The organism is Stenotrophomonas sp. VV52, from assembly GCF_002893095.1.
GTDB lineage: Bacteria > Pseudomonadota > Gammaproteobacteria > Xanthomonadales > Xanthomonadaceae > Stenotrophomonas > Stenotrophomonas aracearum.
Window position 1 is genome coordinate 56,858 of the sequence record NZ_PKQQ01000014.1, and the last position, 42,146, is coordinate 99,003.

Here is a 42,146-nt window from a genome sequence, read left to right on the forward strand (position 1 = left end):
TAAAGTTCTTTATTTACAAAGACTTAGCTATGTTTTCCAGCGATTCTGGCGCTACCAGCACCACCAAGCTTTTGATTTATTCCACATTTTTTTAAAGCATAGGGGCACGGAACCACATGCGTTTCACACTGCAGCGCGAAGCCTTTCTCAAGCCGTTGGCACAAGTCGTCAACGTGGTCGAACGCCGCCAGACCTTGCCGGTTCTGGCTAATTTCCTGGTCCAGGTCCAGAACGGCCAGCTTTCGCTGACCGGTACCGACCTGGAAGTGGAGATGGTGTCGCGGATCGCGGTGGAAGATGCCCAGGACGGCGAGACCACCATCCCGGCACGCAAGCTGTTCGAGATCATCCGCGCCCTGCCCGATGGCAGCCGGATCACCGTCTCGCAGAGCGGCGACAAGATCACCGTCCAGGCCGGGCGCAGCCGTTTCACCCTGGCAACCCTGCCGGCCAACGACTTCCCGTCGGTGGACGAAGTGGAAGCCACCGAGCGCGTTGCGATTGGCGAGGCGACCCTGAAGGAGCTGATCGAACGCACCGCGTTTGCGATGGCCCAGCAGGACGTCCGCTACTACCTCAACGGTCTGCTGTTCGACCTGCGCGGTGATGCCCTGCGCACCGTGGCCACCGACGGCCATCGCCTGGCGCTGTGCGAAACCGACCTGGAGAAGGCCAGTGGCGCCAAGCGTCAGATCATCGTGCCGCGCAAGGGCGTGACCGAGCTGCAGCGCCTGCTGGAAAGCGGCGATCGCGAGATCGAACTGGAAGTCGGCCGCAGCCACGTGCGGGTCAAGCGCGACGATGTGACCTTTACCTCCAAGCTGATCGACGGCCGTTTCCCGGATTACGAGGCCGTGATCCCGATCGGCGCCGACCGCGAAGTGAAGGTGGATCGCGAAGCCCTGCGCGCCTCGCTGCAGCGCGCCGCGATCCTGTCCAACGAGAAGTACCGCGGCATCCGCGTGGAAGTCTCGCCGGGCAACCTCAAGATCAGCGCGCACAACCCGGAGCAGGAAGAAGCCCAGGAAGAGATCGAAGCGGACACCACCGTCAGCGATCTGGCCATCGGCTTCAATGTGAACTACCTGCTGGACGCCCTGTCTGCCCTGCGCGACGAACATGTGGTCATCCAGCTGCGCGATTCGAACTCCTCGGCCCTGGTGCGTGAAGCCAGCAGCGAGAAGTCGCGTCACGTGGTGATGCCGCTGCGCCTCTGACCTGTTCCACGTGGAACAGCGTTGAAAGAAACCCGGCCGAGTGCCGGGTTTTTTTTTGCCAGCACGTTCCACGTGGAGCATCGCCGCCCAGGCACGAGCCACGAGCCATCTAGCGTAGAGACACGCCACGCGTGTCTGGCTCTCAACGTCAGAAAGCGCACCCCGGTGGAGCCACGCCCTGCGTGGCTGCCCTTCCCGCTTTGGGTTGCCTGGTCCAACGCAGACACGCATGGCGTGTCCCTACGCGTGGTCTTCGCGGTGCGGGTTTTTCAAACCCTTGGATCACAGCTCTATGCTTTAAAAACTGTATATAAATCTAAAGCTAGGTGGTGATGGTAGGGCCAGATTTGGTTGAAAACTACCTCATCTTGTTGAATGTAAAGGGAAATACAGGGCTGAAACCCCCTGTAAAAAGGCCCCTGAAGGTGAGGGTCAGCCTGTGGATATGTTTCAGGCGCGGATTTGGCGGACTTTTTATCCACAACCTGCCCAGCGCTTGTGCATAAGTCATACAGGCCGCGTGTGGGTAAGTCGAACCGCATTGTGCTGGATGTTTCACGATCTGTGGAACCTGGCCGGGGCGTGGCTCGCAGATTTCAAAGAATGTGGTCCTTGGATCAACCGATGTCCTTCCCAGCGGCCTGGTAGAGCCTGAAATTCTTTGAAATCTGCAAGGCAGAGGCCCTGCCCATCCTCCAGATTTCAAAGAATTCCGGGTCGGTGCACGCCATGCGTGTCCGGTGAAGAGCAGCCACGCAGGGCGTGGCTCTACCGGTCGGTATGGATTTGGTCGGGAAGGCAGACACGCATGGCGTGCCTCTACAATGGCGGGATGCATATTCGCCGTCTTTCCCTCCACAACGTTCGTCGCTTCGACAGCGTGGAACTTGCTCCACAACCCGGCATCAACCTGATTACGGGCGACAACGGCGCCGGGAAGACCAGCGTGCTCGAGGCCCTGCATGTGATGGCCTATGGCCGGAGTTTCCGAGGACGAGTGCGCGATGGCCTGGTGCGACACGGGCTGGAGGCGCTGGATGTGTTCGTCGAGTGGGATGAACAACGCGGTGGCGCCGAGTCCCCCACCCGCCGCAAGGCCGGCCTGCGGCATAGCGGCCAGGATTGGAAAGGCCGGCTGGATGGCGAAGACGTCGCCCAGTTGGGAAATCTGTGTGCAGCGCTGGCAGTGGTGACGTTCGAGCCTGGCAGCCACGCACTGGTGAGTGGCGGCGGTGAACCACGTCGCCGCTTCCTCGATTGGGGACTGTTCCACGTGGAACCAGACTTCCTGGCGTTGTGGCGGCGCTACTCGCGCGCGCTCAAACAGCGCAACGCCCTGCTCAAGCAAGGTGGGCACCCGCACGCGCTCGATGCCTGGGACCACGAGCTCGCCGAGGCGGGCGAACCGCTCACCAGCCGCCGCCAGCACTATCTGGACAGACTGCAGGACCGTGCGGTCAGCCTGGCGCAGGACCTGGCGCCGAATCTGGGTATCCAGTCGCTCAACCTCAGCCCAGGCTGGCGCAAGCAGGACCTGTCCCTGTCCGACGCGCTGCTGCTGGCGCGCGACCGGGATCGCCTGGCGGGTTACACCTCGGTCGGTCCGCACCGCGCAGACTGGAGCGTGGGCTTTGCGAGCATCCCGGGCCGCGACGCGCTATCGCGTGGGCAGGCCAAACTCACCGCCCTCACCTGCCTGCTGGCCCAAGCCGAGGATTACGCCGAGCAGCGCGGGGAATGGCCGGTGATTGCACTGGACGACATCGCGTCCGAGCTCGACCGCACCCACCAGGCCCGGGTACTGGACCGTCTGCGGACCGGCCCGGCGCAGATCTTCATCACCGCCACCGAAACTCCGGCAGCACTCGAAGGCGGCACCGACATCACCCGGTTCCACGTGGAACATGGGCAGGTTCTGCCTGTGCCATAGTGCGGGCAGGGGCGGAAGCGCCCGGCTGGTATAATTGCTGTTGCAACCCCTAAACCCATCGGCGCCCTGCCCCACGGCGGTGGCCCGACCTGCGGAGCCTATGGCAAGCGCGATGACTGAAGAACAGAACACTCCGGCACCTACCGGCAATTACGACGCCAACAGCATCACCGCACTGGAAGGCCTGGAGGCGGTCCGCAAGCGCCCCGGCATGTACATCGGTGACGTCCATGACGGCACCGGTCTGCACCACATGGTGTTCGAAGTCGTCGACAACTCGATCGACGAAGCGCTGGCCGGCCATGCCGACCACGTCGCGGTGACGATCCACGCCGACGGCTCGGTCTCGGTGTCCGACAACGGCCGCGGCATTCCCACCGGCAAGCACGCGCAGATGAGCCAGAAGCTGGGTCGCGAAGTGTCCGCTGCCGAAGTGGTCATGACCGTGCTGCATGCTGGCGGCAAGTTCGACGACAACAGCTACAAGGTCTCCGGCGGCCTGCACGGCGTGGGTGTCAGCGTGGTCAACGCGCTGTCGCAGAAGCTCACCCTGGACATCTTCCAGGGCGGCTTCCACTACCATCAGGAATACGCCGATGGCGCGGCGGTCAGCCCGCTTGCGCAGGTGGAAGCCAGCACCAAGCGTGGCACCACCCTGCGCTTCTGGCCGTCGGTGACCGCGTTCCACGACAACGTCGAGTTCCACTACGAGATCCTGGCGCGCCGCCTGCGCGAGCTCTCGTTCCTGAACTCCGGGGTCAAGATCGTGCTGGTCGACGAGCGCGGCGATGGCCGTCGCGACGACTTCCACTACGAAGGCGGCATCCGCAGCTTCGTGGAGCATCTGGCCCAGCTGAAGACCCCGCTGCATCCGAACGTGATCTCGGTGACCGGCGAGTCCAACGGCATCACCGTGGAAGTGGCGCTGCAGTGGACCGATTCCTACCAGGAAACGATGTACTGCTTCACGAACAACATCCCGCAGAAGGACGGCGGTACCCACCTCGCCGGATTCCGCGGCGCGCTGACCCGCGTGCTCAACAACTACATCGAGCAGAACGGCATCGCCAAGCAGGCCAAGATCAACCTGACCGGCGATGACATGCGCGAAGGCATGATCGCGGTGCTGTCGGTGAAGGTGCCCGATCCCAGCTTCTCCAGCCAGACCAAGGAAAAGCTGGTCAGCTCGGACGTGCGTCCGGCGGTGGAAAGCGCCTTCGGCGCGCGCCTGGAAGAGTTCCTGCAGGAAAACCCGAACGAAGCCAAGGCCATCGCCGGCAAGATCGTCGACGCTGCCCGTGCCCGCGAAGCCGCGCGCAAGGCGCGCGACCTGACCCGCCGCAAGGGCGCGCTGGATATTGCCGGCCTGCCCGGCAAGCTGGCCGACTGCCAGGAGAAGGATCCGGCGCTGTCCGAACTGTTCATCGTCGAGGGTGACTCGGCAGGTGGTTCGGCCAAGCAGGGCCGCAACCGCAAGAACCAGGCGGTGCTGCCGCTGCGCGGCAAGATCCTCAACGTGGAACGCGCACGCTTCGACCGCATGCTCGCCTCCGACCAGGTCGGTACCCTGATCACCGCGCTGGGCACCGGCATCGGGCGTGACGAGTACAACCCGGACAAGCTGCGTTACCACCGCATCATCATCATGACCGACGCCGACGTCGACGGCGCGCACATCCGTACGCTGCTGTTGACCTTCTTCTACCGGCAGATGCCGGAGCTGATCGAGCGTGGCCACGTCTACATCGGCCTGCCGCCGCTGTACAAGATCAAGCAGGGCAAGCAGGAGCTGTACCTGAAGGACGACCCCGCGCTGGACGCTTACCTGGCCAGCAACGCGGTTGAAAACGCCTCGCTGATTCCGGCCGAGAACGAGCCGGCCATCGAAGGCGTTGCACTGGAGAAGCTGCTGCTGGCCTACGCCTCGGCGCAGGAAGCGATCGGCCGCAACGCCCATCGCTACGACCGCCAGCTGCTCGAAGCGCTGGTCGACTTCACCCCGATGGACCTGGAGCACCTGCGCAAGGCCGGCGAAGGCGAAGGTCTGGCCGCACTGGCCGCGCGTCTCAACCAGGGCAGCCTGGGCTCGCCGCGCTTCAGCCTGGAACTGCAGGAACCGACCGAGCAGCGCCCGGCCGCAGTGCTGGTCACGCGTCGCCACATGGGCGAGGAACTGGTCCAGGTGTTGCCGCTGGCCGCCTTCGAAACCGGCGAACTGCGTGCCCTGCACCAGTCGTCGCTGCTGCTGCACGGCCTGATCCGCAGCGGTGCGAAGATCGTGCGTGGCGCCAAGTCGTCGGAGATCACCGGCTTTGCCGAGGCGCGCAACTGGCTGCTGGACGAAGCCAAGAAGGGTCGCCAGATCCAGCGCTTCAAGGGCCTGGGCGAAATGAATCCGGAACAGCTGTGGGACACCACGGTGAATCCGGATACGCGTCGCCTGCTGCAGGTACGCATCGAAGATGCCGTGGCTGCCGACCAGATCTTCAGCACCCTGATGGGCGATGTGGTGGAGCCGCGCCGCGACTTCATCGAAGACAACGCCCTGCGGGTCGCCAACCTGGATATCTGACACAATCGGGCCAGGGCCGGCCGGTTGCGACCTGCAACCGGCCCGGCTGCCGCCTCTTGCTGCCAGGAACCCGATGTCCGCTACCGCCCCGGCGTCCACGACGCCTCCGCTGCCCCCCGCCGTTCCCAAGGCGCCTCAACGGAAGCCCGGTTCCCCGATCGCGGGGTTCCTGATCGATCTCGGCATCGGCACGCTCGCCCTGCTCGGGTTGAGCATGGCCAGCGGCCTGCTGTGGGGCATGTACCGCGCGATCATCGTAGTGCGCGACACCGGCGCGCAGCCGGCCGAAGCGCTCGCCCAGCACGTGGGCCAGCCGGGCGCACTCGCGCAGATCCTGATGGCCCTGTTCGCCACCGGTGGCGCTGCGGTATTCCTGTACTTCCTGCGCCGACGCGCCGACGCCGCAGAACGCAGCGCCTCGTTCCAGGCCGCGCGCCGTCCTTCGACCTGGGGCTGGACCCTGCTGGTAGCGGCGTGCGTGGTGATCGGCAGCAATGGCATTGCCTGGCTGGCCCGGCAGGCGGGCATCGAACCGGTGCCCACCAACCTGGCCCTGATGGAACAGGCGCTCGCCCGATTCCCCTGGTTCCTGGCCCTGTTCGCCATCGTGCTGGCACCGGCCTACGAAGAGCTGCTGTTCCGCCGCGTGCTGTTCGGCCGTCTGTGGAAGGCCGGCCGGCCATGGCTGGGCATGCTGCTCAGCAGCCTGGCTTTCGCATTGGTCCATGAAGTGCCCGGCACCAGCGCCAACGGCCCGTGGGAAATCGCCCAGCTGTGGCTGGTGTACGGCGGCATGGGCGCGGCATTTGCCTGGCTTTACCAGCGCACCGGCACCTTGTGGGCGCCGATCGTCGCGCACGCGCTGAACAACGCGATCGCCCTGGCTGCATTGGTTTTCCTGGGCATCCACTGACCTCTCGCCGGCTTGACGAAACCTTACGTACAGTCGGCCACACTGCTGACATGAACACGGGAGTCCCCGCTTTGAAACCCCTGCTGCTCGGACTTGTCATCACCCTGCTGGTCAGTGCCTGCGCCACCACCACCTCGCCCACCGGGCGACGCCAGATGGTGGGCGGCGTTTCGCAGGCCGAGCTCGACCAGCTTGGTGCCAAGGCATTCGCCGAAACCAAGCAGAAAGAAAAGATCAGCAGCGACGGCCGCCAGAACGCCTACGTGCAGTGCGTGGTCAACGCGCTGGTTGCGCAGTTGCCGCCTCAATACCAGGGCGTACGGTGGGAAACCGCCGTGTTCGTCGATGCCGAGCCGAATGCCTTCGCGCTGCCCGGCGGCAAGGTCGGGGTGAACACGGGCATCTTCAGCGTGGCCAAGAACCAGGACCAGCTCGCGGCCGTGATCGGGCATGAGATCGGCCATGTCATCTCGCGCCACCACGAAGAGCGCCTGACCCGCCAGATGGGGGCGCAGACCGGCCTGGCCGTGCTCGGCGCGCTGGCCGGCGCGGCCTACGGCGACGGCGCCGCGAGCACCGTCAACCAGCTCGGCGGTGCGGGCGCCCAGGCGGCGTTCCTGCTGCCCGGCTCGCGCACCCAGGAGAGCGAGGCCGACGTGGTCGGCCAGCGGCTGATGGCCGAGGCGGGCTTCGACCCGGCGCAGGCGGTCAACCTGTGGCAGAACATGATGGCGGCCAGCGCGGGGCGCTCCCCGCAGTGGCTGTCGACCCACCCCGACCCGGCCAACCGGATCCGCGAACTCCAGCGCGATGCACCTGCCTTGACCGGTGTCTTCCAGCAGGCCCAAGCCGCCGGACGGCGCCCGAAGTGCGGGTGATTCGACTAAAGGATGCTGTGCTGCAGCATCGGAAACGATTTCTCACGCTGTCGGTTTCTGATACGTTTGGCGGCTCAGATTTTTCTGACAGTCCGTTTTGATGCCGCCACGGCGGTTTGACCGAGGTGAAAGATGATTTTCCGCAACCACAAGCAAGCCGTGCTTACCGTACTCATCGCGACCGCCCTCGGTGGCGTCGTGGTCACCGACGCCGTTGCCCAGAGTCGCAGCAGCGACCGCAGCAGCGATCGTCGTGGCAGCAAGAACGAGGCCAAGGCTGAAGCGTTGTACCCCAACGCCACCCGCCAGGAGCCGACCGTCAAGGCTTCGCCGAAGCTGGGCAAGCAGCTGCAGAAGCTGATCGACAGCTACAACGATCAGAAGTTCCCGGAAACCCTCGCCGCGGCCAATGAAATCCTGGCCAACAACGCTGCCAACACCTACGACAAGTCGCTGGCCGCGCAGCTCGCCTCGCAGGCGTCCTACCAGTCCGACGACAACGCCGCTGCCATCGGCTACCTGAAGCAGGTGCTGGAATTCAACGGCCTGGACAACAACGGCCACTTCCAGTCGATGCTGATGCTGGGCCAGCTGCAGATCCAGGACGACAAGACCGCCGAAGGCCTGGCCACCCTGGACAAGTACTTCGCCGAGTCCAAGTCGACCAAGCCGGAAGAGCTGATCATCAAGGGCCAGGCCCTGTACCAGCTCGAGCGCTACCAGGAGGCCATTCCGGTGATCAAGGCGGCCATCGCCGGCAGCACCGCGCCCAAGGACAACTGGAACCAGCTGCTGATGGCGGCCATGTCCGAAGCCGGCCAGACCGGTGAGGCAGTCAAGGAAGCCGAAGCGCTGGCGGCCAAGAACCCGAACGACAAGAAGGCCCAGATGAACCTGGCCAGCATGTACCTGCAGGCCGACCAGATGGCCCAGGCCGCTACGGTCATGGACAAGCTGCTGGCGGCCGGTCAGCTCAGCGAAGAACGTGAGTACAAGCAGGCCTACTCGATCTACGCCAACACCGAAAACCAGGAAAAGAAAGTCATCCAGGTGATCGATGACGGCCTGGCCAAGGGTGTGCTGAAGCCGGATTACCAGGTGTACCTGGCCCTGGCCCAGGCGAACTATTATCTGGACCCGCCGCAGGTGGACAAGGCGATCGACGCGTGGCAGAAGGCTGCCCCGCTTTCCAAGGACGGTGAAACCTACTTGAACCTGGCACGCGTCTTGCATTCTGAAGGGCGTACCGCAGAGGCCAAGCAGGCCGCCCAGCAGGCGCTGGCGAAGGGTGTGAAGAATCAGGCCGATGCGAAGAAAATCATCAACCTGAAGTAAGTAGGAATAACGCCTGAACGCCTGCGCCAGTGATGCGCAGGCGCTCAGGATTGGTATAAGCTTGGAGGTTCCTGCGGTGTCATGCACCGCTGATCATGGGTTACCTGCCCCGGGTACCCGGCCCCACTAATGAGCTCTTGGCGCATGACGGAACAACTAGTCGTTCACAGGTACGAACAACGCGATGACACCGGCCTCAGCTGGCCGCGCATCGTGGGTATCGCCTTTGTAATCGCATTGCATCTCGCCGCCCTGATGCTGCTCCTCATTCCTGCCGTGGCCCCCAAGGCCGTCGCGGAAAAGGAACGCAACATCATGGTGACCCTGGTCGACGCTCCGCCGCCGCCCCCACCGCCGCCGCCGCCGCCGCCGCCGACCGAACAGCCGCCGCCGCCGGTGAAGAACCTGTCGCCGCCGAAGCCCTCGCCGGTGCCGCCGCCGCCGCAGGCGCCGGTGATCGACGTGCCGGAGCCGCGCCCGAACGACATCGTCACGCCGCCGAGCCCGCCGAGCCCGCCGCAGCCGCCCAGCTCCATCGAGGCCAGCGTCGATATCTCGTCGAAGGCCATGAATCCCCCGCGTTACCCGCCGGCCGCGTTCCGCGCAGGTATCCAGGGTGAAGTCATCCTGATCATTGATGTCGATGCCAATGGCAACGTCACCAATGTGACGGTCGAAAAGTCCAGCCGTAACCGCGATCTGGACCGTGCCGCGATGGAAGCCGCCCGCAAATGGCGCTTTAACGCTGCCGAATCGGGCGGGAAGAAAGCTGCAGGTCGCGTCCGCGTCCCGGTCAACTTTGCGCTGAATTGATGGGTCGGGTGGCCAATGCCACCCACCCCTCACTCGAAACTAGCTACAACATTCATCACCACACACAACAAAGGTAAGCGTCATGCTGCAGGAACTCTTCATCGCCGCTGCTGCCGGGGGCAACCCGTCGAATGCCCTCTCGCAGATGGGCTTCGAGCATCTGATCCACGAAATGACCTCCAAGCCGGGCGACTTCGCCGTCTCCTGGGTCGTGCTTCTGACCCTGGTGATCATGTCGGCCATGTCCTGGTACTGGACCGTCATCAACATCTTCCGCGCCACCCGTCTGAAGAGCGCTGCTGACAAGGTCGTGAGCCTGTTCTGGGATACCCCGAACGCCCAGGACGCCATCCGTGCGATGGAAGAGCAGCCGGCTTCCGAGCCGTTCTCGAAGATCGCCCTGGACGCTGCGCAGGCTGCTGCCCACCACCAGCGTGCCGAAGGCGGCGCCACCGGTGGCCTGGGTGAAAACCTGAGCCGTTCGGAGTTCGTCGACCGCGCCCTGCGCCAGGCCGTGACCCGCGAAAGCAACAACCTGCAGTCGGGCATGACCCTGCTGGCCACCGTCGGCGCAACCGCTCCGTTCGTCGGTCTGCTCGGCACCGTGTGGGGCATCTACGGCGCGCTGATCAAGATCGGTGCAACCGGTTCCGCCTCGATCGACGCCGTTGCCGGCCCGGTGGGTGAAGCCCTGATCATGACCGCCATCGGTCTGTTCGTGGCAATCCCGGCCGTGTTCGCCTTCAACTTCTTCAGCAAGATCAACAGCGCCACGATCAGCAAGTTCGATACGTTCGCTCACGACCTGCACGACTTCTTCGCCACCGGTTCGCGCGTCCGCTAATTGCGACGCGCTGTACCCAGCGAGAACGTAGTCAACACGATCTAGACGGAGCCCGTTATGGCTTTCAGTAGTGGTAACAGCGGCGGCCCCATGGCCGACATCAACGTGACGCCCCTCGTGGACGTGATGCTGGTGCTGCTGATCATTTTCATCATCACGGCGCCCCTGATGTCCCACAAGGTCAAGGTCGAACTGCCCGAGGCCAACCTGGTGCAGAATCCGGAAGATGCGGCCGACCGCAAGGGTCCGATCACCCTGGCAGTCAAGGAAGACGGCTCGATCTACTGGAACGACGAAGAGATCGACAAGCAGACTCTCGAGTCGCGCCTGGCGACCGCCGCCCAGCAGACCCCCCAGCCCCCGCTCAATCTGCGTGGTGACCGCACCACCAAGATGCGTGTCATCAACGAGATGACCAAGATCGCGCAGGAGCAGGGCATGCTCGACGTTGGCTTCGTTGCCACCAAAGAGAAGGGGCAGTAAGCCATGGCATTCAGTTCTGGTGGTGGCAAGGGCCCAATGGCCGACATCAACGTTACGCCCCTCGTGGACGTGATGCTGGTGCTGTTGATCATCTTCATCGTTACCGCGCCGATCATGACGTACCCGATCGCCGTGGACCTGCCGCAGCGCGTGCTCAACCCACCGCCGCAGCTGGTCGAGCCGCCGCCGCCGATCGAGCTGCGGGTGGACGCCAGCAACCAGGTGTTCTGGAACAACAGCCCGGTTGCAGTGGGCGAACTCCAGCAGCGCATGGAGCAGGAAGTGCAGCGTGACCCGACCAACCAGCCCGAGCTGCGCATCGACGCCAGCCCGGACTCCGAGTACGACGTGATGGCCAAGGTCCTGGCCGCCGCGAAGAACGCGCAGATGAAGAAGATCGGGTTCCAGCAGCAGCAGTAATACGCAACACCAAGTCATGACGCGACTGGAAGGCGCCCCTGGAAACAGGGGCGCTTTTTTTGTGCGCGCACCGGACACCCGCGTCCGGCTATGATCCGCGCATGCTTGCCACCTACCCCGCACTGGCCGACTGGCTCCACTGGATGGATGCGATTCCGCACCTGCGTCCGCTGATGATCGCCGCGTACGTGCTGTACCTGCTGTGGCTCATCGGCTGGATCATGCTGCAGAAGCGCGAGCCGGTGGCCACGCTCAGCTGGATCCTGTCGCTGGCGGCCCTGCCCTACCTGGGACTCTTCATCTACTACCTGCTGGGTCCGCAGAAAGTGAAGCGCCAGCGCCTGCGGCGCGGCCGTGCGCGCTCGGGCATGGAGCACTACAACAGCGTGTGCCCACCCGATGCCGATTGCACCGAGCTGGCCAAGATCGGCCAGGCCACCACCGGGCTCGCGCCGAGTTCGGCTACCGAAGTGGAATGGCTGGTCGACGGCGCGCAGACCTACGCCGCGCTGTTGAAGGCGGTGGCGCAGGCGCGCGACCACCTGCATGTGGAGTACTACATCTTCAACCCCGACCACGCCGGCACCGCGCTGCGCGATGCACTGGTCGAACGCGCCCGCGCCGGTGTGCGCGTGCGGCTGCTGCTGGATGCGGTCGGGTCGTCGGCGATCCGCAAGCGCTTCCTCAAACCGCTGCTCGACGCGGGCGCGGAAGTGGCGTGGTTCCACCCGCGGCAGCTGCTCAAGCCGTTCAAGCGGCCGTGGATGAACATGCGCACGCACCGCAAGCTGGTGGTCATCGACGGCCGTGTTGCCTTCACCGGTGGCATCAACATCACCGACGAGGAAGACGAAAGCCGCAACCCGAGTGCCTACCGCGACCTGCACATGCGCCTGGCCGGGCACGTGGTGCGCAGCCTGCAGCTGGTGTTCGTCGAAGACTGGATCTACGCCACCGGCGAGCCCAAGGCACGCTTCAACATCGCGCAGCTGTGGCCCAACGACATGCCGGCGCGGCAGGACGGTGCCATCACCACCCAGGTGCTGGTGTCCGGCCCGGATTCCTCGTGGGAAACCATCCATCGCCTGCAGGTTGCCGCCATCCACGAAGCGCGCGAACGAGTGTGGCTGGTGACCCCGTACTTCGTACCGGGCGAAGCCGCGCGCATGGCGCTGACCTCGGCAGCGCTCGGTGGCCTGGACGTGCGCCTGCTGGTGCCGAAGATGAGCGACTCCTGGTTCGTTACCCAGGCCGCGCGCTCCTATTTCGACGAGCTGCTGCAGGCCGGGGTGAAGATCTACGAGTACGGCCCGCGCATGCTGCACACCAAGGCCTTCATCGCCGACCACGATGTGTGCATCGCCGGCAGCGCCAACTTCGACCACCGCAGCTTCCGGCTCAACTTCGAGCTTTCGATGATGATCAGCAACGAGGCCTGCGTGGCCGAGCTGGAGAAGATCCTGATCGCCGAGTTCGCCGCTTCCAGCCCGGTCCGCAACGACCGTCGCCGCTCGCTGTGGCTGCACCGGGTCCCCGAGGCCTTCGCCCGCCTCGCCTCGCCGCTGCTGTAGGCACCGCCACGTGGAACCGGGCCCGGCAGCGGCGCTACACTGGCGCGGTCAACCGGGGAGAATGACAATGTATTGGCTGTTCATGCTGCTGGCGATCGGCTGCTTCGCCTTCGCCGTCAAAACGCCCTCGACCGGGCTGATGATGCTTTCACTGTTCGGCGCCCTGCTGTTCCTGCTGGCCTGGGTCCGCGGCCGCTATGTCGCCACCTTCGGCGGAAGCCAGCGCGACACCGGCAGCGAGATCTACAACGCCATCGACCCCACCGAACTGCGCCGGTTGCGCGAGCAGGCGCAGGCCCGCCGCGACGCCGAACGCGACCCGAACGACCTGCCCCCGAGCCCATGACCCAGCTCAGCGTCAACGTGAACAAGATCGCCGTCCTGCGTAACTCGCGGGGCGGCCACGACCCGGATGTAGTGCGGGCCGCGACCGCCTGCCTGGACGCCGGGGCGCATGGCATCACCGTGCACCCGCGGCCGGACCGCCGGCACATCCACGCCGAGGACGTGATCGCGTTGTCCGCACTGACCCGCGCCCGTCGGGTGGAATTCAACATCGAAGGCAACCCGTTCGCGCCGCCTCGCCCGGGCTATCCCGGCCTGCTCCCGCTGTGCGAGCAGACCCGCCCGGCGCAGGCCACCCTGGTGCCGGACGGCGATGGCCAGCTCACCTCCGATCACGGCTTCGACTTCGGCCGCGATGCCGAGCGGCTGCGCCCGCTGATTGCCGAACTCAAGTCGTACGGCTGCCGGGTCAGCCTGTTCGTCGACGCCGGTAACCCGGACATCGCGCAGGCGGCCGCGATCGGCGCCGACCGTATCGAGCTCTACACCGGCCCGTACGCCGAAGCCCACGCGGCGGGCGATGCCGCGGTGATGCTGGCGCTGTTCGCCGAGGCCGCCCGTACGGCCCAAGCGGCAGGGTTGGGAGTGAATGCAGGGCACGATCTTTCGCAGGACAACCTGCGGGACTTCCTGCAGGCGGTCCCGGACGTGCTGGAGGTTTCCATTGGGCATGCGCTGATCGGGGAGGCGCTGTATGCCGGGCTGGGCGCTACTGTGAAGCGGTATCTCGAGCTGGTTTGAGAAAAATCCCTTCTTGTAGATAACCATGGGGAGAAACCCCAACCGGTTCATCCAGAAGCCAGACAGCACAACGCTTCCCCTTCCAAACACCCCTGTGGTTAGTAATACTACTAACCCATGGACACCCGGTCTCCGCCCGCTCCCTCCGCCCAGACGTCTCATTCAATGAGACGCCCCAGCCCTACCCTGTAACCACATGGGTATCGCAATCAAAGGCCGCGGCTCCACCACGCACCTCGCAGGCCGCTTCGAGGTCACCGTCAGCGAGGCCATCGACGACGGCTGGGAACCGGACACCGGCGAAGAATTCGCCGCCCCGCGCCTGCGCACTGAAGTCCGTGCCGAAACCGCGCGCAGCATCATCAGCCGTAACAAGTCCCCCGACGTAGGCTTCAGCCAATCGGTGAATCCCTATCGCGGTTGCGAGCACGGTATCAATACCCCCTGATTGTTCACTAGATAAATCCATATAGATCAACAGGTTAGAGAATAATCAGTAAACACATTGCTATCGGCACAATCCCCCGCGCAGTGCCGGCCAAACACGCCCATCCTGGAGAGGTTGGCCAACCTTCGTGGTCTGCAAAGAGTGTTAGAGCCCTGCGGCGCGCAGCAGGGCCGACATCGAGGTACCCATGCCTTTAGCAACTCGCTCCAAGGTAGCGAGAGTGAGGTTCTTTTCGCCACGCTCGATCTTGCTGTAGTAGGCGCGGTGCATCTGGATGTGGTCAGCAAAGGCTTCTTGGCTGACACCCAGATCAATGCGATGCGCGCGGATCACATCTGCAAGTTTCGCTTGGTTCGTATGCTCGACCATACGAAGCAGCTTGTGGTTCCAGTACTTTAAAGACTACGCCTCTAAAGGTAGTCTACTTATAAGTACTAATTGCATCTCCCATGAACTTTTACCTCGTATGTCCGGAACTGGAGTTCACTCTTGAGCTTCCCTTTTCTCCCATGGGCAGGGAGCAGGTCGCTATGCAGATGCGTCGAATGCAAGAAGAGGAAGGGCAAGCAAGAGGCTTTGAGTACCGCCTGGCAGAAGAGCTCTCAAAGCTCATCCCCCAGCTAACGGATTGGGACATCAAGCCGCCCACGGGTGCACAGATGGCATATGCGACTTCGCTCTGCGCACAGTTGGGCATTCCACTGCCTGCAGCAACACGTCGATCGCGGGCATTGATGCAGATCTTCTTGGCGGAAGCCAAAGCGCTCCATGGCCAACGCAGCTGATAAAGGCCTTGCCAGCCGAAGCTGTGGATAAGCCTGGGCAGAACCTACTCGCCAAACGACCGTATGGCCTACAGCTAGCTGAATTTCACGGTGTTGCGGCGCCTGTGGTTAGCAATAATACTAACGGCCCGACCTTCCCAAGTTGTCGCCATGGAACAGGATGCTCGAAAGGCCCAAGTTCCCCTCAAAGGCAGAGGGGCCGCATCGCGTGTCCCAAGCCGTTTCGATACCACTGCAACAGTGGGAGTCGACGACGGCTGGGAGTCGGTCTACCAGGAGATGGAAGACGCGCCACCGCTGAGAACTCAGGTGCAGGAAGAGCGAGCGCGCACAGTGATCAGCCACAACTCATCCCCTGACGTTGGCTTTAGCGCGTCGGTCAACCCGTACCGCGGCTGCGAGCATGGCTGTGTTTACTGTTTTGCTCGCCCTTCTCACTCCTACTTGAGCCTTTCACCAGGCTTAGACTTCGAGACGCGCCTGTTTGCAAAGACAAATGCCCCGGAGCGCCTCAGAGCAGAAATTAGCAAGTCGAACTACAAGTGCACCCCGATTGCGTTGGGGATAAACACAGACGGCTATCAGCCGATTGAAAGGAATTACCAAATTACACGCCAATGCCTTGAGGTGCTTGCTGATGCCAAGCATCCGGTGAGCTTCGTCACCAAGAGTGCCTTGATCACCAGGGACGTCGAACTGCTGGCGTCGATGGCCAAGGATCGGTTGGTTACGGTCTACTTCTCGGTCACCACGCTCGACAGGAAGCTATCTGCAAAACTGGAACCACGAGCTGCTGCTCCCCACGCAAGGCTGCGAGCAATGAATCAGCTGCACGAGGCAGGAGTACCGGTAGGGGTTTTGATCGCGCCGGTCATTCCCATGATCACCGACCATGACCTAGAAGCCATCCTTGAGGCTGCTCACGAACACGGCGCTCGGGCAGCAGGCTACGTGCTTCTCAGGCTACCCAACGAGATTAAGGACATTTGGAGAGAATGGCTCGAGCTGCACTATCCGGACCGCGCTGCGCACGTGCTTAGCTTGATGCGACAGATGCATGGTGGAAAGGAGTATGACGCCAGCTTTGGCACCAGGATGTCCGGAACTGGCCCTGTAGCGGACTTGATCCGGAAGCGCTTTGAAAAGAAGCATCGTGAACTCGGTTTCACTAGGCTGCCAGCGCTGGCCACTCATCTTTTTCAACCTCCCCAAGACAAGTCGCCACAGGGGCAACTTTTCTAGCCGAACGGAAAACGAGGCTAGCATCAGTACAAAGCTATGGATGCAGTCCGAGCGGCGCCTACAGGGACAGAGCGTCCTAGGTTTCTGAGTACTGATACCATCTCCCCGAAAAGGAAATAGCATCTCCTCCGCAGCAAGCTTAGACGGCTTTCCAAACATATTTGGTTATCCCGCTTCCTCATGAAAAGGACCAGCGTATGCCCAAGCAAGTGAGAGGTTTATCAGTCTACCGAAGCACGATTGAGCGGCTGCCACAGTTTCGCATTCTTAGCGGCCCACTCACAGAACACCAAGCGGCGATGCTGGGATTCGACGACCTTCCGCTCGCAGGCGCTTCCATTGTGCCAAGCGCCGAAGGACCCGCGACGTTATTCAATGCCCGAGGCAAAGAGATCATCCGAAAGGACCTTCCGATGGTCACCAAGTCTCGATCAATCAATACCTCGTGGAAGGACTGGCACGGACACACTCACCACGGTACTCAGACAAGATCCTATGAGACCTATCCCAGGGAATACGTTGCACCACCTGGTGAATTCCTCACTGCTGTAGATACAGACAGTGGTATCGCAATGGCTACTAGGATCATTGACCGGACGGAGCCAGAAGAGAGCATTGCAAACCTCCTCAACATCTACCTGGAATGCTTCCAACACTTCGAAATCGTTGACCCGGACCTCGCGGTGCCGGTCAGGGTCGAGAAGATCAACTGGCGCATTCTCCCTCCGGGGAAGTTCCCGTTCGATAGAGCGATGCAGGTATTGGATAGTTATCTGAAGCAGTTGACCGACAGCGACCGCGCAGTCGCTAAGCAGCGCATCCGGACCATCACTCGTCACGAGCCCGACTTCATGGCAGTCGGATTAGGCGGTTTCAGTGAGTACATCGTTTTTGGGTTCACGGGAAGGAATCGATACGTGTTCGAGAGTCCCGAGTCAGGCAATGCCACTTACATCTTCAGGAACGAGTGGGAGGCGGTGTCTCAGCTCACCAAACGCCAGATCCTTCAAGAGCAGCTGCAGGAGACCAGGATCATCCACACCTCGCGTTGGGCCGTAGAGGTCTCAGAAGCAATCCAACGGAAGTGAAGTGGTTGGGCAAAGTTTCAGAGGGGCGTAGCCCGAACCGGTACCCTGTGACCCACGCCATGGATAGCTACCTACCGATGCGTTTACTCAGGCTTAGAAGCTTAGACAGGAACTCCCAATGAAGCCAACCATCCTGGCACTGGACCTCGAAGGCACGCTCATCTCCAACGCAGTCAGTCAGATTCCTCGCCCTGGGCTTCACCGGTTCCTAGAGGATGTCCGATCGCAGTTCGAGGAACTTGTACTGTTCACTACGGTTCCCGAGGCACTTGCAAGAAGAATTGCCGGACTCCTGGCTAGGGAAGGCAGTGTTCCGGCATGGTTTGTCGAGCTTCGATACATCCACTGGTCTGGAAGGACAAAGGATCTTTCCTATGTCTCCCCCCACGTGGGTGAAGCCCTTCTCTTGGATGACCATGGCCCCTATGTGCATGATGGGCAGGAGAGACTGTGGGTCGAGATCCCGCTGTTCGGCTCCCCGTACTCGTCAGACGATGACGGGTTGCAGATCGCAGCTGAACGCCTGACCGATCGCATCATTGAACTGCAGAGTGCATCCGACCTTGGCCACATGATCGCCGATCATGGCTGAGCAGCGCGTTGTCTCGATGGCTCGTTGAAAGAGCGCGTATGCAGCGGCCGTCCTCTCGCACATTCGGCACAGTTAGGGATCAGCACGCGGGCAGCACTCGAGAAACTCTTTGATAGCGTCGCTCCGGAGAACCCGGAGACGGCCAACCAAAGGTTGCCAGCAATCAAAAGTGGTGCAGTGGCGTTGCGGCAACCTTACCTTTGCCGGCAGCAATTGAATCGGTAGCTCCAGGCGTACCCACTGCCCAGCCAACACGCTTCCCTAAAGAACGCGCAGTAGCAACCGCGGCGTCTCCCGATTGATGATGTCAACTCACTGCCAGCCTTGGGTAGCCATTGACCGCGCGCTACCGATTGCCGCGCCAAGCGGACACCAACATTGGTACTGAAGGAGCAAATCTAGCCTGCGCGACGAACGAACCCACCTCTCTGTTGCGCACTTCCCCCGTACCAGCGAGCAGGTCTTCCTTCACACCGAGCGTACCAGTAGGGTCACGATCACGCGTAAATATATGAATCAATGGAAGTAAAAAGTAGGCATGATTCTCATTTCAGTTGTTAACGTACCGTAAGGCTCACAGCAAAAAAAACTTTCCGTATACCTGATAGCTTTCGGCGCCATGGTCTATGACGTCGAAATATGCACCGCACGTGCAATCGCTTCGGAAGCGACAGGAATCAAGTGTGCGCAAGGCGTACCCTTACCCGAAGGCTTCTGCTTTTTGGTCAGCAGGTCTGATGGAACGATCGTTCAGCCCGCTTTTGAATTCTTTGCAGATGCCCATCTAACGATCGGTCCAAAGCCAAAGCTTGCCTGCAGCAAGAACACAACCGCAGCTATCGCGGCTGACCTCACCGACTTCCATCACTTTCTTGACGCAAGAAAAAAGCTCGTTTCCGACGTAGATGAGGATCTCCTCAGATCCTATGCGGACACCTTGACTGACCTGGACTCTGCGGTGACCTTGGATAAGCTCGCCGCCGCGACTATTCATCGAAGATGGTCGACCGTGACCAAGCTAATCGCATTCTGCGTGAAACGGGGATACCTGAGGAAGGCACCAGCGCTGCTGAGCAAGCAGACGAAGCGAGGAACTGTTCAAGTTCTCGACGTTGGCGTCGACCTTCCCGGGCTGAACGACGCTGACGAACTCATCACTGCGCTCCATCCCGAGACCGTCGTCGGTATTCTTGACGAACTAGGTCCAAACCCTGTGCTCGAGCGAAACGGTCTGGTTGAACTGGCATACGCAACCACGGCGCAGCGATTGATGGCTGAGCTTTGCTATCAAGCAGGACTGAGGCGGGCGGAAGTGTGCGATCTCAAAGCGAAAACCATCCTTCAGGCCCGTACGGAAGGGCGCGATCCTCTCACTGCAGTCGCCATCCCCGTGCTCGGGAAAGGTAACAAGAAGCGCAATGTTCCCGTTCCAGTCTGGCTACTCAACGCGTTGAAGCGCTATGCCAAAGGTGTTCGGCAGCGCCTCGTTGACCTCCGACTGGGATACCACAAGCTCGAGGATCACGGCGTCCTATTCGTCCTCGACGCAAACAACCGCAAGCATGCGGGCAATCCGATAACCCCGCAGATCTTCGACCGGCATTTCGCCCAGGCCAAGGACAGGCTGCTCAAACGGCTCTCCAAAGAGCGTGACCTGGCTCGCTACGAATCCACGCAGCGCGAGCGAATAACCATTCACGCCCTTCGACACACCTTCGCCTTGTACACGTACATGGAGAAGCGCGCAAACGGTGACATGGATGCGATCAAGTATGTTCAGTCGGTACTGGGACACAGTCTCAGGGATACGACTGAGTCCATCTACCTGCGAAGCGCGAACGCATTCGAGAGCGAAACCAGGGAATCGATCAGACTGCACCTTGAAGGTCAACCCTTTATGCGAATCGGCGTCGAGGCCTGACGAGTTGGAGCTCACACGGCTCCACGGCCAGCATACGCACTACTCCTCGCATGTGACCGACTCACCTTATCAAATCAGATTGAACACGGATTGGAGCGTTACGTGGCAGGAAGAAGATCCGCCCAGCTGCGGCACGCCGTAGTAGTTGAGGAAAAGGTAGGCAACACAAAGAAATGGGATGTCCGCGAGAGCGCTGGTCGCCTAGAAGTCGCGTTCAGGCGCGCCGGAGACCTGCGCGACAACATCGTTAATCTCAGCCGGTGGAAGGGCATAGGTGCAGCGGCACCGCTCTTCGCCGAGGCGTTCTGCCGAGCTAACAAGAACAGCAGGGAGACGACTAGATCCTCTTCAGCTAACAACATCGTGAGTGGCCTGGTGCAGTACCTAACCGTAAAAGGGGTAAAGATAAGCGGCCCAGACGACACTCCAATGGATCTCGGCGAGTCCTTTCTAACGTATCTGAAAGGTAGGGATACCACGCACCCGACAGTTCTCTCGGTGGAGACCCAGCGCCACTATTACGGGACCTTCAAGAAGGTCGTTCTTGCGCTGCACGAGATGGATCCACGGTGGAAGGTGATCCGTATTCCGCCAAAGCCGTTCGCAGGACTGCCACGGAAGAGCAAGCCGAAAGAGCTGGACCGTGCGGCTTGGGCCAACGTCATGAAGGCGGCGGTCGAAGAATGCATATCGACAATGGACGAAGTGTGGCCGCTTCTAGATAGGGTTCACAGTGCCCTCGCTCAGAAGAAAAAGGGCGACGCTGTATCGCTAAGCGATCCGGCAGAGGCAATTGCTCAAATATTGGCAAACTTTGACGGTCATCTTCCTCGCCAAGGCGCGGTTCACAAGCTCCCAGGCGTAGGAAAGATCAGCGAAAGCGAGTACTTCCGTCTGAGGAGACTAGCGCACCCGATCGGCGGCGATCTGATCCCATTCTTTCTCGTACTAGCCATGCACTCGGGCTTCAACGAGCAGCCACTTAGAACACTCACCCTGAATGGCATATCGGAGCACTACCCGCTTGGACAAAAGCGAACGGTGATCAAGTCCTCCAAGCGCAGGGCTGGAAGTTCCGCTCAGGGCGCGACACAGCGAGCAGCCTTCCCCGCTAGCGATCACCCGCTAGCGCCTGAAAGATTGATCAGTTTCGTTATTGCTTGGACCAAACGAATCAGAGACTACGCTGCTGGTGAGCTTGCCAATGACTTCTTCCTCCACGCAGTTTCCGAAGGCGGGCGGCACAAGCGCCGAGGAATGCACATCGACTCCTACTCAGCCAGAACCGACGACGTGACCACGCGGGTGACCGGTTACATCACGTTGTTCTGCAAACGAAGGGGGCTTAAGTACTCTGGCTCTCAAGCAAACAGGCTTGCGTTCTCCGAAGCGGTTGATGGGCTGACCGACGGCGACGCCTTCGAGCTCCGAGCAATGCTAGGCCATCGGCTACTGTCAACTGGTCAAGACAGTTACCAGACAACCACGATGCAGCATCGGCAAAAGGAACAGCTGGCAGGAGCCATGACCGCACAGGAGCGCTGGGTGACTTCAAATGGAAAGATCGACACACGCTCCGCCCGAAGTGATCGTGAGCAAACGGCAGCCACGCAGGGCTTCTGCTGTGCAGATCCATTCCAAAGTCCTCAACCAGGGCAGCGCCATGGAAAGCTCTGCACCAGCTATGGTTCCTGTCCTGCATGCCCGCTCGCCGCAGCTGATCCAAACGAAGCCTACGCGCTCGCGCGCTTTCTTCAACTGCAGGAGCTATACGAAGAAGCCAGGGCAGAGCTCGGCAGCGAGATCTGGAGGCGAAAGTTCGAGAATGCCTATCTCGCTCTCCGCGATTCATGGATCCCAGCAGTGAGCACAACTGCGAATCGACAATCAGCGATGATGATCATGCTGACGCCCCTGCCTGGACTTGAATAGTCCGGCTGTACCGCCACTAGCGAATCAATTCTAGAGATATGGCTATGCCCGCAGCAAGAAAGGTCGAAACAGCGCAGGCAGCGACCCTGCATCCTTCCTTCCAAGTTGACTATGACAGTGATGTCTGGACCTTTGCCCAGACCACGGTCGGCCAACAGAAGGAGTTTGTCACAGTTGACTGGGCAATCCCTGTGGCACGCGGAGAGTTGCTCACGGACTACAAGCACAGAGGACTGCTCTCTGAGCTGAAGTGCTACCTCAAGACCGCCATCATTGAGGACACCGTACGTATGACGGTTGGGTCTATCCCTGGCACTTACATGGGCATGAGGGAGCTGGTGAAGTTCATGGGAGAGCGGGAGATCCACTCCCTCTTCGATATCACCACGGCGATGAGCTGGGACTACGTCGAAGGTCTCGAAGAGCAGTACATGACGGCCCGAAGTGATGCCGGTCGAGACAGGGCGTGGACGCATGCGACCGCCTACAAACTCATCCATCCACTTACACAGATCTACGAAATCGCGGACAGCTTGCGCGCCAGAGGCGGACAAGCACCGTGCGAAGCGCCGTTTGACGGAAGAAAGACCTACGACGTCGTGACAGAGCCGCTCGGGCTTGCTCGAACGGGTGGATTGATGCCTGTCCCGGACGAGATCTCGGTACCGATTCTTTCCTACGCATGTGAATGGATTGAGTACGGCTCGGAGGATGTGATCAGACTTCAGGCTGAGGTCATCCCGATGCTGATCGACGCAAGAAGTGCTACGGGACCGAGACGAATCGCCTGCTTTCGTCAGATCAAACGGCACATCGAGGAGTTCCAGATGAGCCCGATCCCAGGGACACTGACACCCTGGCATGAGCCATTGGCCACCATAGATCGGATTGATGACGCTGGTGACGAGCGCGAGATTAGCGGAACTCAGGGCCTGAGACGCCTAATACTAATGACTCAAAGCGCATGCAGTGTCTTGCTGCAGGGATGCACCGGGATTCGAGCTCATGAGCTGATTGGCCTCTCCCTGGACCACGATCCGACGCTACAGCACGGTGTGGTCAAGTCAGTGACGTCGCTAGACGGACTAATGGAGGTGTTCTCCATCTGTGGCATTTCCGCCAAAAGGGAAGCGACTCGCCATGAGTGGACTGCCGGACTGCGCCCGTTGGGCACGAATCACCTGCCGATCGTGCTGAAATCCGTCGAGGTGCTGGTGCGGCTAATGGAGCCTTGGCGAGCACTATCGGGCACTAAGTCACTGATGCTCAGCTTCTCCCACGCCAAGTCCCTTCCATCGGGTCCCGATGGAATCGGCCGAATGACAGCATCCAGAAATTCTCTGCTGCAACGTGAGTTTGCCGTCGAAGCCCTCACGAAGAAGCGTGGCATCGAAACGACGCAAGCTGTTTACGAGGTGAGGTACCTACGCCCGCAGCGATGGAGGATCACCTTTGCGCACTATGTGTTCCGATCCAAGCCGGAACTAATGCCAGCGCTACGGACGCACTTCCGTCACATGAGCGAGCAGATCACGGATCAAGGGTACATTGGAAACGATGCGGCTCTGCTCGAGAACTTGGAAGGAGAGAGAGTCATGGAGACCTCTCGGTTCCTAGTTCAAATCACCCTCGGCAGGCCGATCGGAGGTGGACCGGCGCAGCGTCTTCTCATGCAGCATGCCGAATCAATGACCGAGGCACTGTCCAAGATGGACGGAGAGACGCCGATCGATAAGGCCGTGGCATACGTGAAACTCACCGACCTGCGGATATGGACAGGGACCTACGCAAGTTGCCTGATTGATATGTTGCCTGACCGTTCCAGCTGCAACCCACAAGCAAGCCTCCTCACTGTCCGCGCCTCGCCGAACTTCGGCCTACGGTCGCCCGGCCTGTGCGCGGGGTGCAAGTGCTGCATCATCCTGCCAGAGCATAAGGACTTTTGGGAGGATCGCCTCCTGAAAAATCAGGCCATTGTCCAGATGGAGCGGACCAACTCTAGGGATCAGTATTCCAAGATTGCTATGAGCCGTGTTGTTCAGAGTCGAGCAGTGCTGAGGATGATATCCAACGCTACCGGGGACGCTTCCGATCGTTCCGGCGAAAGTTGACGACATTTGCTCCATCGTCTCTCTTGGTACTCTGCTTCTGAAGCCGGGACACTGCGAGTTGGAGAGATGCGTTGTGGATGTTGGTCTTGTAAAGCAGAGCCTTCAACCTTGCGTTCTCAGCCTTAACCCTGGCGAGCTCTTCAGCTACTGAGCCTCGCCTCTCCTCCTCAGCCAGCTCCTGAATTCTAAGCCAGACGTGCCCAAGTCGAGCGTGCCTTGATCCAAAGCTCCCTCTATTTACTCCTGCCTCTGCCGCGACCGCGGTAGGCGTGATGATCCGATGACCTGCGGCCATCTTTGCCTTCAGCAGTTCATTGGTCGGGCGTCGCTTCACCAGGCGGTCAAGAGCGGCCAATGCCTTATCCTCTACTGAGTTGGGTCTGCTCATTCTGCTGTCCGCTGACGCATCATTGGTAAGCAGATAGCCTACGCCACCTTCGCCGCCCAATCATCTAGGTGGGACAAGGAGAACCTTGAAATCAATCCTGATGCAGTCGCTGCCCGGCGAGACCCACGTTCTTCAGACCCAGATGTTCAGCAACGACTTTGGGACAAGGTCCATTGTGACCATTGCAATGATGAAGCGCCGCAAAGCTTCGTGCCTGATAGGGCGCAGAATGGTTAGGTTGAGGCTATGGGGTCGGGGTCAGCGTTGGGGTACTGGAGCAGATCACCAGCCCTTTCGCACCACGCGTGAGGGCTACATAGAGGTTCTGCACGCTCATGCTCTCCGGATAGAGGACCACGGCAATGTCTGCCTCGAGACCTTTCAGAAGGAGAGTGCTGCCGACTGCTCTGCGCGCAATGGGGCGGCTGAGGTGACGATTTCGCTCGCGGGCATGAAGTGCGGCTCCTAATAGATCTTGCTCTCCGTTGATAACGCTTCGCATGGCTGATCGACAGCAGTGCAGAATCTCGGGCCGATAGACCCGAGTGCCTGTCTGTTCGGCCAAAGCGTCCACCAGCCGCAAGGCGCGCGTCATGGTCCGCTCGGACTCAAAGGCGACTGCCTCAGCTTCTACAGGAGTTGGAGGTGTCCTGGCTCTCCCTCTACGAATGGTACCGACACGCGTCACTAGATTCGCCGTGCCGACGCCCGTCATCATGAGAGCGGAGAAGGTGGCCAAGTCTTGCAGCGCACTAGGAGCCTGAAGATTGAATTGCCTGGCGAAGTTGACGAGGTCTCGCATGTCCACGGCTTCTACCGCCATTGCCCCAGGCGTTTGGCTGGTGAGTTGGTGGCGGCCTTGAACATTCATGGACTCGCCAATTACCAGAACCGTTCCTTGGCTACCAGGCGCATTGGTCCGTGCCGCAGTCAATCTTTGCTGCACTTCACTACCGGCAACCAGCTGGATCCAACGAACGGATGACGGAGCCGTAGTTAGATCAATGGGTAAGCCGGCCGTAAGAGCATGCCTTTGGGATAGCAGCCACTGGCCCAGCTCTTCATTACCTGCAATTTGCCAGCGCCAAGGGGTTCGAAGGCTACCCGCTGCTGGGAAGGACGATTGAACGTCTTGTTCCCAGTGAACCAGCCGATTTCCGCCAAATCCGAAGATGGCCTGCAGAGGGTCACCGAGGACGCACGTGGGCAAAAGCGCAGCGAGGGTGGACACGATGGAGTGCTGAACGGTGCTGCAATCCTGATACTCGTCAACCAAAAGCCGGGCGTAAGTGGCTGCGATGGGTGCAGCGATATGCCCCGAGTCCAAGAGTTGCCGGAATGATTCACGGATCGCGGGGTAGTCGCTACCCGCGTTGTTGAGCTCCAAGAGTTGGGGATGATGGCCACTGCGCGCCGGGAACTTGGCGATGAGACGCATAGCGAATCCATCAATCGTCGACAGCCGATAGGCAGAGCTGGGCACCCCCGCGCGTTTCAAGCGTGTCCTCAACGCGGTGACGCCAGCATTTGTGTGAGTCAGAACAAGGATCGGTCTGTTCCCAGAGTGGGATGCCAGCGCCTCGGCAATCAGCTGGGTTTTGCCGCATCCTGCTGGGGCGGTGATCGATCCGCGTTGGATAGCTAGCAGATCGATTTCAGGCAGCACGGGTAAAGGCCCAGAGTTGGTCTACTACTGCCTTGAAGCTAGCGTCCGCGTTTGCGTAGCCCCGAGAGACGATATCCAGGACGATTGACTGGTAAGTCGTAAGCGACTTGAACCAGCTATTCTTTTTGATACGGGAGACTTCGCCAAGCAGTACGCGAATATCAGGCGGATAGGGTGAATTCGGCCTCAGCGCTTCGATGGACGCCAAAGTTGTTAGACCGTTCGATTTGGCAACCAGCTGTTGGTTCATAAGATCTTCGCCAACACGCTCTTTAGCCTTCAGGAGCAGGGCATCAATCGATGTGTCAGGAAGGCAGAGGAACAGCTCGTCCTCCAACGTCATTCCTGCCCGCCAAGTCACGAGGCTGCCGCCTGATTGAAGATATGCTTCTGCAACACCTGGAGCGGCAGGTTTGTCAGCGTCTATGAAGACGAGGACTCGGTAACCCAGATCCATAAGCGCAGTCGCTCGGGCAAAAGCGTTGTCCGGAGTGCCTCCGCCTGCATTGACGTATGCACCACCTAAAGCCAAGAAAGAGGATTCTTTGCTGGCTACCCCCCATAGATCGAGGCCACGCACAAACCCTACCTCGCTTGCTCCCTCGCACACAATCACAGACTTCGCCAGAAAGGCCTCCGGGTCAGTGCGCAGCGTGCTTTGAATCTCGTCGGTCGAGCCAGCGGAAATGACGACATGGCCAGCCGGTCGTGGCCGAACTACAAGCAGCTGCTCACCTGAAAGCTCACGAAGTGCCACAGGGGAGTGTGTTGTGAGAAACGCTTGGAGAGGCGGCGGCGTCTCCTTGGCTCCCAAGGAATCCAGCAGCCGCATGAGCCGATGGGGCTCTAACCCATATTCCACCTCATCCACCAAGGCAATCGGCGCTGACTCCGCCGCGGCCCGTTGAAGTCCCGTCACCAAGAGTCGAGAAGAACCCGTACCAAGGGACCGAAGGGGGATGCCTGCCTCGCTGTGAAGCGCGATGGCGCCTTCGCCGATGGAGACGGAGTGCGAGTCGAGTAAGGCCTGCGGCATCGATCCGACGTCAACTCCAAGGCTCTGGGCAGTTGTCCGGACGATTCCGAGTGTCTGACTCAGGTGGGGCGATGCTTGAGCGCCAAAGTTGGCGCGCGCCTGACGCGCTGCTAGAGCGAGCTGGGCTCCCAATTCTGCGCGCTCGTCTGTTAGCCGGTTGAGCACCGACCCGCGGCTCCAAGATAAGTTGGAGCTTGTAAAGCTGCCGATGCGTGCCGGAGCTAACACGATGCGTTCTTTCCAAGGCAGGCTTCGTTCCAAGCCTTGTTGAAGCGACCTATCGGAGATCAGCGTCCAGCTGGGCTCAAGGTCCGCCCCGACTTGAAGCAGCAGCGTAAGCACTGTCTCCAACCCCGCGGCGGGTTCGTCTTCTAGGGTGTCAAATACCGAATCGAATCCTCGCAAGAAGTCGCCATAGACATCAATGTCCATCAGCGATGCCGGCAGTTCCCCGAATGTCACGGCAATACGAATGGGCTCTGAGACATCGAGGTCAAAAAAGTCCATGTCGCCGAAGGAAATGCTTCGTCGAGCACCCAAGCACAGGTCGATGGCATCGAGGATGGTGGACTTGCCACTATCGCCAGGACCGATCAAACAGTTGATGCCCGGGGCGGGCGACCAGTCGAGCGCCTTGATGGATCGAAAGTTCCGAATGGCCAAATGGCGAATTCGAGGCATGGGGCGTCCTGTAAGAGGCTTGGTCAACGGTCCGTGTAGGACGCAGACTGACACCAACTCCTACTACGCCCCTGAGGCAATCCTAGCCCTAAAGCGTTCTGCCAGTCATTGGCTCATTGGTGGAACTTGGCGCCACGCCGAGCTGCTTCGCGAACTTCCCTAACCTGTAACGCGGCAACACTGAGAGAGCGGTTCCAGGTCGCTTCTTCCGTGGTCACCTGCCCGCTTGCAGGCGACGGAGGTCCGTTCATCGCCAACAGCGGACTTCCCTGAGCGAAGGAAATTGGTTCGCGAAGCTGAATAGGCTTGAGCTGGTGTCCGCCCGGCGCGCGGCGGTGCTAGGATTCGGCCATGGACATCGGTCGGACAACCTTAACCGTCGGCGTCGCCATAGTCGCGGTTTCTTGCGGCGGGTCCCAGGGGCGCTGGACTGCCTTTGTCTATCCGCCCGGCGCGTCCACTCAGGAAGTCCGTCACGCTGTTTATGGCGATTACGACACCTTCGAGCATTGCCAGGCGGCTGCAATAGCCGCCCTGAGAAATAGCCCTCCACTGCCAGGGGCGCAGGAAGTGGGATCTTACGAATGTGGGCGCGCGTGTCGATATGACGTCGACATGGACTTGTACGTCTGCGACCAAACTCGCAAGTAGGTAGCTCCGTGCTCGCCGCCCGCCTGGCGCCTTGGTCAGCCTGGCCAGCGTGTGTGAAGTTGATCGATGACAAACCGGTGACGGTGCGTGCCATCCACGTCTCGGTGTGCCAAGAGGTGCGGGTCGTCCTCAGCAAGATGTTCGTGCTTATGCGCTATCTCCTCTGGATCGTGCGCCGGCCATCTGCGCCACGCGGCGACCAAACCGAGTGTGGCCAGAATCCCCAAGGCGGCCAAGGCAACATGCAAGCCGTAGCGCGCACCAACCCACCCGGCGAGTGGATAGGCGATCAACCAGCAAACATGCGATAGGGAAAATTGGGCAGCGAAGAGGAATGGTAGATCGGCGGACTCAGCCGAACGCCGCAGCAGCCGCCCGCCGGGGGTAACCAAGCCGGCATACGCCATGCCCAGCAGCGTCCAGGCCGGAATGACCGCCGTCCACCCGGGATGTCCCTTCAGGGCAAACCAGACGCCAAGGAAGGTAACCAGGACAACTGACATGAACAGTCCTGCAGCCAACATTACTGTCCGGTCCGAAATGCGGTCGAGAACCTTCGGAAGAAGAAGTGCGACCAGCATGGACCCGCCTCCGAAGGCCGCCAGCGCCCATGCAACCTGCTCCTCCGCCCCGCCCAGAACGGTGCGGACCATAACCACCGTATTGACGAACACCATCGCGCCGCCGGCTGCGGCGCAGAGGTTCAACGCGAGCAGGCCCTGCAATCGCGGTGTGCGGAGGTAGATTCGCATTCCACGGATGGCTCGGGCATAGGGACCGTCCTTGGAAGAGACCGCAGCGAGGGCCGGGAAGGTGGTGGACGCGACGAGCAGCGCCGAGAGGATGAAACCTACCGAGGTACCAGCGAACAGCCCGTGGAAGCTAATGATCGTCAGCAGTGCGGCAGCAAGCGCCGGGCTCAGCAGGCTTTCAAGGTCATATGCCAATCGGGAAAGTGAGAGCGCACGGGTGTAATCACGCTCTTCTTGAAGAATTTCGGGGATGGTGGATTGAAACAGCGGCGTGAAACATGCCGATGCCGACTGCAGCACAGCGATGAGGACATACACCTGCCAGATCTCGGTGACGAAGGGCAGGCAGACCGCCACAACCGCACGAACCAGATCGAGTGCGATCAGCACCCGCTTGCGCAGCCGTGCAGGGACCAACGCTCCTGAAACGGGCGCCAAGGTCACGTACACGACCATCTTGATCGCCAGCGCGGTGCCCAACACCGCTCCGGCCTGGCTGCCAGCGAGGTCGTAGGCCAGGAGGGCAAGGGCGACAGTCGCCAAGCCGGTTCCGACCAGGGCGACTATCTGGGCACCAAACAGGCGCCGAAACGCCGGGTGACTCAGTACTTCGAGCATGGGATTGTCCTGGTAGCAACGTTCTGACGGCACCAACCCGTGTGCGCCCTTTTGCCCGGATTCAGGGCAGAGGCGGCAGACAGGCGGAGTGTACGCCCACCACTGTTCGGGTCGAGGTGACGACCCCGCCGGAATGGCAGGGTCGTTGGCTAAATCCGAGTGGATTTACTTCTTCTTCGGAGCTGCCTGTGCGTCGCAACGTTCCTTCAGCGCCTTGGTCTGGGCATCCTTGAGGTCCACCTTGTACTTCGAACGGTCGGCAAGCTGTTCGCAAGTCGTCGGCTTGGCCTTGGGAGCAGCCGGGGGAGCCGGATCGGCATGGAGGGCAGGATCATGAGCGGATGCCGTGGTGAAAAGGGACATGCTGAAAAGCAGGCCGGCAATTACTGCGCTATGAGTTTTCATGTTGTTTCTCCTCGGGTTGGGTCGGCGAAGTGCCGGGTGTTACGGCTGATAGATGTCGGCTTGGTAGCCCACAAGTTCGATGCTCACGGTCACCGGCGTGTCGCTTCGGTTCTGCCAGTACCACCCATGAGTTCCTTCAAATGGCGCGACGAAGGTGCCGTGCGCCTCCCGCTGCGCAGCTTCGACGGCGTAGCTGGTCCATGCACCCTTCACGTCGGGCCGCTCACCATGCATATCGACTGCTACATCACCGGTCGCCTTCCAGCTGAACAGAATTCCCGCGCCAGCAGCCATGTGGGATTTGACCTCTTTGCCTTTCCCCGGCTCCAGCGTGATCGTCATCGCGTCCTGGCGAAGCTCACCGTTGGTGAGCGATACCGCGGCTGGATCAAGCGATTGCCCCTTGTTCGCCCCGAACGCAGCCGCAGCCTTTTCCGCCAAGGTGGTCGCTGCGTCCGATGCTGTCGAGGACGTCGGCGTAGCCGGGTCTGCGGCGGTGCTTCCGCCGTCTGCCAGGGCAGTCAGGCCCAGCGCTCGGCCGATCCCGGTGGGATCAATGCCGTACTCCGCCGGCAGAACGGCCGTAACGAGAAGCGCGCCGGCAATGGCGGCAGCGACAAGGGTCGACTTCAGCAGGCGGCCAGTCGTGGGAAGTGGTTGATTGATAGTGATTGACATGATGGGTCTCGGTCAGAAATCAGGAAGCGAAGTAGCCGGTGAGCTGCATGCCGATGAGCACGAAGCCGGCCGTCATCAAGATGGTGTTCACGCCGTAGGCCTGGCGGTTGAAGGAAGGCAGCCGACGCCAGAAGCCCATCACGATCAAGATGCCGGCAAGCGCCAGAAGTTGGCCGAGCTCAACGCCCACGTTGAACGCAAGCATGTTGGGGACCAGCCCGTCCGGCGATAGCGAGAAGTCCTGAAGCTTCGTGGCCAGGCCGAAGCCGTGGAAGAAGCCGAAGACAAGGACTGCAATCTTGGTGTTGGGTTGCACGCCGAACCACCGCTTGAACGCGCCCATGTTGTCCAAGGCCTTGTAGACCACCGAGAGACCGATGATCGCGTCGACCAGATAGGCGTCGACATGAAAGCCGCCGAGCACGCCGAGCAGCAGCGTCGTGCTGTGGCCAATGGCGAACAAGGTGACGTAGATGCTCACGTCCCGCATGCGGTATAGGAAGAAGATCACCCCGAACAGAAATAGAAGGTGGTCGTATCCAGTCACCATGTGCTTGGCGCCAAGGTAGGTAAACGCGATCAGTTGCCTACCGGTGCTTTCTTCAAGGAAGGCCTGGTCTCCCTCGCTTACACCGTGCGCGAACGCCGCAAACGGCAGGAGGACTGCGGCAAGCATCGAAAGCCAAGCAAAGAGCTTGTTGGAAGAAGTCAAAGACAAGTTCCTTGTGCAGAAAGGGGACGGGTGGTTCATGAGGAGCGACTTTCCAGAACAGAATCTTCGCGGTGAACCAATCGATACAGCGCCGGCAGCACGAGAAGTGTCAGCAGCGTTGAAGAGATGATTCCGCCGATAACAACAGTGGCGAGCGGACGCTGAACTTCCGCGCCAGCACCGACGTTCAGGGCCATAGGAAGGAAGCCCAGACTCGCCACCAAGGCCGTCATCAGGACTGGCCGGAGGCGGGTAAGAGCACCTTCGGTGACAGCCTTGTGCAGGGGGACGCCTTCTTCCCGCAGGTTCTTGATGAAGCTGATCATTACCAGGCCATTGAGCACGGCAACGCCCGAAAGAGCGATGAAGCCCACACCTGCGGAGATGGACATGGGAATGTCGCGCAGCCACAGCGCCACCACGCCCCCGGTCAGTGCAAGCGGCACGCCACTGAATACGATCGCAGCGTCCTTCCCTGAGCCGAATGCCATGAACAACAATCCGAAGATCATCACCAGAACCACTGGCACGACGACGGACAGCCGCTTGCTTGCCGAGATCAACTGCTCAAACGTGCCGCCGTACTCGATCCAGTACCCTTCCGGCAGCTGGACCTCCTGTCCGACCTTGGTGCGCAACTCCTCGACAAAGGACCCTAAGTCGCGCCCGCGCACATTGCTTGTGATCACCACCCTGCGTTTACCATTCTCACGGCTGATCTGGTTCGGACCAGGCGCGATCTCGACCTTGGCCAACTGGCCCAGCGGCACGAAGCTGCGCTCTTGGCCTGTGCTCACCCCGGGCGCGACGGCCACAGGTAGTGACGCCAGTGTCCGGACGTCCTGGCGAAGGTTCTCCGACAGACGAACCACGATATCGAAGCGCCGATCGCCTTCGAACACCTGGCCGACCGATTCACCTCCCAGCGCCACCGAGATGGTCTTCTGCACGTCGTCAATGGCTACGCCGTATCGTGCAAGTGCATCCAGGTCCGGCGTGATCGTCATCAATGGCAGACCGGTGATCTGCTCAAGTTTCACGTCGGCCGCTCCCTGGATCTCACTGGCAACGTTCTCTACCTGGCTGCCGATGGTTGCCAGTTGCTCCAGGTCGTCGCCGTACAGCTTGACAGCAACCTCAGCCCGAACGCCCGCAATGAGCTCGTTCATCCGCATCTGCACCGGCTGGGTGAACTCATAGTTGTTGCCAGGAATGGCGCGAACCACTTTCTCGAGCTCGGCAACAAGCTGTGCCTTCGGCTTGCGCGGATCAGGCCATTGGTCCCGATCTTTGAGCATGATGAAGGTGTCGGCTACGGAGGGGGGCATGGGATCGGTGGCCACCTCGGCAGTGCCGATCTTTGCGACGACTTCATCTACCTCGGGGAACTGTTTGATCGCCGCTTCCAGCTGACGTTGCATGCCGATCGCCTGGGTCAAGCTGGTCCCTGGAATTCGAAGCGCATGCAAGGCGATATCGCCCTCATCCAGGTTCGGAATGAACTCGGTGCCGAGGCGACTTGCAAGCAGGCCCGCCAGGACGGTGAGCACCGCAGCAGAGGCCACCACTACCTTGCGTGCATTGACGGCACGCTCAAGCATCGGGCCATACACGTTGGTGACTCGGCGCATGGCTTTGGTTTCCTTCTCCGAAACCTTTCCCGTTACGAACTGAGCCACAGCGGCAGGTACGAATGTCAAGGACAGTGCCATGGCACCGGTAAGCGCGATGACCACGGTAAGCGCCATCGGGTGGAACATCTTCCCTTCCACGCCGGAGAGGGCAAAGATCGGGATGTAGACCGCCGCGATGATGAAAAGGCCGAACAGGCTTGGCTTGATCACCTCTGCACTGGCACTTGCCGCCAAGGAAAATCGTTCTTCCCGAGTCAACAAACGGCCCTGAAGGTGTTGCCGCTCGCCAAAGCGACGCAGGCAGTTCTCTACGATGATGACTGCCCCATCGACGATCAAGCCAAAATCCAGTGCGCCCAGGCTCATCAGATTCGCAGAGACGCGATTCTGGACCATGCCTGTGATCGTCAGCAGCATCGTCAATGGAATGACCGCCGCAGTGATCAGTGCCGCACGAAGATTGCCCAAAAGCAGGAAGAGCACCGCGATGACGAGCAAGGCGCCTTCGAGGAGGTTCTTCTTCACCGTCTCGATGGTCCGATCCACCAGTTCGGTTCTGTCATACACAGGATGCGCCCGAACGCCGTCAGGCAGCGTAGCGTCGATGTCCTTGAGCTTGGCCGCGGTTCGCTGAGCCACGTCCCGGCTGTTTTCGCCGATGAGCATGAACGCCGTACCAAGGACCACTTCGTTGCCATCCTTGGTTGCCGCGCCTGTACGAAGTTCGGTGCCTTCTACAACTTCTGCCAGATCGCCAACACGCAATGGCATGCCATCACGGTTAGCCACTACGATCTTGCGCAAACCCGCCATGTCGGCCACTTGGCCCGGCACGCGTACCAAGTACTGCTCACCGCTTTTCTCGATGTAGCCGGCACCCACGTTAGTGTTGCTGCGGGCCACGGCTTCGAGCACATCCTGCAGCGTCAGTCCGTATGCTTGGAGCTTCTTCGGGTCCGGCGTGATGTGAAACTGGCGAACATAGCCTCCGACGGTGTTGACCTCGGTTACGCCTTTCAAGTGGCGCATCTGCGGTCGGATCACCCAGTCCTGCAGCGTACGAAGCGCCATTGGTGTCCACGTCTCTTCAGCACCGGACTCCGCTTCCACGGTGTACATGAAGATCTCACCCAGGCCCGTCGCTACCGGTCCAAGGCTTGGCTTTAGTCCCACGGGCAATTGGGATCCCGCTTGCTGAAGTCTCTCTGCGACCTGCTGACGGGCGAAGTAGATATCTGTGCCATCTTCAAACACGACCGTGACCTGAGACAGGCCGTAGCGTGAGATGGAACGGGTGTATTCCAGCTTTGCCAACCCGGCCAACGCTGTTTCGACCGGGAAGGTGACCCGTTGCTCGGCCTCCAGCGGTGAGTAGCCCGGAGCTTCGGTGTTGATCTGCACCTGGACATTGGTAATGTCAGGAACGGCGTCGATGGGAAGCTTGCTGTAGTTCCAGATCCCAAGGCCTGAGAGGGCCAGGACCAGAAGGAGCACAAGCCATCTGTGCGCGATAGACGCGCGAATGATTCGCTCTAGCATGGTGCGTCCTTAGTGGTCGTGGCTTGCGCCGGACTTTTCGATGTCGGCACGAATCAGGTAGCTCTGCTCGGAAACGTACCGGGTTCCCGGCTTAAGCCCTTTCAGTACCTCCACGCGATCGCCATCGCGCCTACCCAGTTCAAGCATCCGCACCTCATAGCTGTTGCCCACTTGGGCGAATACCACGGTGAAGTCCCGAAAACGCTGCAGGCCCGATTCCTTTACTGTTAATGGAACCTCCGTTTCCGCGATGACGACTTCGGCGGATACGGCCATTCCTGGTCGCCACCTGCCCTCGCTGTTGGTAAGGGCCACACGTGCCACCACGGTCTGGCCAGCGCTGGCCAACGGAAGGATGCCCTGCAGCTTTCCCGTTGCTTCCAAACCGCCTGTTGCCGAGCGAATGGTCACCATCTGGCCTGGCGACAGTCGCTCGGCATCGCTTCCCAGCGCACGCAGGTCCACCCAGACCTCCGAAAGGTCGGCAATTTCAAACAGCGTGTTGTCGGCAGCGACATCGCCTACCGACGTGCTGCGCGCGAGTACGACTCCACTGAAAGGTGCCGTGACGGAGTAGGTCCGCATGCTGTCATTGCCCTCGACTGTGGCCAACGTCTGACCAGCCGAGACGCGTTGTCCCATCTCGACCGCCACACTGCGGACCACGCCAGGGAAGCGTGCCTTGACCGCAGCAAATCGGCCGGTGTCGACCGCGACGTTGCCCATGAGGGAAACGGTGTCCCGGATGGTCACCGGTTCGGCGGACTCGACCACGACACCTGCGTCGGCAGCGGCTTTCGGATCTATCGTGGTGCGCCCTTCATAGGAGGCGTAAGACCAGGCGTAGTTCTTTCCACCCACCACCGCATCGGCTTTGACATCAAAGGAATGCGGCTCGACCACCTCCCCGCTGCCGACCAGGTAGTCCTTCTCTGGAATAAAGCTGAAGTTGTTGACTTCGCCGTCCAGACGCTTGAGTTGTATCGTCGCTTTGACTTCTCCAGGTGCCAGCGGTTTGTCGTTGCGATAGGCATACAGCCGGAAATGAGGCGGGGTATTGGTTTCGTAAACAGTTACTTCAAGGGCGAAGTCGCCGTCGCGAAGCATGCGACCGCGATGCGGCCCTCGCTCATAGTCGCCTGCGGTCGCAGCAGTGTCCTCTGGCTTTGCTCGTTGCGACGATTCGTTGCCACCGCACGCAGCCAGGGCAATTGGAAGCAGGATCAGGAATACGTATCGGTTCATGGGCGAATGTCCAAGGCAGAAGCGGTGAGGCGGTCGGCCTCGACCAGGAGACGGAGATAGCGCGCGGCGGCTTCGACTTCCCGTTCGCGAAGATCGAAGAGCCTTTGCTGAGCCTGGCTGAGTACCAGGAAGGAGAAGCGTCCTTCCTCAAAGCCCCTGCGGCTCTGATCAAAGGCCTGCTGGGCCTTTGGCAACTGACGCTGGCGCACTGACTCCACTTCCGATTGCGCTTGCTTGAGCTGTTGGTAGATGCCAAACAGCTCCTGACGCATTTCCAGCATCTGCGCCTGGCGCCGGTATTTGAGAGAGGTGAGTTCGTAGTCCGCTTCAGCCACGGAGAAGTCCGATCGCCGACGGCTCCCCAACGGGACGGAGACGGACATCACCAGGCCGCTGTCCTTGGTGGCTTCCAGTCGGCGGATGCCGAGGCCAACGCTGACATCCGGCTTGGCGCTAGCGCGGGCGATCTCCCTCCTTGCATCTATAACTCCGGCTTGAGCGTCCAAGGCGCGCTGTTGTGGTGTCGTGGCGAGGCGCCGGCTCAGATCATCAAAATCATCCAGAGGGGGAAGGACCGCGGTATCCCCTGCAACCGAGCCGAAATCCGGACTTGGCGCCCCCCACGTGGCAGCCAGCGACATTCGCGCGCTTTCCAGAGCCTGCAATGCCTGCTCCCGCTTCAGCTCGGCATCGAGCAGGGCGATCTCGGCGGATCTCAGGTCCGAGTCGGGATTGCGGGCGGCCGCGACCCAACGGGCCACTTCACGGCGCATGGCGCTGGCCATTTTGATGCGCTCTTCGGCGTGCTCGACATGCTCCTGGGCGGCCAGCACGTCGACGAAACGCCCTGCGGCCAAAGTTGCGATAGCGATACGGGTGACGTCCGCTTCGCTTCGGGCAGCGTCCACCTCGGCGCCGCCGAGCGCTTGGCGCGCAGCCCGCTTCCCACCCAGTTCTAGAACCTTGGAGATGCGGAAGGTGGATTCGGCGGCGTCTAGGCCGCTCAGGCCGCCTGAGCCAGCCACGTTTTCAAGCTCGCCGCCCAGCACGAGCGGCGTAGGCAATGCCTCCCGGCCCGCCCGGCTTCTGACAGCTTCCAGTCGAGCGGTGTCTGCCTGGACGCTGGGATGGGTGCCGAGGGCGCGGGCGACCACATCCTCCAAGCGCAGCACTTCAGCGGCATGGCCAGGCACGGCCACACCGTAGGCGCCGGCTATGGCGAGCGCCCACAAACTACGTAATTTCACGGAAAATCTCCGACGATGGTCATGACGACGCGCTGCCGGCCAACATTGGGTGGACAGCGCGCTCAGGCCGCTACAGCGCGGCAGGTGTCGTCAGACGATCGGAGGTCTGAATGGCGAGCCGCGATGACCAGAGGGCTCATCGACGGAGTGCAGGCCGGGCAGTAAAGATGCCGGCGGAACAGTTGCTAGGTTCAGATTCGAAGACACCAGCATGCCGGCAAAGCTCACATCGGCCTGGTGAAGGACGCTGTGCACGCCCGATGCATGCTTCGGATCTACGTTGTCGCCAGTTCCAGGACCGTGTGAGTGCCCGTGCTCTGCCGTTGCAGCGATGTCGTGCTCGGCAGTATGGAGCTCGCCCTGTTGGATCACGATCGGCCGAACAACGACGCTCAACAGCATCAGCACGAAAAGGCTGAACCGGATGAGTCGACGGTGGCGGGCCGAGAAGGCGGACATGAAAGGAAGAATAGAGGCAGTCAAGCTGAGTTGTCGAGAGCCCTGAGTTGGAGCCCCCCCTGATCCAGTTATGGCTTGGCGCTCGAGGGAGGGCGTCGCTTAAGCCCACTCCGATCAGATCGCATTGCCTCAGGTATCGCCGCGCCTGCTGCCGCTTCTGGCCGATAGCGGCCGCCCAGTAAGGATGGTGCCGGCCAGAGGCTGGAACTGGGCCTCACTGCTCTCTGGAACCGCGTCCTCCAGGCTCGTTCCAACGTCGAATGGGGCCTGGCCCCTCTCTCAGGCGTTGGGCGATTCTGCGCTGCTTATGGGATTCAGTAAGACCATATCCGTACCACTAGGCTCACCGTTGGACTTTCAGGTTAAAAGGGCGCAGCGTTCGCTTCTCGCCCAACAGGGCCATTGATTTCGGAGAGCGCAGGTGAGCAGAACAAGTAATTCTCATCCACTGCAGATTGCGACGCTGCCTATCGGCGTGAATGGCGGTGCGATCGGCGTTACCTTTGCACCGGGAAAATATCAGGACGTCGCAATGACGGGGTCTTGGGCCCGAGACTTGGATATCGATCTGGCGTCGATAGTCGCGTGGGGAGCACAGCATCTGATCACGTTGATTGAGCCGTGGGAGTTCGAAGAGCTACGAATTACCTCCTTGGCAGAGCGTGCCAAAGCGCATGGCTTGATGTGGCACGGCCTACCGATTAAGGATGGTGCGGCTCCTGATGCACGGCTGCTTCTGCCATGGCAATCCACAGGACCCCAGTTCGCAGCCGAGCTCTTGTCCGGAAGCAGGATCGTGGTGCACTGCAAAGGAGGCCTAGGGCGAGCGGGGACCGTGGCGTCGATGCTTCTCATTGACACGGGCTGCGCTCCAGACGGCATCGATGCGATCGCTAAGGTGCGCTCGGTGCGCCCTGGTGCAGTGGAGACTGCGGAGCAGGAAGAATTCATCCTGAATTGGCCTGCTCGCAGAGCCTCAAGTCTGGGGGTAGTCGCAATGCCCGGCTAACCTACCCTTTACCGCCTTGGGCTGGAATACAAGAGGACGGAACTCCGCAGGTAGTCTGTAGGGAAGCCGCCGTAGGGGACGCAGTGCTGAACACTTTTCCTCGAACACATATAGTGCTGTTGCTCCTACTGCTTCGCCCGGCCCTCGCACGCGTTCCTCAACCTGTCGCCGGGCCTGGACTTCGAAACCAAGCTGTTCGCCAAGACCAACGCACCGCAGCTGCTGCGCAGGGAACTCTCGCGGCCGGCCTACACCCCGCAACCCATCGCGCTGGGCATCAACACCGACGCCTACCAGCCGATCGAACGCAAACTCAAGCTGACCCGCCAGCTCATCGAAGTGATGCTGGAAACCCAGCATCCGTTCTCGCTGATCACCAAGAACGCCCTGGTAGAGCGCGACATCGACCTGCTCGCGCCGCTGGCGGAGAAGAACCTGGTCAGCGTGCACTTCTCGGTCACCTCGCTCGACCCGCATCTTTCCGCACGGCTCGAACCCCGCGCCTCCGCCCCGCACGCGCGCCTGCGCGCCATGCGCCGCCTGCATGACGCCGGCATTCCAGTCGGTGTGATGGTCGCCCCGGTCATTCCCTGGATCAACGACGCCGAACTGGAGGCGGTACTGGAAGCCGCACGCGATGCCGGCGCCAGCACCGCCGGGTACGTGCTGCTGCGCCTGCCACTGGAAGTAGCCCCGCTCTTCCGCGACTGGCTCGACACGCACCACCCCGACCGCGCCGCGCACGTGATGAGCACCATCAACCAGCTGCGCGGCGGCAAGGACTACAACAGCGAGTTCGGCACCCGCATGCGCGGCGAAGGCGTCTACGCCGACCTGCTTTCGCACCGCTTCAAACTGGCGCGCAGGCGGCTTGGCTTCGATGCGCAGAACAGCCAGTGGCCGAAGTTGGACTGCACGAAATTCGTGCGGCCATTGCCGCCTCGCGAAGATTCGCCGCAGGGCTCGTTGTTCTAAAAGCGCGCCGTTGCTGCGTGCTACTTCGGCTTCTGCGCCTGGTCGCGGCGGAACAGCTCCCACTCATCCACCCGGGTGCCGTCCGGCAGGTGGCAGATGCCCCTCTGGTTGCCCTGTGCGTCCTTCTCGATCTCCACCTTTCCGCCTACCTTCTCGCAGTGCACTGAAGCCGGGTTGGCCATGCCCAACTGGGTCTCGTGCACTTCCTGGCTCTGCTGGGAACACCCCGCCAGGCCCGACAGGGCAAGTGCTGCCAGCATGATCACGTTGCTACGCATGAAGCTTTCTCCGCTGAAGGTGGCATCGACCCAACCCAGTGTTAAACCCCAGGTGTGAAATGCGTGTGTCGCATCGCCTCCGCACGGGACCCGGCTACTCAGGCCTTCAACTTGCAGCATCAAGCAAGCAATTCCGTCCGGGAAGTGCTAGCTCCAGTTGTCCAATTTTCTTATCACATAGCCGCCAAAGTCCTACGACGAGGAAGAAGAACCCCTATACCGCGGACCAGCAGGGAGCAACTAATCTTCACACGCGACTCAAGGAAGTCGTTCTACATCCCGCGCGGCCTCGTGCAGCCTTGACGCTAATGAAAGATGACCTCGCCCAAAGAAGCGAAACACCAAACAAGCTACGTCATGCTCATCAGCGCGGTCAGCAACGTCCTGATGTTCTCGTCACCAATCTACATGCTCCAGGTGTACGACAGCGTGCTTCCATCCGGAAGCCTCTTCACGCTTGCAATGCTTAGCGCGGCGCTGGCAGCCCTACTCCTACTCAACTGGACCCTCGAAGCGCGTCGTGGACAGATGCTGGTACTCCTCTCAGCCCGCATAGAGATCACTATCGCGGCGCGTCTCCACCAAAAGCTGATTGGCACGGAGCGCGGAGAGACCGCCGCATCAATTGCGATCTTCAAACAGCTCGATGAGGTTACAGCGTTCATTTCCTCGGGGCGCTTATGTCCTTACCTTGACATTCCTTGGTCACCGCTCTTCATCGTAAGCCTATTCTTCATAAGCCCATCGTTGGGAACACTATCGTGTGTCGGAATAGGGATCATCTCAGGGTTAGCTGCAGCTGCAGCGAGGACCTCGGCGCACCACTCCACGGAGCATCAAAGCAACCGGACGGAAGCGAATCGAATTCTGAGTGAGAGCGTGAACAACATCCACGCAGCACGCGCTATGGGAATGTGGCCAGTCCTGCGTCAACATTGGGAAAGCCAGCGACACGCTTACCTTAGGGGACATATCCACGCAGGATACTCCGCAGCTTTCCTTGGATCCACCTCCAAGACAGTGCGTCTGGCACTCCAGTCAGCGGCACTTGGCGTCGGCGCGTGGCTGGCCGTCGTAGGGGAGATTTCCCCCGGGATGATGATCGTATCGTCCATACTGATGGGGCGTGCGTTGACCCCCGTAGACCAAATAACAAGTACATGGAAAGAGGCGACTCGAGCGCGCCGCGCATGGAGACGAGTTCGGGGAGCTCTGAAGGGGTACTCACCAGAACGAGGCACACTCCCAGCGCGAACCTCGTGGCCCGCTTCAACGATCGAGTGCGGGATCGAATCATGCTCTCCGCCTGGCTGGAGGGGGGCACGTCCGGCGCTCAGCGCAATACAGTTCCGGCTTGAAGCGGGTGAAGTGCTTGGTGTGATAGGACCGTCCGGAGCTGGAAAAACGACGCTGCTTCAAGTCCTTACGGGAAACATCGATATCAACAACGGAGACGTCTGCATTGGAGGTGAAGCCTCTACACACTGGCGCGCCCGAAGCAATGTGATTGGATACCTGCTCCAGGACATAGCGCTGTTTGCCGGGACGATAAAGGAGAACATCACGAGGTTCGAAGATGCCGCGTCCAGTCAGGCGAGGTTGGAGGAGGCGATACACCTCGCGGGCCTGGAGCCACTACTAGCTCGTCTTGCCGAAGGCGGCGACACCCAGCTCGGACCAGGTGGACGTGGACTTTCTGTTGGTCAGCGGCAACGGGTCGCGCTGGCCAGGGCCGTATACGCACGGCCTGCCGTTGTGATCTTGGATGAACCTGGTTCACATCAGGATGCGTGCGGCCGAGCAGCTCTCATTGAGTGCATCAAGAAGCTGCGCCGCCTGGGAATAATAGTGATCGTGACAACCCACCAGATGGAGCTACTTTCAGCTACGGACAAAGTTCTTTCGTTGGAAAGCGGTCGCACCCGGCACCTTGGGGAAACTCGGAAGGCCCTGGAGTCATCAGGGTTCTACCCCGATATCACGGACGGTTCT

The 42,146-nt window shown here is 60.7% G+C and carries 35 protein-coding genes and 2 pseudogenes; 24 read left to right on the top strand and 13 right to left on the bottom strand.

Annotated elements, in window-relative coordinates; all coding sequences use genetic code 11:
* The first annotated feature begins 116 nt into the window (after nucleotides 1-116).
* The 14 genes and pseudogenes from dnaN to C2U58_RS18070 all read left to right on the top strand — a co-directional run.
* Nucleotides 117-1,217: a DNA polymerase III subunit beta gene (dnaN, locus tag C2U58_RS18005; RefSeq protein WP_070208036.1), complete on the top strand. Its 1,101-nt coding sequence runs from the start codon at nucleotides 117-119 to the stop codon at nucleotides 1,215-1,217.
* An 832-nt stretch (nucleotides 1,218-2,049) separates the two neighbouring features.
* Nucleotides 2,050-3,147: a DNA replication/repair protein RecF gene (gene recF / locus C2U58_RS18010; protein ID WP_102947129.1), complete on the top strand. Its 1,098-nt coding sequence runs from the start codon at nucleotides 2,050-2,052 to the stop codon at nucleotides 3,145-3,147.
* 112 nt (nucleotides 3,148-3,259) lie between these two features.
* On the top strand, nucleotides 3,260-5,719 hold the full coding sequence (gene gyrB / locus C2U58_RS18015; protein ID WP_102947111.1) for a DNA topoisomerase (ATP-hydrolyzing) subunit B: 2,460 nt from the start codon (nucleotides 3,260-3,262) through the stop codon (nucleotides 5,717-5,719).
* A gap of 73 nt (nucleotides 5,720-5,792) precedes the next feature.
* Entirely contained in the window at nucleotides 5,793-6,632 is an 840-nt protein-coding gene (locus C2U58_RS18020; protein ID WP_102947112.1) for a CPBP family intramembrane glutamic endopeptidase, read from the top strand.
* A 50-nt stretch (nucleotides 6,633-6,682) separates the two neighbouring features.
* Nucleotides 6,683-7,510, top strand: coding sequence for a M48 family metallopeptidase (locus C2U58_RS18025; protein ID WP_102947113.1), 828 nt, complete (start codon nucleotides 6,683-6,685; stop codon nucleotides 7,508-7,510).
* A gap of 132 nt (nucleotides 7,511-7,642) precedes the next feature.
* A complete protein-coding gene (locus C2U58_RS18030; protein ID WP_102947114.1) occupies nucleotides 7,643-8,845 on the top strand; it encodes a tetratricopeptide repeat protein in 1,203 nt (400 codons plus the stop codon).
* 255 nt (nucleotides 8,846-9,100) lie between these two features.
* Nucleotides 9,101-9,658: an energy transducer TonB gene (locus C2U58_RS18035; protein ID WP_172448190.1), complete on the top strand. Its 558-nt coding sequence runs from the start codon at nucleotides 9,101-9,103 to the stop codon at nucleotides 9,656-9,658.
* Between the two features lie 82 nt (nucleotides 9,659-9,740).
* On the top strand, nucleotides 9,741-10,502 hold the full coding sequence (gene exbB / locus C2U58_RS18040) for a TonB-system energizer ExbB (RefSeq protein WP_068848033.1): 762 nt from the start codon (nucleotides 9,741-9,743) through the stop codon (nucleotides 10,500-10,502).
* A gap of 57 nt (nucleotides 10,503-10,559) precedes the next feature.
* Nucleotides 10,560-10,985, top strand: coding sequence for a biopolymer transporter ExbD (locus tag C2U58_RS18045; protein ID WP_102947116.1), 426 nt, complete (start codon nucleotides 10,560-10,562; stop codon nucleotides 10,983-10,985).
* Between the two features lie 3 nt (nucleotides 10,986-10,988).
* Entirely contained in the window at nucleotides 10,989-11,405 is a 417-nt protein-coding gene (locus C2U58_RS18050) for a biopolymer transporter ExbD (RefSeq protein WP_102947117.1), read from the top strand.
* A gap of 101 nt (nucleotides 11,406-11,506) precedes the next feature.
* Nucleotides 11,507-12,976 (top strand): cardiolipin synthase, encoded by a 1,470-nt coding sequence (gene cls, locus C2U58_RS18055; RefSeq protein ID WP_102947118.1) that lies wholly within the window; start codon nucleotides 11,507-11,509, stop codon nucleotides 12,974-12,976.
* A 67-nt stretch (nucleotides 12,977-13,043) separates the two neighbouring features.
* Nucleotides 13,044-13,322, top strand: coding sequence for a hypothetical protein (locus tag C2U58_RS18060; RefSeq protein ID WP_070209677.1), 279 nt, complete (start codon nucleotides 13,044-13,046; stop codon nucleotides 13,320-13,322).
* Entirely contained in the window at nucleotides 13,319-14,062 is a 744-nt protein-coding gene (locus C2U58_RS18065) for a pyridoxine 5'-phosphate synthase (protein ID WP_102947119.1), read from the top strand. Before C2U58_RS18060 ends, C2U58_RS18065 begins: the two co-directional genes overlap by 4 nt.
* A gap of 196 nt (nucleotides 14,063-14,258) precedes the next feature.
* Nucleotides 14,259-14,501: pseudogene (locus C2U58_RS18070) on the top strand (radical SAM protein); the annotation flags it as partial.
* Nucleotides 14,502-14,654: 153 nt separating this feature from the next.
* On the opposite strand, the gene C2U58_RS18075 reads toward C2U58_RS18070, so the two are convergent.
* Nucleotides 14,655-14,879, bottom strand: a complete 225-nt coding sequence (locus C2U58_RS18075) for a helix-turn-helix transcriptional regulator (protein ID WP_012478633.1) — start codon at nucleotides 14,877-14,879, stop codon at nucleotides 14,655-14,657.
* A gap of 80 nt (nucleotides 14,880-14,959) precedes the next feature.
* Between C2U58_RS18075 and C2U58_RS18080 the strand changes: the two genes are divergently transcribed.
* The 7 genes from C2U58_RS18080 (at nucleotide 14,960) to C2U58_RS18105 (ending at nucleotide 24,181) form a co-directional block, all read left to right on the top strand.
* A complete protein-coding gene (locus tag C2U58_RS18080) occupies nucleotides 14,960-15,295 on the top strand; it encodes a hypothetical protein (protein WP_012478634.1) in 336 nt (111 codons plus the stop codon).
* A 150-nt stretch (nucleotides 15,296-15,445) separates the two neighbouring features.
* Nucleotides 15,446-16,537 (top strand): PA0069 family radical SAM protein, encoded by a 1,092-nt coding sequence (locus C2U58_RS18085; RefSeq protein WP_021204599.1) that lies wholly within the window; start codon nucleotides 15,446-15,448, stop codon nucleotides 16,535-16,537.
* A gap of 413 nt (nucleotides 16,538-16,950) precedes the next feature.
* Nucleotides 16,951-17,625, top strand: coding sequence for a hypothetical protein (locus C2U58_RS18090; protein ID WP_229298499.1), 675 nt, complete (start codon nucleotides 16,951-16,953; stop codon nucleotides 17,623-17,625).
* 118 nt (nucleotides 17,626-17,743) lie between these two features.
* Entirely contained in the window at nucleotides 17,744-18,217 is a 474-nt protein-coding gene (locus tag C2U58_RS18095) for an NIF family HAD-type phosphatase (protein ID WP_021204601.1), read from the top strand.
* A 619-nt stretch (nucleotides 18,218-18,836) separates the two neighbouring features.
* Nucleotides 18,837-20,138, top strand: coding sequence for a tyrosine-type recombinase/integrase (locus C2U58_RS18100; protein WP_012478638.1), 1,302 nt, complete (start codon nucleotides 18,837-18,839; stop codon nucleotides 20,136-20,138).
* 90 nt (nucleotides 20,139-20,228) lie between these two features.
* Nucleotides 20,229-22,070, top strand: coding sequence for a hypothetical protein (locus C2U58_RS19920; RefSeq protein ID WP_021204602.1), 1,842 nt, complete (start codon nucleotides 20,229-20,231; stop codon nucleotides 22,068-22,070).
* Nucleotides 22,071-22,114: 44 nt separating this feature from the next.
* Nucleotides 22,115-24,181: an integrase gene (locus C2U58_RS18105; protein WP_229302253.1), complete on the top strand. Its 2,067-nt coding sequence runs from the start codon at nucleotides 22,115-22,117 to the stop codon at nucleotides 24,179-24,181.
* On the opposite strand, the gene C2U58_RS19925 is transcribed toward C2U58_RS18105, so the two are convergent.
* From C2U58_RS19925 to C2U58_RS18155, 11 genes are all read right to left on the bottom strand, one after another.
* Nucleotides 24,144-24,569 (bottom strand): hypothetical protein, encoded by a 426-nt coding sequence (locus C2U58_RS19925; protein WP_146033496.1) that lies wholly within the window; start codon nucleotides 24,567-24,569, stop codon nucleotides 24,144-24,146. The genes C2U58_RS18105 and C2U58_RS19925 overlap by 38 nt on opposite strands.
* A gap of 244 nt (nucleotides 24,570-24,813) precedes the next feature.
* On the bottom strand, nucleotides 24,814-26,235 hold the full coding sequence (locus C2U58_RS18110; RefSeq protein WP_012478642.1) for a UvrD-helicase domain-containing protein: 1,422 nt from the start codon (nucleotides 26,233-26,235) through the stop codon (nucleotides 24,814-24,816).
* Entirely contained in the window at nucleotides 26,225-27,952 is a 1,728-nt protein-coding gene (locus C2U58_RS18115; RefSeq protein WP_005414983.1) for an ATP-binding protein, read from the bottom strand. Before C2U58_RS18115 ends, C2U58_RS18110 begins: the two co-directional genes overlap by 11 nt.
* Nucleotides 27,953-28,638: 686 nt before the next feature.
* The gene (locus C2U58_RS18120; protein ID WP_005414984.1) at nucleotides 28,639-29,973 is read right to left on the bottom strand and encodes an MFS transporter; all 1,335 of its coding nucleotides are present in this window, start codon (nucleotides 29,971-29,973) and stop codon (nucleotides 28,639-28,641) included.
* 165 nt (nucleotides 29,974-30,138) lie between these two features.
* Nucleotides 30,139-30,378: a hypothetical protein gene (locus C2U58_RS18125; RefSeq protein WP_005414985.1), complete on the bottom strand. Its 240-nt coding sequence runs from the start codon at nucleotides 30,376-30,378 to the stop codon at nucleotides 30,139-30,141.
* A gap of 39 nt (nucleotides 30,379-30,417) precedes the next feature.
* Nucleotides 30,418-31,056, bottom strand: a complete 639-nt coding sequence (locus C2U58_RS18130; RefSeq protein ID WP_012478643.1) for a hypothetical protein — start codon at nucleotides 31,054-31,056, stop codon at nucleotides 30,418-30,420.
* A 19-nt stretch (nucleotides 31,057-31,075) separates the two neighbouring features.
* Nucleotides 31,076-31,807 (bottom strand): HupE/UreJ family protein, encoded by a 732-nt coding sequence (locus C2U58_RS18135; RefSeq protein WP_012478644.1) that lies wholly within the window; start codon nucleotides 31,805-31,807, stop codon nucleotides 31,076-31,078.
* Nucleotides 31,804-34,941: a CusA/CzcA family heavy metal efflux RND transporter gene (locus C2U58_RS18140; RefSeq protein WP_012478645.1), complete on the bottom strand. Its 3,138-nt coding sequence runs from the start codon at nucleotides 34,939-34,941 to the stop codon at nucleotides 31,804-31,806. The genes C2U58_RS18135 and C2U58_RS18140 overlap by 4 nt, the downstream gene beginning before the upstream one ends.
* 9 nt (nucleotides 34,942-34,950) lie before the next feature.
* Complete coding sequence (locus tag C2U58_RS18145) at nucleotides 34,951-36,186, bottom strand: efflux RND transporter periplasmic adaptor subunit (protein WP_102947121.1); 1,236 nt, start codon at nucleotides 36,184-36,186, stop codon at nucleotides 34,951-34,953.
* The gene (locus C2U58_RS18150) at nucleotides 36,183-37,433 is read right to left on the bottom strand and encodes a TolC family protein (RefSeq protein ID WP_012478646.1); all 1,251 of its coding nucleotides are present in this window, start codon (nucleotides 37,431-37,433) and stop codon (nucleotides 36,183-36,185) included. Before C2U58_RS18150 ends, C2U58_RS18145 begins: the two co-directional genes overlap by 4 nt.
* Before the next feature lie 90 nt (nucleotides 37,434-37,523).
* Nucleotides 37,524-37,916, bottom strand: a complete 393-nt coding sequence (locus tag C2U58_RS18155) for a hypothetical protein (RefSeq protein ID WP_229298500.1) — start codon at nucleotides 37,914-37,916, stop codon at nucleotides 37,524-37,526.
* Nucleotides 37,917-38,313: 397 nt separating this feature from the next.
* Here C2U58_RS18155 and C2U58_RS18160 point away from each other — a divergent pair, with 397 nt between their 5' ends.
* Nucleotides 38,314-38,901, top strand: a complete 588-nt coding sequence (locus C2U58_RS18160; protein ID WP_012478648.1) for a cyclin-dependent kinase inhibitor 3 family protein — start codon at nucleotides 38,314-38,316, stop codon at nucleotides 38,899-38,901.
* 120 nt (nucleotides 38,902-39,021) lie between these two features.
* Nucleotides 39,022-39,876 (top strand): annotated as a pseudogene (locus C2U58_RS18165) (PA0069 family radical SAM protein); the annotation flags it as partial.
* Nucleotides 39,877-39,896: 20 nt separating this feature from the next.
* Here the strand turns inward: C2U58_RS18165 and C2U58_RS18170 are convergent.
* Nucleotides 39,897-40,154: a DUF333 domain-containing protein gene (locus tag C2U58_RS18170; protein ID WP_102947123.1), complete on the bottom strand. Its 258-nt coding sequence runs from the start codon at nucleotides 40,152-40,154 to the stop codon at nucleotides 39,897-39,899.
* 357 nt (nucleotides 40,155-40,511) lie between these two features.
* On the opposite strand from C2U58_RS18170, the gene C2U58_RS19930 reads away from it, so the two are divergent.
* Nucleotides 40,512-42,146 (top strand): ATP-binding cassette domain-containing protein (locus C2U58_RS19930; RefSeq protein ID WP_172448189.1); only part of this gene is annotated, 1,635 nt, incomplete at its 3' end.

Excerpts from the sequence above, each read along its gene's own strand:
- C2U58_RS18145 (WP_102947121.1), bottom strand. The coding sequence starts at position 36,186 with ATGAACCGATACGTATTCCTGATCCTGCTTCCAATTGCCCTGGCTGCG.
- C2U58_RS18080 (WP_012478634.1), top strand. The coding sequence starts at position 14,960 with ATGAACTTTTACCTCGTATGTCCGGAACTGGAGTTCACTCTTGAGCTT.
- C2U58_RS18020 (WP_102947112.1), top strand. The coding sequence starts at position 5,793 with ATGTCCGCTACCGCCCCGGCGTCCACGACGCCTCCGCTGCCCCCCGCC.
- C2U58_RS18035 (WP_172448190.1), top strand. The coding sequence starts at position 9,101 with ATGCTGCTCCTCATTCCTGCCGTGGCCCCCAAGGCCGTCGCGGAAAAG.
- C2U58_RS18065 (WP_102947119.1), top strand. The coding sequence starts at position 13,319 with ATGACCCAGCTCAGCGTCAACGTGAACAAGATCGCCGTCCTGCGTAAC.
- C2U58_RS18115 (WP_005414983.1), bottom strand. The coding sequence starts at position 27,952 with ATGCCTCGAATTCGCCATTTGGCCATTCGGAACTTTCGATCCATCAAG.
- C2U58_RS18050 (WP_102947117.1), top strand. The coding sequence starts at position 10,989 with ATGGCATTCAGTTCTGGTGGTGGCAAGGGCCCAATGGCCGACATCAAC.
- C2U58_RS19925 (WP_146033496.1), bottom strand. The coding sequence starts at position 24,569 with ATGAGCAGACCCAACTCAGTAGAGGATAAGGCATTGGCCGCTCTTGAC.
- C2U58_RS18090 (WP_229298499.1), top strand. The coding sequence starts at position 16,951 with ATGGTCACCAAGTCTCGATCAATCAATACCTCGTGGAAGGACTGGCAC.
- exbB (WP_068848033.1), top strand. The coding sequence starts at position 9,741 with ATGCTGCAGGAACTCTTCATCGCCGCTGCTGCCGGGGGCAACCCGTCG.
- C2U58_RS18030 (WP_102947114.1), top strand. The coding sequence starts at position 7,643 with ATGATTTTCCGCAACCACAAGCAAGCCGTGCTTACCGTACTCATCGCG.
- C2U58_RS18100 (WP_012478638.1), top strand. The coding sequence starts at position 18,837 with ATGGTCTATGACGTCGAAATATGCACCGCACGTGCAATCGCTTCGGAA.
- cls (WP_102947118.1), top strand. The coding sequence starts at position 11,507 with ATGCTTGCCACCTACCCCGCACTGGCCGACTGGCTCCACTGGATGGAT.
- C2U58_RS18075 (WP_012478633.1), bottom strand. The coding sequence starts at position 14,879 with ATGGTCGAGCATACGAACCAAGCGAAACTTGCAGATGTGATCCGCGCG.
- C2U58_RS18095 (WP_021204601.1), top strand. The coding sequence starts at position 17,744 with ATGAAGCCAACCATCCTGGCACTGGACCTCGAAGGCACGCTCATCTCC.
- C2U58_RS18085 (WP_021204599.1), top strand. The coding sequence starts at position 15,446 with ATGGAACAGGATGCTCGAAAGGCCCAAGTTCCCCTCAAAGGCAGAGGG.
- C2U58_RS18025 (WP_102947113.1), top strand. The coding sequence starts at position 6,683 with ATGAACACGGGAGTCCCCGCTTTGAAACCCCTGCTGCTCGGACTTGTC.
- C2U58_RS18135 (WP_012478644.1), bottom strand. The coding sequence starts at position 31,807 with ATGAACCACCCGTCCCCTTTCTGCACAAGGAACTTGTCTTTGACTTCT.
- recF (WP_102947129.1), top strand. The coding sequence starts at position 2,050 with ATGCATATTCGCCGTCTTTCCCTCCACAACGTTCGTCGCTTCGACAGC.
- C2U58_RS18060 (WP_070209677.1), top strand. The coding sequence starts at position 13,044 with ATGTATTGGCTGTTCATGCTGCTGGCGATCGGCTGCTTCGCCTTCGCC.
- gyrB (WP_102947111.1), top strand. The coding sequence starts at position 3,260 with ATGACTGAAGAACAGAACACTCCGGCACCTACCGGCAATTACGACGCC.
- C2U58_RS18125 (WP_005414985.1), bottom strand. The coding sequence starts at position 30,378 with ATGAAAACTCATAGCGCAGTAATTGCCGGCCTGCTTTTCAGCATGTCC.
- C2U58_RS18045 (WP_102947116.1), top strand. The coding sequence starts at position 10,560 with ATGGCTTTCAGTAGTGGTAACAGCGGCGGCCCCATGGCCGACATCAAC.
- C2U58_RS18130 (WP_012478643.1), bottom strand. The coding sequence starts at position 31,056 with ATGTCAATCACTATCAATCAACCACTTCCCACGACTGGCCGCCTGCTG.
- dnaN (WP_070208036.1), top strand. The coding sequence starts at position 117 with ATGCGTTTCACACTGCAGCGCGAAGCCTTTCTCAAGCCGTTGGCACAA.
- C2U58_RS18105 (WP_229302253.1), top strand. The coding sequence starts at position 22,115 with ATGCCCGCAGCAAGAAAGGTCGAAACAGCGCAGGCAGCGACCCTGCAT.
- C2U58_RS18140 (WP_012478645.1), bottom strand. The coding sequence starts at position 34,941 with ATGCTAGAGCGAATCATTCGCGCGTCTATCGCGCACAGATGGCTTGTG.
- C2U58_RS18120 (WP_005414984.1), bottom strand. The coding sequence starts at position 29,973 with ATGCTCGAAGTACTGAGTCACCCGGCGTTTCGGCGCCTGTTTGGTGCC.
- C2U58_RS18170 (WP_102947123.1), bottom strand. The coding sequence starts at position 40,154 with ATGCGTAGCAACGTGATCATGCTGGCAGCACTTGCCCTGTCGGGCCTG.